Annotated in this window: 49 protein-coding genes, 3 pseudogenes and 2 riboswitches (2 of these 54 cut by a window edge); of the genes and pseudogenes, 22 read left to right on the forward strand and 30 right to left on the reverse strand. The window is 62.7% G+C overall.

All coding sequences use genetic code 11. The features are described 5' to 3' along the window. The 4 genes from ACZ6YA_RS12965 to ACZ6YA_RS12980 form a co-directional block, all read left to right on the forward strand. Positions 1-587 carry the end of an MdtB/MuxB family multidrug efflux RND transporter permease subunit gene (locus ACZ6YA_RS12965; protein ID WP_465897524.1) on the forward strand. Its footprint begins 2,512 nt before the window's first position, so the window shows 587 of its 3,099 coding nt (coding positions 2,513-3,099); its start codon lies off the left edge, out of view; it ends in the stop codon at positions 585-587. Beyond that, on the forward strand, positions 584-3,691 hold the full coding sequence (locus ACZ6YA_RS12970) for an efflux RND transporter permease subunit (RefSeq protein WP_465897525.1): 3,108 nt from the start codon (positions 584-586) through the stop codon (positions 3,689-3,691). The genes ACZ6YA_RS12965 and ACZ6YA_RS12970 overlap by 4 nt, the downstream gene beginning before the upstream one ends. After that, positions 3,688-5,175: an efflux transporter outer membrane subunit gene (locus ACZ6YA_RS12975; protein WP_465897526.1), complete on the forward strand. Its 1,488-nt coding sequence runs from the start codon at positions 3,688-3,690 to the stop codon at positions 5,173-5,175. Before ACZ6YA_RS12970 ends, ACZ6YA_RS12975 begins: the two co-directional genes overlap by 4 nt. Positions 5,176-5,355: 180 nt before the next feature. Next, positions 5,356-7,443, forward strand: a complete 2,088-nt coding sequence (locus ACZ6YA_RS12980) for a putative bifunctional diguanylate cyclase/phosphodiesterase (RefSeq protein ID WP_465897527.1) — start codon at positions 5,356-5,358, stop codon at positions 7,441-7,443. Here the strand turns inward: ACZ6YA_RS12980 and ACZ6YA_RS12985 are convergent. Then, complete coding sequence (locus tag ACZ6YA_RS12985) at positions 7,440-7,700, reverse strand: DUF1652 domain-containing protein (RefSeq protein ID WP_465897528.1); 261 nt, start codon at positions 7,698-7,700, stop codon at positions 7,440-7,442. The two genes, ACZ6YA_RS12980 and ACZ6YA_RS12985, sit on opposite strands and share 4 nt — an antisense overlap. Before the next feature lie 294 nt (positions 7,701-7,994). On the opposite strand from ACZ6YA_RS12985, the gene ACZ6YA_RS12990 reads away from it, so the two are divergent. Further along, a complete protein-coding gene (locus ACZ6YA_RS12990) occupies positions 7,995-9,224 on the forward strand; it encodes a pyridoxal phosphate-dependent aminotransferase (RefSeq protein WP_465897529.1) in 1,230 nt (409 codons plus the stop codon). Here ACZ6YA_RS12990 and ACZ6YA_RS12995 read toward each other — a convergent pair. Next, on the reverse strand, positions 9,150-9,797 hold the full coding sequence (locus tag ACZ6YA_RS12995) for a DUF1345 domain-containing protein (RefSeq protein ID WP_465897530.1): 648 nt from the start codon (positions 9,795-9,797) through the stop codon (positions 9,150-9,152). The genes ACZ6YA_RS12990 and ACZ6YA_RS12995 overlap by 75 nt on opposite strands. A 46-nt stretch (positions 9,798-9,843) precedes the next feature. Beyond that, complete coding sequence (locus tag ACZ6YA_RS13000; RefSeq protein ID WP_465897531.1) at positions 9,844-11,025, reverse strand: NnrS family protein; 1,182 nt, start codon at positions 11,023-11,025, stop codon at positions 9,844-9,846. Between the two features lie 217 nt (positions 11,026-11,242). On the opposite strand from ACZ6YA_RS13000, the gene ACZ6YA_RS13005 reads away from it, so the two are divergent. Further along, a complete protein-coding gene (locus ACZ6YA_RS13005; RefSeq protein WP_465897532.1) occupies positions 11,243-12,157 on the forward strand; it encodes a site-specific integrase in 915 nt (304 codons plus the stop codon). A 98-nt stretch (positions 12,158-12,255) separates the two neighbouring features. Here the strand turns inward: ACZ6YA_RS13005 and ACZ6YA_RS13010 are convergent, their stop codons facing one another. Beyond that, positions 12,256-13,446: a type II secretion system F family protein gene (locus ACZ6YA_RS13010; protein ID WP_465897533.1), complete on the reverse strand. Its 1,191-nt coding sequence runs from the start codon at positions 13,444-13,446 to the stop codon at positions 12,256-12,258. A gap of 11 nt (positions 13,447-13,457) precedes the next feature. Next, positions 13,458-13,883: a type II secretion system major pseudopilin GspG gene (gene gspG, locus ACZ6YA_RS13015; protein ID WP_465897534.1), complete on the reverse strand. Its 426-nt coding sequence runs from the start codon at positions 13,881-13,883 to the stop codon at positions 13,458-13,460. Between the two features lie 191 nt (positions 13,884-14,074). On the opposite strand from gspG, the gene ACZ6YA_RS13020 reads away from it, so the two are divergent. The 4 genes from ACZ6YA_RS13020 (at position 14,075) to ACZ6YA_RS13035 (ending at position 19,285) form a co-directional block, all read left to right on the forward strand. After that, on the forward strand, positions 14,075-14,668 hold the full coding sequence (locus ACZ6YA_RS13020) for a lytic transglycosylase domain-containing protein (protein ID WP_465897535.1): 594 nt from the start codon (positions 14,075-14,077) through the stop codon (positions 14,666-14,668). Positions 14,669-14,766: 98 nt separating this feature from the next. Further along, complete coding sequence (locus ACZ6YA_RS13025; protein WP_465897536.1) at positions 14,767-16,224, forward strand: sensor histidine kinase; 1,458 nt, start codon at positions 14,767-14,769, stop codon at positions 16,222-16,224. A 171-nt stretch (positions 16,225-16,395) separates the two neighbouring features. After that, positions 16,396-17,892, forward strand: coding sequence for an ATP-binding protein (locus ACZ6YA_RS13030; RefSeq protein ID WP_465897537.1), 1,497 nt, complete (start codon positions 16,396-16,398; stop codon positions 17,890-17,892). Beyond that, entirely contained in the window at positions 17,861-19,285 is a 1,425-nt protein-coding gene (locus tag ACZ6YA_RS13035; protein WP_465897538.1) for a sigma-54-dependent transcriptional regulator, read from the forward strand. The genes ACZ6YA_RS13030 and ACZ6YA_RS13035 overlap by 32 nt, the downstream gene beginning before the upstream one ends. Before the next feature lie 115 nt (positions 19,286-19,400). On the opposite strand, the gene ACZ6YA_RS13040 is transcribed toward ACZ6YA_RS13035, so the two are convergent. From ACZ6YA_RS13040 to ACZ6YA_RS13050, 3 genes are all read right to left on the reverse strand, one after another. Beyond that, positions 19,401-19,703 carry a hypothetical protein gene (locus tag ACZ6YA_RS13040; protein ID WP_465897539.1) on the reverse strand — a complete coding sequence of 101 codons (303 nt, stop codon included), beginning with the start codon at positions 19,701-19,703 and terminating at the stop codon, positions 19,401-19,403. Positions 19,704-19,787: 84 nt separating this feature from the next. Continuing rightward, positions 19,788-21,140, reverse strand: a complete 1,353-nt coding sequence (locus tag ACZ6YA_RS13045) for a GntP family permease (RefSeq protein ID WP_465897540.1) — start codon at positions 21,138-21,140, stop codon at positions 19,788-19,790. Between the two features lie 112 nt (positions 21,141-21,252). After that, on the reverse strand, positions 21,253-21,792 hold the full coding sequence (locus ACZ6YA_RS13050; RefSeq protein ID WP_465897541.1) for a gluconokinase: 540 nt from the start codon (positions 21,790-21,792) through the stop codon (positions 21,253-21,255). Positions 21,793-21,998: 206 nt separating this feature from the next. Here ACZ6YA_RS13050 and gntR point away from each other — a divergent pair, with 206 nt between their 5' ends. From gntR to ACZ6YA_RS13065, 3 genes and pseudogenes are all read left to right on the forward strand, one after another. Continuing rightward, entirely contained in the window at positions 21,999-23,018 is a 1,020-nt protein-coding gene (gntR, locus tag ACZ6YA_RS13055) for an HTH-type transcriptional regulator GntR (RefSeq protein WP_465897542.1), read from the forward strand. Positions 23,019-23,118: 100 nt separating this feature from the next. Continuing rightward, a pseudogene (locus tag ACZ6YA_RS13060) lies at positions 23,119-23,901 on the forward strand (PAS domain-containing protein); the annotation flags it as partial. 105 nt (positions 23,902-24,006) lie between these two features. Further along, positions 24,007-24,438: pseudogene (locus tag ACZ6YA_RS13065) on the forward strand (methyl-accepting chemotaxis protein); the annotation flags it as partial. Here the strand turns inward: ACZ6YA_RS13065 and ACZ6YA_RS13070 are convergent. From ACZ6YA_RS13070 to ACZ6YA_RS13100, 7 genes are all read right to left on the reverse strand, one after another. Further along, entirely contained in the window at positions 24,413-27,688 is a 3,276-nt protein-coding gene (locus ACZ6YA_RS13070) for a transporter substrate-binding domain-containing protein (protein WP_465897543.1), read from the reverse strand. The pseudogene ACZ6YA_RS13065 and the gene ACZ6YA_RS13070 sit on opposite strands and share 26 nt — an antisense overlap. Positions 27,689-27,699: 11 nt before the next feature. After that, on the reverse strand, positions 27,700-28,314 hold the full coding sequence (locus ACZ6YA_RS13075; RefSeq protein WP_465897544.1) for a response regulator: 615 nt from the start codon (positions 28,312-28,314) through the stop codon (positions 27,700-27,702). 220 nt (positions 28,315-28,534) lie between these two features. After that, on the reverse strand, positions 28,535-28,777 hold the full coding sequence (locus ACZ6YA_RS13080) for a DUF1272 domain-containing protein (protein ID WP_465897545.1): 243 nt from the start codon (positions 28,775-28,777) through the stop codon (positions 28,535-28,537). 66 nt (positions 28,778-28,843) lie between these two features. After that, positions 28,844-29,596, reverse strand: a complete 753-nt coding sequence (gene cobM, locus ACZ6YA_RS13085) for a precorrin-4 C(11)-methyltransferase (protein WP_465897546.1) — start codon at positions 29,594-29,596, stop codon at positions 28,844-28,846. Between the two features lie 22 nt (positions 29,597-29,618). After that, positions 29,619-30,029, reverse strand: coding sequence for a cobalamin biosynthesis protein (locus ACZ6YA_RS13090; protein WP_465897547.1), 411 nt, complete (start codon positions 30,027-30,029; stop codon positions 29,619-29,621). Then, complete coding sequence (locus ACZ6YA_RS13095) at positions 30,029-30,739, reverse strand: CbtA family protein (RefSeq protein ID WP_465897548.1); 711 nt, start codon at positions 30,737-30,739, stop codon at positions 30,029-30,031. The genes ACZ6YA_RS13090 and ACZ6YA_RS13095 overlap by 1 nt, the downstream gene beginning before the upstream one ends. Before the next feature lie 9 nt (positions 30,740-30,748). After that, positions 30,749-30,934 (reverse strand): CbtB domain-containing protein, encoded by a 186-nt coding sequence (locus ACZ6YA_RS13100; RefSeq protein ID WP_400803223.1) that lies wholly within the window; start codon positions 30,932-30,934, stop codon positions 30,749-30,751. A gap of 107 nt (positions 30,935-31,041) precedes the next feature. Next, positions 31,042-31,264: riboswitch (cobalamin riboswitch) on the reverse strand. A 156-nt stretch (positions 31,265-31,420) separates the two neighbouring features. After that, a riboswitch (cobalamin riboswitch) is annotated at positions 31,421-31,630 on the forward strand. A 99-nt stretch (positions 31,631-31,729) separates the two neighbouring features. Between ACZ6YA_RS13100 and cobW the strand changes: the two genes are divergently transcribed. From cobW to ACZ6YA_RS13120, 4 genes are read left to right on the forward strand one after another with little or no spacing between them, the layout of a single operon-like run. Next, the gene (gene cobW / locus ACZ6YA_RS13105; protein ID WP_465897549.1) at positions 31,730-32,797 is read left to right on the forward strand and encodes a cobalamin biosynthesis protein CobW; all 1,068 of its coding nucleotides are present in this window, start codon (positions 31,730-31,732) and stop codon (positions 32,795-32,797) included. Positions 32,798-32,800: 3 nt separating this feature from the next. After that, entirely contained in the window at positions 32,801-36,562 is a 3,762-nt protein-coding gene (gene cobN / locus ACZ6YA_RS13110; protein WP_465897550.1) for a cobaltochelatase subunit CobN, read from the forward strand. Between the two features lies 1 nt (position 36,563). Further along, positions 36,564-37,565, forward strand: coding sequence for an ATP-binding protein (locus ACZ6YA_RS13115; RefSeq protein WP_465897551.1), 1,002 nt, complete (start codon positions 36,564-36,566; stop codon positions 37,563-37,565). 35 nt (positions 37,566-37,600) lie between these two features. Continuing rightward, positions 37,601-38,233 (forward strand): vWA domain-containing protein, encoded by a 633-nt coding sequence (locus ACZ6YA_RS13120; RefSeq protein WP_465897552.1) that lies wholly within the window; start codon positions 37,601-37,603, stop codon positions 38,231-38,233. A gap of 114 nt (positions 38,234-38,347) precedes the next feature. On the opposite strand, the gene ACZ6YA_RS13125 is transcribed toward ACZ6YA_RS13120, so the two are convergent. Further along, positions 38,348-38,614 (reverse strand): hypothetical protein, encoded by a 267-nt coding sequence (locus tag ACZ6YA_RS13125; protein ID WP_400803234.1) that lies wholly within the window; start codon positions 38,612-38,614, stop codon positions 38,348-38,350. Positions 38,615-38,959: 345 nt separating this feature from the next. On the opposite strand from ACZ6YA_RS13125, the gene ACZ6YA_RS13130 reads away from it, so the two are divergent. Continuing rightward, complete coding sequence (locus ACZ6YA_RS13130) at positions 38,960-40,285, forward strand: sigma-54 dependent transcriptional regulator (protein ID WP_465897553.1); 1,326 nt, start codon at positions 38,960-38,962, stop codon at positions 40,283-40,285. Positions 40,286-40,319: 34 nt separating this feature from the next. On the opposite strand, the gene ACZ6YA_RS13135 is transcribed toward ACZ6YA_RS13130, so the two are convergent. The 11 genes and pseudogenes from ACZ6YA_RS13135 to ACZ6YA_RS13185 all read right to left on the reverse strand — a co-directional run. Then, positions 40,320-42,521, reverse strand: coding sequence for an LTA synthase family protein (locus ACZ6YA_RS13135; RefSeq protein ID WP_465897554.1), 2,202 nt, complete (start codon positions 42,519-42,521; stop codon positions 40,320-40,322). Between the two features lie 133 nt (positions 42,522-42,654). After that, a complete protein-coding gene (locus tag ACZ6YA_RS13140; protein WP_465897555.1) occupies positions 42,655-43,935 on the reverse strand; it encodes a coiled-coil domain-containing protein in 1,281 nt (426 codons plus the stop codon). A gap of 48 nt (positions 43,936-43,983) precedes the next feature. After that, complete coding sequence (locus ACZ6YA_RS13145) at positions 43,984-44,727, reverse strand: hypothetical protein (RefSeq protein ID WP_465897556.1); 744 nt, start codon at positions 44,725-44,727, stop codon at positions 43,984-43,986. Positions 44,728-44,763: 36 nt separating this feature from the next. Beyond that, positions 44,764-45,444 carry a C39 family peptidase gene (locus tag ACZ6YA_RS13150; protein WP_465897557.1) on the reverse strand — a complete coding sequence of 227 codons (681 nt, stop codon included), beginning with the start codon at positions 45,442-45,444 and terminating at the stop codon, positions 44,764-44,766. A 68-nt stretch (positions 45,445-45,512) separates the two neighbouring features. Then, positions 45,513-47,009, reverse strand: coding sequence for a heme utilization protein (locus ACZ6YA_RS13155; protein WP_465897559.1), 1,497 nt, complete (start codon positions 47,007-47,009; stop codon positions 45,513-45,515). 50 nt (positions 47,010-47,059) lie between these two features. Next, a complete protein-coding gene (locus ACZ6YA_RS13160) occupies positions 47,060-47,638 on the reverse strand; it encodes an adhesin (protein ID WP_465897560.1) in 579 nt (192 codons plus the stop codon). 1 nt (position 47,639) lies between these two features. Further along, the gene (locus ACZ6YA_RS13165) at positions 47,640-48,077 is read right to left on the reverse strand and encodes a hypothetical protein (RefSeq protein WP_465897561.1); all 438 of its coding nucleotides are present in this window, start codon (positions 48,075-48,077) and stop codon (positions 47,640-47,642) included. 297 nt (positions 48,078-48,374) lie between these two features. Then, complete coding sequence (locus tag ACZ6YA_RS13170) at positions 48,375-48,926, reverse strand: AAA family ATPase (RefSeq protein ID WP_465897562.1); 552 nt, start codon at positions 48,924-48,926, stop codon at positions 48,375-48,377. After that, positions 48,923-49,501, reverse strand: a complete 579-nt coding sequence (gene pnuC / locus ACZ6YA_RS13175; RefSeq protein WP_465897563.1) for a nicotinamide riboside transporter PnuC — start codon at positions 49,499-49,501, stop codon at positions 48,923-48,925. The genes ACZ6YA_RS13170 and pnuC overlap by 4 nt, the downstream gene beginning before the upstream one ends. A 78-nt stretch (positions 49,502-49,579) precedes the next feature. Continuing rightward, positions 49,580-50,320: a methyl-accepting chemotaxis protein gene (locus ACZ6YA_RS13180; RefSeq protein WP_465897666.1), complete on the reverse strand. Its 741-nt coding sequence runs from the start codon at positions 50,318-50,320 to the stop codon at positions 49,580-49,582. A gap of 132 nt (positions 50,321-50,452) precedes the next feature. Further along, positions 50,453-51,253 (reverse strand): annotated as a pseudogene (locus ACZ6YA_RS13185) (cache domain-containing protein); the annotation flags it as partial. 262 nt (positions 51,254-51,515) lie between these two features. Here ACZ6YA_RS13185 and ACZ6YA_RS13190 point away from each other — a divergent pair. Then, positions 51,516-52,346: an undecaprenyl-diphosphate phosphatase gene (locus ACZ6YA_RS13190; RefSeq protein ID WP_465897564.1), complete on the forward strand. Its 831-nt coding sequence runs from the start codon at positions 51,516-51,518 to the stop codon at positions 52,344-52,346. Between the two features lies 1 nt (position 52,347). Beyond that, positions 52,348-52,758 (forward strand): DUF1294 domain-containing protein, encoded by a 411-nt coding sequence (locus ACZ6YA_RS13195; protein ID WP_465897565.1) that lies wholly within the window; start codon positions 52,348-52,350, stop codon positions 52,756-52,758. A 4-nt stretch (positions 52,759-52,762) separates the two neighbouring features. Here ACZ6YA_RS13195 and ACZ6YA_RS13200 read toward each other — a convergent pair whose 3' ends face one another. Both ACZ6YA_RS13200 and ACZ6YA_RS13205 read right to left on the reverse strand, forming a co-directional pair. Next, entirely contained in the window at positions 52,763-53,122 is a 360-nt protein-coding gene (locus ACZ6YA_RS13200; RefSeq protein WP_465897566.1) for an MmcQ/YjbR family DNA-binding protein, read from the reverse strand. After that, positions 53,115-54,017: a LysR substrate-binding domain-containing protein gene (locus ACZ6YA_RS13205; RefSeq protein WP_465897567.1), complete on the reverse strand. Its 903-nt coding sequence runs from the start codon at positions 54,015-54,017 to the stop codon at positions 53,115-53,117. Before ACZ6YA_RS13205 ends, ACZ6YA_RS13200 begins: the two co-directional genes overlap by 8 nt. A gap of 133 nt (positions 54,018-54,150) precedes the next feature. Here ACZ6YA_RS13205 and ACZ6YA_RS13210 point away from each other — a divergent pair, with 133 nt between their 5' ends. Beyond that, a complete protein-coding gene (locus ACZ6YA_RS13210) occupies positions 54,151-54,762 on the forward strand; it encodes an FMN-dependent NADH-azoreductase (RefSeq protein WP_465897568.1) in 612 nt (203 codons plus the stop codon). 129 nt (positions 54,763-54,891) lie between these two features. Beyond that, positions 54,892-55,935, forward strand: a complete 1,044-nt coding sequence (locus ACZ6YA_RS13215) for an alpha/beta hydrolase family protein (RefSeq protein ID WP_465897569.1) — start codon at positions 54,892-54,894, stop codon at positions 55,933-55,935. On the opposite strand, the gene ACZ6YA_RS13220 is transcribed toward ACZ6YA_RS13215, so the two are convergent. Continuing rightward, positions 55,897-57,016, reverse strand: partial view of an MFS transporter gene (locus ACZ6YA_RS13220; protein WP_465897570.1) — the 3' portion only. The gene runs 74 nt beyond the window's last position; only the last 1,120 of its 1,194 coding nucleotides appear in the window; the start codon falls outside the window, past its right edge; its stop codon occupies positions 55,897-55,899. The genes ACZ6YA_RS13215 and ACZ6YA_RS13220 overlap by 39 nt on opposite strands.

A 57,016-nucleotide genomic window follows, 5' to 3' on the forward strand; every position in this document is an offset into this window, starting at 1 on the left:
TCGGCGTGCAGACCAAGTTTCAAGGCGCCGCCGAGGCCTTCCAGGCATCGTTGTCGAGCACGCTGCTACTGATCCTCGCTGCCGTGGTGACCATGTACATCGTGCTCGGCGTGCTCTATGAGAGCTACATCCACCCGGTGACCATCCTCTCGACACTGCCATCAGCTGCGGTCGGCGCCTTGCTGGCGTTGATCATCAGCGGCAACGACCTGGGCATGATCGCCATCATCGGCATCATCCTGTTGATCGGCATCGTCAAGAAGAACGCGATCATGATGATCGACTTCGCCCTGGAGGCCGAACGCCACCAGGGCATGAGCCCACGGGACGCGATCTACCAGGCAGCATTGTTGCGCTTCCGGCCGATCCTGATGACCACCCTGGCGGCGTTGTTCGGCGCCGTGCCGCTGATGCTGGCTACAGGTTCTGGCGCAGAGCTGCGCCAGCCGCTGGGCCTGGTCATGGTGGGCGGCCTGCTGGTGAGCCAGGTACTGACCCTGTTCACCACCCCGGTCATCTACCTGTACTTCGACCGCCTGGCACGCCGCTGGCGCCCAGCCGCTGACGTGAAGCAGGCCGAGGCATGAACCTGTCCGGTCCTTTCATTCGCCGACCCGTGGCGACCATGCTGCTGAGCCTGGCGATCATGCTGCTCGGTGGCGTCAGCTTCAACCTGCTGCCAGTGGCACCGTTGCCGCAAATGGACTTCCCGGTGATCGTGGTGCAGGCCAGCCTGTCAGGTGCCAGCCCCGAGGTGATGGCCTCCACGGTGGCCACGCCGCTGGAGCGAAAGCTCGGCAGCATTGCCGGCGTCACCACCCTGACCAGCAGCTCCAACCAGGGTTCGACCCGGGTCATCATCGGCTTCGAGCAAGGCCGCGACATCGACGGTGCCGCGCGCGAAGTGCAGGCGGCCATCAATGCCACGCGCAACCTGCTGCCCAGCGGCATGCGCAGCATGCCCACCTACAAGAAGATCAACCCGGCGCAGGCACCGATCATGGTGCTCTCGCTGACTTCGGACGTGCTGCAGAAAGGCCAGCTCTATGACCTGGCCGACACCATCCTGTCGCAGAGCCTGGCCCAGGTGAGCGGGGTAGGCGAGGTGCAGATCGGCGGCAGTTCGCTGCCGGCGGTGCGCATCGCCGTCGAGCCACAACTGCTCAACCAGTACAGCCTGGCGCTGGATGACGTGCGCACCGCGGTGGCCAACGCCAACCAACGCCGGCCCATGGGTTTTGTCGAAGACAGCGAGCGCAACTGGCAAGTACGCGCCAACGACCAGCTGGAGAAAGCCAAGGACTACGAGCCGATCGTGATCCGCCAGCAGAACGGCACGATCCTGCGCCTATCCGACGTGGCAACCGTCACCGACGGCGTCGAGAACCGTTACAACAGCGGCTTCTTCAACGACCAGAGCGCGGTGCTGCTGGTGGTCAACCGCCAGACCGGCGCTAACATCATCGAAACGGTCGACCAGATCCACGCGCAGTTGCCGGCCCTGCAGTCGCTGCTGCCGGCCAGCGTGCAACTGAACGTGGCCATGGACCGCTCACCCGTGATCAAGGCCACCCTCGCGGAGGCCGAGCACACCCTGTTGATGGCCGTGGTGCTGGTGATCCTGGTGGTCTACCTGTTCCTTGGCAGCTTCCGCGCTTCCCTGATCCCAAGCTTGGCGGTACCGGTGTCGCTGGTGGGCACGTTCGCAGTGATGTACCTGTGCGGCTTTTCCCTGAACAACCTGTCGCTGATGGCGCTGATCCTCGCCACCGGCCTGGTGGTGGACGATGCCATCGTCGTGCTGGAGAACATCTCGCGGCACATCGAAGATGGCCAATCGCCCATGCGCGCCGCGTTCCTCGGGGCCAAGGAAGTCGGGTTCACTTTGTTGTCAATGAACGTTTCGCTGGTGGCGGTGTTCGTCTCGATCCTGTTCATGGGCGGCATCGTGCGCAACCTGTTCCAGGAGTTCTCGATCACCCTGGCGGCGGCGATCATCGTCTCGCTGGTGGTGTCGCTGACCCTCACGCCAATGCTCTGCGCCCGTTGGCTGAAGCCGCACCGCGCCGAGCAGACGCGCTTGCAGCGCTGGAGCGACAAGCTGCACAAACGCATGGTCGAGGGCTACGACCGCAGCCTGGGCTGGGCGCTACGCCACAAGCGAGTGACCTTGATCAGCCTGCTGGTGACCATCGGCATCAACATCGCCTTGTACGTGGTGGTGCCGAAAACGCTGATCCCGCAGCAGGACACCGGCCAGTTGATGGGCTTCATCCGCGGTGATGACGGCCTGTCGTTCAGCGTGATGCAGCCGAAGATGGAGATCTATCGCCGCGCCTTGCTGGCCGACCCGGCCGTGCAGAGCGTCGCCGGTTTCATCGGTGGTAACAGCGGTACCAACAACGCCATGGTACTGGTACGCCTGAAACCGATCAGCGAGCGCAAGATCGATGCGCAGAAAGTCATCGAGCGCTTGCGCAAGGAAATGCCGAAAGTGCCCGGAGGGCGGCTGTACCTGATGGCCGACCAGGACCTGCAACTGGGCGGCGGTGGCCGCGACCAGACCTCCTCGCAGTACCTGTACACCCTGCAGAGCGGTGACTTGGCGGCCCTGCGCCAATGGTTCCCCAAGGTAGTCGCGGCGCTGCGCGCATTGCCCGAACTGACCGCCATCGACGCCCGCGACGGTTCCGGCACCCAGCAAGTGACCTTGGTGGTCGACCGCGATCAGGCCAAGCGCCTGGGCATCGACATGAGCATGGTCACCACGGTGCTGAACAACGCCTACAGCCAGCGGCAGATTTCGACCATCTACGACAGCCTCAACCAGTACCAGGTGGTGCTGGAGATCAACCCCAAATACGCCTGGGACCCGAGCACTCTGGAGCAGGTACAGGTGATCACCAGCGACGGCGCCCGCGTGCCCCTGTCGACCATCGCTCGATACGAGAACAGCCTGGCCAACGACCGAGTCAGCCATGAGGGCCAGTTCGCGGCCGAGGACATCGCCTTCGACGTCGCCGAAGGCTACAGCCCGGACCAGGCCATGGCGGCCGTGGAGCGGGCGGTGGCCAAACTCGGCCTGCCCGAAGAAGTGATCGCCAAGCTTGGCGGCACCGCCGACGCCTTCGCCAAGACCCAGGAAGGGCAGCCGTTCATGATCCTCGGCGCGCTGGTGCTGGTGTACCTGGTGCTGGGCATTCTGTATGAGAGCTACATCCACCCATTGACGATTCTCTCGACTTTGCCGTCGGCGGGAGTCGGTGCCTTGCTCGCGCTTTACGTCACTGGCGGCGAATTCAGCTTGATCTCGCTGCTGGGGCTGTTCCTGCTCATCGGCGTGGTGAAGAAGAATGCCATCCTGATGATCGACCTGGCGCTGCAATTGGAGCGCCACCAGGGCATGACCCCGGAGGAGTCCATCCGCCGAGCCTGCCTGCTGCGTTTGCGGCCGATCCTGATGACCACCCTGGCAGCCATTCTCGGCGCCTTGCCGCTATTGCTCAGCCGTGCTGAAGGTGCAGAAATGCGCCAGCCGCTGGGCCTGACCATCATTGGTGGCCTGGTCGTCAGCCAGGTGCTGACCCTTTATACGACGCCGGTGGTGTACCTGTACCTCGACCGCCTGCGCCACCGATTCAACCATTGGCGCGGCGTGCGTACCGATGCCGCTCTGGAAACTCCGCTATGAACTTCGCCCAGACTCCACTCCACCGAGCCATGAAGCTGCTGACCCGCGGGCGCGGCTCGCGCCTGATTGGCGCCGGATTGTGCGTGGCGCTGCTCAGCGCCTGTACTCTGAGCCCGGACTACCAGCGCCCCGAGATGAGCACGCCTGCCCAGTTCAAGCAGGCCGAAGGCTGGACCCAGGCCAACCCGTCCGACGCCATCGCCCGTGGCGCCTGGTGGGAGGTTTACGGCGATGCCGGGCTCAATGCGCTGGTGGATGAACTCAACCGCAGCAACCAGACCGTTGCCCAATCGGCCGCCCAGTACCGACAGGCCCAGGCGCTGGTGCGCAGCAGCCGTGCCTCGCTGTTCCCCAGCCTGGACCTGACTGCCGGCAAGAACCGCTCGGCCCAAGGTACCGGCAGCTCCAGTTCGAGCCTGTCCAACAACAGCAGTGGTATTCGTAACACCTACAACGCGCAGCTTGGCGTGAGCTGGGAAATCGACCTGTGGGGCAAGCTTCGCGAGACCATGAACGCCAACGAGGCCAGCGCCGAAGCGAGCTTCGCCGACCTCGCCGCGATCCGCCTGAGCCAGCAGTCGGAGCTGGTGCAGAACTACCTGCAGTTGCGGGTGATCGACGAGCAGAAGCGCCTGCTGGAGGCGACCGTCGCCACCTACGAGCGTTCGCTGCGCATGACCGAGAACCAGTACCGCGCCGGGGTCTCCGGCCCCGACGCGGTGGCCCAGGCGCGCACCCAGCTCAAGAGCACCCAGGCCGACCTGATCGACCTGATCTGGCAGCGTGCCCAGTTTGAAAACGCCATTGCCGTGTTGCTGGGCAGGGCTCCCGCGGACTTCGCCCTGGCCGACAGCAAGACCATCCCAGGCTTGCCGCAAATCCCGGTCAGCCTGCCGTCACAGTTGCTCGAACGCCGTCCGGACATCGCCTCGGCCGAGCGCAACGTGATGGCGGCCAACGCCAACATTGGTGTCGCCCGTGCGGCTTACTTCCCAGACTTGAGCCTGAGCATGAGCGGTGGCTATTCCAGCAGCACCTTCAACAACTGGATTCAGTTGCCCAACCGCTACTGGTCGGTGGGGCCGCAACTGGCGTTGACCCTGTTCGATGCCGGCAAGCGCAGTGCCGAAGTGGACCGTACCGTCGCGGTCTATGACCAGACCGTGGCGCAGTATCGCCAGACCGTGCTCGATGGTTTCAAGGAAGTCGAGAATTACCTGGTGCAGCTCAAGGTATATGCCGATGAAGCCGTGGTGCGCCAGGAGGCGCTGGACGCCGCACGTGAATCACTGCGATTGACCGAGAACCAGTACCGTGCCGGGCTGATCGGCTACCTGGACGTGGTCAACGTGCAGGCCACCGCGCTGAGCAACGAGCGCAGTGTGCTGAACCTATTGCAGGGGCGGCTGGTCGCTAGCGTCCAGCTGATCGCTGCACTGGGCGGTGGATGGGAGGCCGAGCGGGCGTTCGCTGAGCAGGAGTGAAACCGACAAGTGGCTATTTGATGTCAGATGATGTGGCGAAGGCTCTGATACAGGGCTTTCGGCGCATTTCATAAGGCTTTGGATCCATTCCCATTCGCAAAAAAGCCCGTGCGTTTCGGCAACGCTTGAGTACAATCGTCAGCTTTTTCGGGCCTCCCTGTCCCGTCGCTGGAACTCCCAATGCTGACCGGTAGCTACTCCTCTTCGCTGGTGTTGATTTCGCTGTGCGTGGCCATCCTTGCGTCCTACACCGCGCTGGATCTGACCGGCCGCATTGCCACGGCCAAGGGCCGTGCCGTCTACCTGTGGATGGGCGGGGGCGCGCTGGCGATGGGCATCGGCGTCTGGTCGATGCATTTTATCGGCATGCTCGCCTTCAGTTTGCCAATCGACCTGGGCTACGACATTGGCCTGACCGCCTTTTCGCTACTGATCGCTGTGTTGTCGTCGGGGTTCGCCCTGTGGCTGGTTAGCCAGCCGAGCCTGCCTGGGCCGCAATTGGCCTTTGGCGCCCTGATCATGGGTGCGGGCATCAGTTGCATGCATTACACCGGCATGGCGGCGCTGCGCATGCTGCCAGGCATCGATTACGACCCGACATTGTTCGGCGCTTCGCTGGCCATAGCGGTCGGCGCATCGGCAGCGGCCTTGTGGATTGCCTTCCGCCTGCGCAGGCACACCCCGTATGTACGCCAGATTCGAGGCCTGGCCGCAGTGCTGATGGGCGTTGCCATCGTCGGCATGCACTACACCGGCATGGCGGCGGCGAACTTCCCGGCAGGCAGTTTCTGCGGCGCATTGGCCGGCGGGCTGCAAGGGGAAGGGCTGGTATACCTGGTGCTGATCACTACGTTGGCGGTGCTTGCGGTGGCCTTGCTGACGTCGGTGCTGGACGCACGCCTTGAGGCGCGCACTGCGGAGTTGGCGCGTTCGTTGACCTTGGCCAATCAGGAGCTCACACAACTGGCGCTGCATGACACCCTGACTGGCCTGCCCAACCGCACACTGCTGTCTGACCGCATCGACCAGGCGATTGGCAAAGTGGCGGAGCAGGGCGGCTGTTTCGCGCTGATGTTCATCGACCTGGATGGCTTCAAGCCGGTCAACGACGCCTTTGGCCATCACGTCGGCGACCTGCTGCTCAAGGCGGTGGCTGCCCGCTTGCGCGGCCACCTGCACAGCCAGGACACCCTGGCGCGGATCGGTGGCGACGAGTTCGTGCTGCTGGTGGACCTGCAGGAGCCGGCAGACGCCATGGATGTGGCGGTCAAGCAGGTCAACCTGGTCTCGCGGGCGTTCCGCGTGGCCGAACATGACCTGCAACTGACGGCGAGCCTCGGCATCGTCCTGTATCCCGGTAACGGCCAGGACCAGCTCGAACTGCTGCGCAACGCCGACGCGGCCATGTACCACGCCAAAAGCGCCGGCAAGAACGGCTACAGCTTCTTCGACGTGTCGATGAACAGCAACGCCCGCCAGCAGTTGCAGCTGTTGCAGGACCTGCGCATGGCCCTGGAGCAGCGCCAGTTCTGCCTGCATTATCAACCCAAGTTCGATGCTCAAGCCTGCCAGCCGATCGGCGCCGAGGCTTTGCTGCGCTGGCAGCACCCGCAGCACGGTCTGTTGCTGCCGGACCGTTTCATCGGTTTGGCGGAGAAAACCGGGTTGATCATCCCGATTGGCGAATGGGTACTGGACGAAGCCTGCCGGCAGATGCGCCTGTGGCATGACCAGGGGCTTACCGACTGGCGCATGGCGGTCAACCTCTCGGCCATCCAATTCTGCCATGCTGGCCTGGTCGACAGCGTCGCCCGCGCCCTGAGCAACAACGGCTTGCCGGCCAATTGCCTGACCCTGGAAATCACCGAAACCACCGCGATGCATGATGCCGATGCCAGCCTTACGGTGTTGCAGCGCCTGTCCGATATGGGCGTTGACTTGTCGATCGACGATTTTGGTACCGGCTATTCGAGCCTGATGTACCTCAAGCGCCTGCCGGCCAACGAGCTGAAAATCGACCGCGGTTTCGTGCGCGACTTGGAGCAAGACAGCGACGATGCGGCCATCGTCTCGGCCATCGTCGCCTTGGGCCAGGCACTGGGCCTGCGGATCGTCGCGGAGGGTGTGGAGACCGATGGCCAGCAGGACTTCCTGACCCGTCTGGGATGTGACTCTTTGCAGGGCTATCTGCTGGGCCAGCCCGTGCCGGCTGAACAGTTCATGGGCAAACTGCAGGCGCTCCAGCAGAGCTCGGAAGCGGTAGCCTAAACGGCATCGCGCAGGGCAAAGACTGGTACCAAGGCATCCATCTCGGCCTCTACCGCCTCGATGATGCGTTCGACGTCCGCCGCTGCCATGATGGCGGTGCAGGGGATACCGGCAATCGCCAGAAGGGTTTCTCCGGTGGCGCGGTCGAACAGGCGGGCGATCATGCTGCGTGGCGCATCCATGCTGGCTTCGAAACCTAGCGGATGGAAATGCCAACGCATCACCTGGCAGGCGTTGGGGAACGTCATCTTGTTCATGCCAGCCTCCTTGTCCTTGCCTGGACGCGGTGAACGAGGGCCGAGAACATGGCCGCCGGGAAACTAACGATAGCACCGGCCAGGTTACCGTTCTGCGGAAAATACGACGAATGTAGTAATGCATGACCTCGGTCACAGTGGCGTCATGCGTACCGTCTGGCGGCAAGTGGCCAGGCAAACGTTTTCCCTGCTCGAGCTCGGCAGATGGGCCGGTGGGTTCTGCTATTTTTAATTCCAATCGGCGCACGACGTTTTCGGACGAGCGGTGCGAGCTGGGCAGACAGGGAGACAGTCATGCGCTATTCCACGCTCACGCAACGCATCGCCGGTGAAGCCGCCGCTGCCTGGGATATCCACTATCAAGCCCAGGCCTTGCGTCGCGAGGGGCGGGAAATCTTCTTGCTTTCGGTAGGCGACCCTGACTTCGAAACGCCACCACCCATCGTCGAAGCGGCGCTCAGCAGCCTGCGTCGTGGCGATACCCATTACAGCGATGTGCGCGGCAGCCTGGCGCTGCGCCAGGCCATTGCCCGGCGCAGCGGTCCGCAGGTCAGCACCGAGCAGGTGATGGTGCTCGCCGGTGCACAGTGCGCGCTGTATGCCGTTTGCCAGTGCCTGTTTGAGGCTGGCGACGAAGTGATCGTCGCCGAGCCCATGTATGTCACCTACCACGCTGTGCTGGGTGCTTGTGGTGCACAGCTGGTACAGGTGCCGGTCAGCCCGGAGCAAGGCTTTCGCCTCAACCCGCTGGCCGTGGCCAAGGCTATCACGCCGCGTACCCGTGGGCTGTTGCTGAACACGCCGCATAACCCGACCGGTGCGGCAATTTCTCCCCAGGACATGGCGCAGCTCGCCCAGCTTTGCCGTGACCATGATCTGTGGCTGATTTGCGACCAGGTCTACAGTGGCCTGCTCTATGAGGGCGAAGTGGCAGACCCGGCAAGCCTGCCGGGTATGAGCGAGCGCTGCGTGATCATCGACAGTGTGTCCAAATCGCATGCTATGAGCGGTTGGCGAGTGGGTTGGGTGGTAGCCCCGCCGATGCTGATCGGACACCTGGCCAACCTGGCCATGGCCATGCTGTTCGGCCTGCCAGAGTTCGTCATGCAAGGGGCCTGTGTGGCACTGGAGCAGGATCTGGCCGCTGTGCGGCAGATGCGCGAGGCCTATCGGCAGCGGCGAGATCGGGTGTGCGCGGCCTTGGCTGATTGCTCCGGGGTGCGCGCACATCGTCCGGCGGGCGGTATGTTCGTGATGCTCGATATCCGCGCCACCGGGCTCAGTGCCCAAGCGTTCGCCCAGCGGCTGTTGATGGAGGAGGGGGTTGCGCTACTGCCGGGGGATGCTTTCGGGACCAGCGCCGCTGGGCATGTGCGCATGGGATTGGTGCTTGCCGCCGAACAGTTGGAGGAGGCATGCCGGCGGATCGGCGTCTGTGCCCAGCGCGTGCTAGCCGAGCAGGCCGGCGGCGATGTTGATGGTGAAACCGAGGATCGCCGTGTTGAACACGAAGCCTACCAGTGAGTGTGCCAGCACCACCCGGCGCATGCCGCGCCCGCCCACGCCGATGTCGGAGGTTTGCACGGCGACGCTGATGGTGAACGAGAAATAGTGGAAGTCCCAGTAGTCTGGATGGCGTTCACCGTCGGCGAAGCGCAAGGCGGGTTCTTCACCTTCGTTGGTGTAGAACAGCCGCGCATAGTGCAGGCTGAAGATACAACCGATCAGCAACCAGGACCCAGCGATGGTCAAGCCCGTGTAGAGGTAGTGCAGCGCTAGATCGGTACCTTGCAGGCCTCGGCTGGATACCAGTTGCAGGGTAACCGCAGCAAGGCTGGCGATGGCGGCGATGCACACCGTGAACAGCACCAGGCCCGCATTTTCATCCTCGACACGTGCGACTTTGCGTACTTTTTCGGGAACCGCCCGCCAGGTCAACCACAGGACCAGCAGGAGGTACAACCAGACCCCCAGGTTCCAGCCGGCGAGAACGCGCTGGACGGTGTCGCTGGTAGGGATCAACCACGCCCCGAGGATGCCGGCCAGCGCGGCGATGCTCAGGCGGGGGTGAGTGCGGGTCAGGCGGTGGAAAACCATGAGGGCTCGCTAGTAGAACGTCCTGGTTACCACTCTAGACCACGCATCACCCTGGCATCCCGTCCACACGCGGGCGCAGCAGCATTGGCAGGTAATGCCACAGGAACGACAGCAGCGCCGCACTCCAGCACAGCACTGAAACGTCGATGCCTATCGGCGTGAACTGGCTCAGCACCACGCGCGCCAGTGCGGCCAATTGCATCAGCGCGAAGGCCCAGGCGATGGTCGCCGGCACCGTTAACGAACGGCCCGTATGGCCAAGGCTGACCCGCGCCATCATCGCCACGATCAGCCCGGTCATGGCGCCGATGGTCAGTGCATGGGTAATCAGGCTGGAGTTGAGTGCGACGCCGGCATGCCACAGCGCCATGCCCAGGCACGCCAGCGCCATCCAGGCATAGGCCAGGTGCAGGGACCAAAGCAGTGGCAGCCGCCATAGGCCACGGTCGTGCCACAGCAGCAGGCGTGCGCCATGCAGAAGGAACAATGCGCCGAACAGGACGGCCAGGGCGGGCTGAGGGGTATCGGCGAATCCCGCAGCGAAGGCCAGCGGTACGGCTACGCTGAGCATCAGGCAGGCACGGTCCAGCCAGGGTCGTGCGGGTGTGGGTGCCAGGTTGCCCAGGCCTCGGCGGGTAAAGAAGGGGATCACCCGGCCACCGAGGATGGTCATCATCGCCGCTACCAGCCACAAGCCGGCGAAAATGCCTCGGCGCTGCCAGACTTCATCCTGGCGCAGCCAACCGATCAGCGTCAGCCACTGGCAGCCGGCAATCAGCAAAAGCAAGCCGACAATCGGGTAATTGTTGCGCAGGCGTCGTTGTACGATCGGGCGGGCGAGCGCAATGGCTACCAGGGGCAGAAAACTACCCTGCAACGCAATCAGCAAACCTGCCGGCAAAGGCAGGAACCAGCCCGTCCGGCCCAGCAGCCAGAGCAGGAACAATCCCTGCAGCGGCCGCCCGCTGAGACCGGGGACGCCAGTCCAGTTCTGCACGGCCGTGAGCAGGAAGCCTGCGACAATGGCCACAACAAAACCGTAAAGCATTTCGTGCCGGTGCCAGGCGAGCATGCCCCCGGGCGGTGTCGCCTGGAGCGCCCCGGCCAGCACCCCGGCCCACACCAGCAGGGCGACCAGCGCGAAAATGCTACCGCCCAGGAAGAACGGGCGAAAACCCAGGGCCCAGACGGGTTGGCGTGGACGTGAGTCGATCGGTTGCACCAGCATAGGCAGACCTTCGTTCGATCAGGTGGCTTTAATTGAGTTACCATCACGATCCGTGCCATCTATAAAGATCTTAGATTTCAAGGTAATGGCATTGCACTGGGTCCTAATGACCCTTTTGTAACGTTGTCATCGTGACTCGATGACGGGTCGTTTTGACCTGCTTTACGCTTTGTGTGCGCGTCAATTGCCCCCGAAGCTTTGCTACAGGATTCATGTTTTGTCCGACCTCTCGCAAAATCCGCTGCTGCAGTATCTCGCCCGGCTGGCACCTTCCAGCCAGCAAACCATGCGCTACATCCTCCAGGACGCTGCAGACCGATTAGGTTTCGTCGATTGCAATCTGGCCGATGTGCCGTGGCACCGGCTCGAACCTGGGCATGTGATCGGCCTGGTGGCGGCACTGCGCACCGATGGCTATGCGCCCAACAGTTCGTCGTTGTACGTCAACGCTATTCGCGGGGTGATGAACGAAGCCTGGCGCCAGGGCCTGATCGACCACGAGCAGTTGCTGCGCATCCGCGAGGTGAAGCCGGCGACCGGCAGCCGCCTGCCGCCTGGACGCAACCTGCGGCGCAGCCTGATTCGTGAATTGATGGACGTGTGCGCCGCCGACCCACGCCCGCAAGGCGTGCGTGATGCGGCGATCATTGCGTTGCTGTACGGCACGGGTATGCGCAAGTCAGAGTCGGTGGACATCGATCTCGATCAGGTGGATTTCGAGGCACGTAGCCTGCAGGTGCTGGGCAAGGGCAACCGGCAACTGATCAAGTACGCCCCGGTGTGGGCCTTCGAGAAGCTCCAGGCCTGGCTTGAGCTGCGCCGCCAGACCCTGCCCGACGGGGCGTCGGACGACCCGTTCCTGTTCAACCGCATCCGCCGTGGCAACCACATTACCCGCGCGCGCATCACCAAGCATGCGATCTACTACATCGCCCGCCAGCGAGGTGCGCAGGTGGGGGTGAAGATCATGCCCCATGATTTCCGCCGAGCGTTCATTACCCGGGTGATCGAAGAGCACGACCTGTCGATTGCGCAGAAGCTGGCGCATCATGCCAACATCCAGACCACGGCCAGCTATGACCGGCGAGATGACAACGAGCGGCGACGCGCAGTGGACCGGTTCGATTATTGAGGCGGCTGTACGGGCCTCTTCGCGGGGCAAGCCCGCTCCCACAAGGACCATGGAGTACCTGTGGGAGCGGGCTTGCCCCGCGAAGAGGCCCGAGAAAACTAATGAATACTTGAAGCCAGCTCGAATATCGGCATGTACATCAGGATTACGATCAGCCCGATCAGCAAGCCGATAAACGTCATCAGGAGCGGCTCGAACAGCTTGACGAACCATTCGACCCAGCGGCCGATCTCCTGGTCATGAAAGTCCGCGCAGCGTTCGAGCATTTCCCCAAGATTCCCCGATTGTTCGCCTGCCCGCAGCAGGCGCAGCGAGACTGGCGTGACCAGTTGCCCGGCTTCCAACGCCTCCGACAGCGGTAGGCCTTCCCCCACCCGTCGGCTGGCTTGCTCCAGCCCTTGCGCCGCAGCGCTGCCCAGCAGTCCCCGGGCCATGCCCATGGCCGTCAGGATGGGAATGCCGCCCTGCAGCAAAATGCCCAAGGAGCGATAGAAGCGCGCAAGCTCATACATCATCAAGCGTTGATGCAGCGCCGGCATGCGCCGTACCTGGCGTGAGATCCAGCGCCGCAGCAGCGGGTTGCGGCGCAGCAGCACCAGCGCGCCGATGCTGCCCATTGTCGCCAGCGCCAAAGGCAGTTGGTGGGCATGCAGAAACAGGCCGATCTGCATCAGCACGCGCGAGAGCCACGGCAGTTCGCTGCCCATGCCCTCGAACACCAGGCTGAAACGCGGCACCACGTAGCCGAGTAGAAACAACACCACGCCACCGCCCACCAGCAGCAACAGCAATGGGTAGACCGACGCCCCCACCAGCTTCTGCCTGACCAGATCCAACCGCTGGCGATAACCGATGTAGCGATGCAGGGCGTCACCCAGTGCGCCGGTGCGCTCGCTGGACTGCACCAGTGCCACGTACAGCGGTGGGAACACACGCGGTTGCTGGGCCAGCGCCTGGGACAGCGAGCGGCCTTCGTAGAGCTGGCGAACCAGCGCCGCCAGGACCTTGCGCGCAGCCCCAGCCGGGGCTTTTTCCGCCAGGCTTTCCAGCGCATCGATCAGTGGCAGGCCGGCATGCAGCAGGGTGGTCAGCTCCTGGCTGAACAGCACCAGGTCGAATGCTGCCTGGCGGCGCCAGGCCAAACCGCGCAGGGCGCCGCCCTGGCCGCGCACGCTGACCACCCGCAAACCTTGGTCCTCGGCCTGGCGGCGCGCCTGCTCGGCATCCTCGGCATCGATTTGCAACTGCACCACGCCCTGTCTGCCCAGGGCCTTGAGGCTATAGCGCATGGCCGTGCTCCTCATTGCCAGCTGGTGATTTCGGCGTTCTCACCGTCGCCACCGGGTTGGCCATCCTTGCCCATCGACAGCAAGTCGTACTCGCCGCCATTTTCGCCCGGCTGCCGGTAGATATAAGCGCGGCCCCAGGGGTCCTGGGGCACGGCTTTCTGCAGGTAGGGGCCGGTCCAGCGCGCCTCGCCACTGGGTGCGGCCACCAACGCCTGCAAGCCCTGTTCACTGTTGGGGTAATGGCCGACTTCCAGGCGATACAGGTCCAGGGCCTTGCCCAGGCCCTCGATCTGCGCACGGGCGACCTTGGCCTCCGAGCGCCCGAGCTGGCTGAAGTACTTGGGTGCGACGATGCCGGCCAACAAGCCGAGCACCACCAGCACCACCAGCAGTTCGAGCAGGGTGAAGCCGAATTGATGTTTGGGTTTGCGCTGCATGGTGAAGCCCTCCTGCATGGGGACGTGCTTGCCCAGGGTATCGCTGCACCATGCAACAGCCGTGCACGTCTGCCTCGGGGCCTTGCGCCATGCGCCATGGCAAGCGGCACAGTGCTTGCGTCGTAACCGCAAAGCCCGGGTTTTCCGGGGCATTTCCCCCACATCGGGGGCACGGCGGGGAGGCGACCGACATGCGTGGGATTATCCTGGGACTGATCTGGCTGGCAGGGGCAACCGCCCAGGCCGATGTCTACATCTCAATCGATGCCAAAGGTGGCTACGTACTGACCAACGTCCATCGGCCGGGGCGCCACTATGAACGGGTGATCAGTGAACCCGTTACTCAGGCCGGGCCGACCCATGCGCAACTGATCACCGGCCGACCGTACGCCGACCTGGTGGCCACTGCAGCGCGCAAGCACAACGTGCCCCCGGCGCTGCTGCATGCGCTGATCAAGGCCGAGTCCGGCTATAACCCCAAGGCCCGTTCGGCAGCCGGCGCGGTAGGGCTGATGCAACTGATGCCGGGCACGGCGAAGGAAATGGGGGTAGAGGATGCCCTCGACCCTGAGGACAACGTGCTGGGTGGCGCGCGCTACATCAAGCGCATGCTGACCCTGTTCGACAACGACATCACCCTGGCCGTGGCGGCCTACAACGCCGGCCCCGATGCTGTCCTGCGCCGTGGGGCGGTGCCGCCGTTCGCCGAAACCCGGCGCTATGTGCCCAACGTGCTGCGTGAATACCGCAAGTTGCAAGGGCTGGCGGCAGATTCGCCGTTGTGATGATGGCGCACCTTGCATCGGCATGATGGAAATCAGCGCAATGCAATCCCCAACTCTGGGCTATAACCTTTCACAGGTGCTCAGCAGTGGAAGCCGCCATGGACATCGTCCCCCGTTCCGACACACTGGAGACGCTTGCCAGTCCAGACGCCGGCACCGCGCGCAAGCCCTTCGACCTGCTGCGCTGGTATGCCTGGGTCAGCCTGGCCTTCATTCTGTCGGTGGCGGTCGGGCTGGGCCTGATCTCCAGCCGCTTCATCATTGACGAAAGCGTCGAGCGCGACGCCTTGCTCACCGCCCAGTTCATCACCTCCATCGCCGATGCCGAAGTGCGCCATGTGGCCATCCCCAATGTGCGCACCATGGGCGAGCTGCTCGACCCGCGCACCGACCACGCCGCCTTGCCCGGCGTGACCCCGCAAGCGCGACGCAAGGCACGTGGGGAATTTCTCGACCATATCGCCCACCTGCCGGACATGCTCCTGGCCAACATCTACGCCCCGGACCGCACGGTGATCTGGTCGAGCAACCCGGCACTGATGGGCAAGCTGATCGAAGGTGATGACGACCTGGACCGGGCTTTCGAATACAAGATGCGGGTCTCTGCCAGCTATCACAATTTCGAACAGGCACGCGCCGAACAAAAATTCGTGACCCCGCCCGAGCAGTTGTTCATCGAGAACTACATTCCGTTGTTCGATGCCGATGGCGAACGGGTCACGGCAATGGTGGAGATCTACAAGGAACCTCACGACCTGATCGTACGCATCGAACATGGCCTGATCCGTATCTGGCTGGCCATCATCATCGGCGCCGGCCTTGTCTACCTCGGCCTCTACGGCATCATGCGCCGCGCCGCACGGTTGATGTCGGTGCAGCAGAAGCGGCTGATCAGCAACGAAACCTATGTGGCATTGGGAGAGGTGTCTTCGGCCGTGGCACATAGCCTGCGCAATCCGCTGGCAAGTATCCGCTCCAGCGCCGAACTGGCCCAAGTGTTCGACGAGGGGCACGCGCAGCGCAACATCGATGAAATCATCAGCCAGGTCGACCGCATGTCGCACTGGATTCGCCAGCTGCTTCAGTCGTTGCGGCCGCTGAATGACGAAGCGGTGGCCGTGGACCTGCCTCAGGCCTTGCAAGACAGCTTGCAGAGCTTTGCCGTGCCGCTGGCGCGCAGTGGCGTGACCCTAGACCTGCAACCCTTGCCAGCAGTGCAGGTACTCGGCCAGCCGGTGCTGCTCGGGCAGATTTTCAACAGCCTGATCGACAATGCCCTGGAGTCGATGGAACAGGGGGGCAGGCTGCGCGTCGAGGTGGTTAAGCACGATCGGCGCAGCGTCACCCTGCGCCTGTCCGATTCCGGTAAAGGCATGAATGAACGCCAGCAGCGCATGGCCTTCAGGCCTTTCTTCACCACCAAACAGGGCGGATTGGGCGTGGGTCTGGTGCTGGTGAAACGCATCATGGAGCGCTTCGGCGGGTCAGTGAGATTGAGCAGCAGAGAAGGGCATGGCACCCGGGTCTCACTCAATTTCAGGTTGGCTGATGCCTGATAACCCCTGTCATGTTAAGTGGGTAATGAATACCCAAATGTGGGGGGGTAATCTCGAATCAAATACAGGAAAATTATTTAACTTATTGAAATATAGGAATTTAAATTTTATGTGTTGTTGTGGCTAATTTTTTGCAACGGTCAAACGCATTCATAGGGCGGGAACGAAGCGATGCAGACGCTGGATACGGATGTGCTCGACAGGACTTCTGCGCAACCCGGCAGCGGCTTAGCCGCTCCCCTTCGCGAGTTCAATCTACTGCGCTGGTTTTCCGTGATCAGCCTGTTGATCATTGCCTCTGTAGCGGTTGGCCTGGGCTATGTTTCGACGCGCTTCGTGGTGCGTGACAGTGTCGAACGCGACGCCATGCTCACCGCCCAATTCATCCAGGCCATGGCCCAGGCCGAGGTGCGCCATTCGCAGCTGCCGCCCGGCACCACCATGGGCGAGCTGCTCGACCCGCGCCTGGATCAGCAACATCTGCAGGTCAGCCCGGCGCTGGCCGAGTCGACCCGGACCGAGTTCCTCGATCATGTCGAGCACCTGCCCGACACGCTGCTGGCCAACGTCTACGCTCGCGACCGCACCATCGTCTGGTCCACCAACGCCGAATTGATCGGCAAACGAATTGCCGCCGATGGCGACCTGGACCGTGCATTCCGTTCGCGCAAGGCAGTGTCGGCCAGCTACCACAAGGCCGAAGAGGACCGCGAGGAGCAGAGGTTCGAGCGCGAGCCGCACTACCTGTTCATCGAGAACTACATCCCGTTGTTCGACAGCCAGGGCGAACAGGTCATGGCGATGGTCGAGATCTACAAAGAGCCGCAGGACCTGATTCGGCGTATCCAGCGCGGATATGTGCTGATCTGGGCTTCGACCCTGGTGGGCGGGGCGCTGATCTATTTCGGCCTGTTCTGGATCGTGCGGCGTGCGGCGTCGATGCTAAGCCATCAACAGGAGCGGCTGGTGGCCAGCGAAACCTATGTCGCCCTGGGCGAGATGTCATCGGCGGTGGCGCATAGCATGCGCAACCCGTTGGCCAACATTCGCTCCAGCGCGGAACTGGCGCAGGAAATCGCCAGCCCCCAGGCACAGCAGAACATTGTCGACATCATCAACCAGGTTGACCGCATGTCGCGCTGGGTGCGCGAGCTGCTGGTGTCGCTGCGCCCGACCAGCGACAGCGCCGAGGCCGTGGACCTGGTGGCTGCCATCGACGACACCCGCCAGGCCTTTACCCGGCAGATCGAGCGCAACGCGGTGCGGTTTTCCTTCGAAGGGCCGCCGGTGCAGTGGGTGGCCAGCCAGCCGCTGCAGTTGTCGCAGATCCTCAACAGCCTGTTTTCCAATGCCATCGAAGCCATGCCAACGGGCGGTGAGTTGCGCGCCCAAGTCAGTGTCCAGGATGGCCAGCGCGTCGAATTGCTGCTTACTGACACCGGCAAAGGCATGACCAAGCAGCAGGAACGAATGGTCTTCAAGCCGTTTTTCACCACCAAACAGGGCGGCCTGGGTGTGGGCCTGGCGCTGGCCAAGCGGATCATGGAACGTTTCGGCGGCTCGGTCAGCCTGAGCAGCCGTGAAGAGGAAGGAACCCGCGTCAGCCTCACTTTCAATATCGCAGCGGGAGGGGAACATGGAGCACAGCATCCTGGTAGTCGAGGATGATGAAATCCTTGCCAATAATATTTCTACCTATCTGAACCTCAAGGGCTTCGAGGTGACTGTCTGCAATACGGCCGAGCTGGCGCTGGAGCAAATCAAGCGCGTCCAACCCGATGCGGTGCTCACCGACAATTCGCTGCCGGGCATGAACGGCCACGACTTGTTGCGCACGCTGGTGGTGCAGGCACCGGAGCTCAAGGTCATCATGATGACGGGCTACGGCAACGTCGAAGATGCCGTGCAGGCGATGAAGGAGGGCGCGTTCCATTACTTGACCAAGCCGGTGGTGCTGGCCGAGCTGAAGCTGACGCTGGAGAAGGCCCTGGCCACCGAGCGTATGGAGCGCACGCTGACGTTCTATCAAGAGCGCGAGGCGCAGAAATCCGGGCTGCAGGCGCTGATCGGCGAGTCGCCGGCGATGCTGACGCTCAAGCACACCTTGCGTCAGGTGCTCGATGCCGAGCGGCGCATGGCCAGTGATGACCTGCCTCCGGTGTTGGTCGAAGGTGAAACCGGCACCGGCAAGGAGCTGGTCGCCCGCGCGCTGCACTTCGACGGCTTGCGCAGCAAGGGGCCGTTCATAGAATTCAACTGTGCGTCGATCCCGGCCAACCTGCTGGAAGCTGAGTTGTTCGGCCATGAGAAAGGTGCCTTCACCGATGCCAAGGAGCGCCGCGTAGGGCTTGTCGAGGCGGCCGATGGCGGCACGCTGTTCCTCGATGAAATCGGCGAAATGGACCTGGTATTGCAGGCCAAGTTGCTCAAGCTGCTGGAAGACCGCAGCATTCGCCGGATCGGTGCGGTCAAGGAGCGTAAGGTCGACCTGAGGGTGATCAGCGCCACCAACTGCAACCTGGAACAGATGGTGCAGCAGGGCAAGTTTCGCCGTGACCTGTTCTTCCGTCTGCGCATCATCGCCTTGAAGGTGCCACGCCTATACGCGCGTGGGCAGGACATCCTGTTGCTGGCCAGGCATTTCCTTGCTCATCATGGGCGCCGATATGGCAAACCGAATCTGCGCTTCAGTGCCGAGGCCGAGGGCTTGATGCTGAGTTACAGCTGGCCGGGCAACGTGCGCGAGTTGCGCAACATGCTGGAGCAGACGGTGTTGCTGGCGCCCAACGAGGTGGTGCAGGCGCATCAGCTGAACTTGTGCATGACCTTGGTCGACGAGCCGATGGCGCAGCCGACGGCCACCTTGTACGAAATGCCGCGGCACGAACCGGAGCCGGGCACCAGCCTGCCGGACATGGAGCGGGACCTGGTGTGCAAAACGCTGGATCGCACGGATTGGAACGTCACCAAGTCGGCACGGATGCTCGGGCTTTCGCGGGATATGCTGCGCTACCGAATCGAAAAACTGGGCCTGACCAGGCCCGACAAGCGACAGTGGTGATGATGTCTGCACCGGTTTCTTCACGGGCAATCCCGCTCCCGCAGGGTCAGCGCTGAAATCAACACCAGCGCCATACCTGTGGGAGCGGGCTTGCCCGCGAATAGGCCGAAACTGACTAACGCTGCCCGCCGTCCGACCCGGTCCCCCCCTGCGCACCATTACCTTCCGACCCACTGCCATCCATCCCCGGCAAATCGCGGTTGTCATTCTGCTTGGCGGGCGGACTTTCCGGGTCATTACCCTGAATGCGCGGGTCAGTAGCCCGCGGCATGGGCTTTTCGATCGGGTTGAGGGTGCTGTCCACACCCGGCTTCGGCGCCGGGTTGTGTGGGTCGTCGGGGTAGGTCGTTCCCGTGCCGACCGCAAGGGCCATCGGCGCGGCGAGCAGGGCGGCGAGCAACACACTGGTGCGGATCATGGGCAAACTCCTTTGCGAGGGTAGGGCTTGTACAACTGTTCGGCCCTACCCCAGGCGCCAAGGTGCCATCACCCCGATCAGCGGTCACACCACCGTCGACAGCGCCATGATGAAGATGATGCCGACCACCGAAAGGATGGTCTCCATCATGGTCCAGGTCTTCAAGGTTTCGGCCACTGTCATGTTGAAGTACTGCTTGACCAGCCAGAAACCGGCATCGTTGACGTGGGACAGGATCAGCGAGCCAGCACCGGTGGCCAGCACCAGCAGTTCCCGGTTGACCCCGGGCACCAGGTCGATCACCGGGGCAACGATACCGGCACCAGTGATGGTCGCGACGGTCGCGGAACCTGTGGCGATGCGGATCACCGCCGCTACCAGCCAGGCCAGCATGATCGGGGAAATTTCTGCCTGCACGGCCATCTGCCCGATCACATTGCCGACCCCGGTATCGACCAGCATCTGCTTGAAGCCGCCGCCTGCGCCGACGATCAGCACGATGGCTGCGGTCGGCGCCAGGCTCTGGTCGAGCATCTTCATGATCTGCTGGCGGCTGAAGCCACGCGCCGAGCCGAAGGTGTAGAAGGCCAGCAACAGGGCGGCGAGCAGGGCGGTGATCGGGTGACCGATCAGGTCCATCCACTGGCGGACGATATGCTCGGCCGGCAGCACCACGTCAGCGAAGGTCTTGAGCAGCATCAGCACCACTGGCAGCAACACGGTGACCAAGGTAATGGTGAAGCTCGGCAGATTGCTTTGGTCGGACTCCTTGGCAATCTGGTCCATCAGTTCTTGCGACGGGTTGCCGGGGATGTAGCGGGAGATGAAATTACCGAACAAGGGGCCGGCAATGATCGCCGTGGGCAGCGCCACCAGCAGGCCGTAGAAGATCGTTTTGCCAATGTCAGCCTTGAAGATGCCGATCGCCAGCAGCGGGCCCGGGTGCGGAGGCACCAGGCCGTGCACCACGGAAAGGCCTGCCAGCAGCGGGATGCCGATCTTGATCAGCGATACGCCCGAGCGCCGGGCGACGATGAACACCAGCGGAATCAGCAGCACGAAGCCGATTTCGAAGAACAGCGGGATGCCGACCAGGAAAGCGGCGAACATCATGGCCCAGTGCACGTTCTTCTTGCCGAAGGCGCGAATCAACGTTTGCGCGATCTGGTCGGCCCCCCCGGAGTCGGCCATTAGCTTGCCAAGCATGGTGCCCAGGGCAAGGACGATGCCGACGAATCCAAGCACACCACCGAAACCGTCCTGGAACGATTTCATGACCTTGGCCACCGGCATGCCGGAGGTCAGGCCGAGAAAGCCCGCGGCAATGGTCAGGGCGACGAAGGGGTGGACCTTGAAATGGGTGATCAGCAGGATCAGCCCGATGATGGTTACCAGGGCATCGAGCAGCAGGTAGGTATCTGTAGCCAGTCCGAACATGGTTTTAAGGCCTCGGTCTTATCGTTGTTTTTGGCGTTGCTTTAATTGAATCTTCGCCGCTTTCAGGTGTCGAGACAGCGCTGTCTTAGGTGAGCTGGAAAAACCGCCGGATTCAGGCGGTTCGCGCCAGGCTCCGCTCACCGCAGGGCTTTAGCCAGTCGTCGACCAATCCGGCGAGCATGACGAGGGGTAGCGTGGCATCCAGGGCCAGGGTCATTGGTTCCCCGCGCGGTGACTCAAGGGCAGCGAACTGGCTGTCAATCAGGCTCGCCGGCATGAAGTGGCCGGGGCGGGCCAGTACGCGCTTTTCCGCTTCAGCGGGGGTAAGCTCGAGGAACACGAATACCAGTCCTGGCATCGCATCGCGCAGCGTGTCGCGGTAACTGCGCTTGAGTGCCGAGCAAGTGAGGATCGGGCGCTCGCCGGCCTTGACCGTAGCCTGCAGCTCCTCGCCCAGGCGCACCAGCCAGCCGGCCCGGTCGTCGTCGTTCAAGGGCGTGCCAGCGCTCATCTTCTGGATATTTTCGGCAGGGTGGAACGCGTCGCCCTCGATCAGGCGGCCGCCGCTTTTTTCAGCGATGGCAGCACCCATGCTACTTTTGCCGCAACCGGCTACGCCCATCACCACAATGGCGGACAGGGGAGAATTCATCAGTACCTCCTGCGGGATGAGGTAGCGCTGTCTCGGCACAGACGAAACGCCACCTCTCCGTGTTATTGATCTTGTCGTTACGCAGTATGGACGCTTGGCAGGGGGCGTGTAGTGGCCACCACCAAAGATTACATTGCCTGCGTCCTGAGACAGCGCTACCTTAGTGGCCGTTCCCCTCCCTTGCAAGTAGTAAAATTACAACACACATGTCTCGATCTGGCTCCCGCACTACCGGTCGTCCCACCCTGGCAGAAGTGGCCAGGCTGTCCGGGGTCTCCCCGATTACCGCCTCACGCGCGTTGCGCGGAGTGAGTACCGTTGCCCCAGATTTGGTGGAAAAGGTGCTGGCCGCTGCAGCCAGTCTGGGTTATGTGGCCAACCCGGCGGCCCGGGCACTGGCGTCTGCGCGTAGCCAGTCGGTGGTAGTGCTGATTCCCTCGCTGTCCAACCAGTTGTTCATCGACACCCTTGAAGCCATTCACGAGGTAATGCGCCCTCGCGGGCTTGAAGTGCTGATTGGCAACTATCACTACGATGTCGACGAAGAAGAAAACCTGATCCGCAATTACCTGGCGTACCAGCCGTGCGGCATGCTGCTAACGGGTTTCGACCGCAGCGATGCCGCGCGGCAGATGCTGGCGGCCAGCGGGGTGCCTTGCGTGCACATGATGGAACTGGGCGGTCAGCCTGGTGCTTTGTCTGTCGGGTTTTCCCAGCAGCAGGCCGGGCGTGCTGCGGCGCGGCACTTGCTTGAGCGCGGCCGGCGACGTCTGGCGTTCATCGCCGCGCAGCTCGACCCTCGGGTGATGCAGCGAGCCGAAGGATTTCGCCAAGCGCTGGCCGAAGCCGGCATGGCCGACACGGAGCTGGAGATCCTCTCGCCCCAGCCCTCGTCCATTGCCCTGGGCAGTGAGCTGTTCAGCCAGTTGCTGGCCCAGACGCCCGATGTGGATGGCATCTTCTTCTGCAACGACGACCTCGCCCAGGGCGCAGTGTTACAGGCGCTGCGCCAAGGCATCGAGGTTCCGAGGGCAGTGGCCATGGTCGGCTTCAATGACTTGCCAGCGTCTGCGCACATGGTCCCGCGGCTAACTTCGATTCGTACGCCCAGGGCAGCCGTTGGTCGGGGTGCTGCGCAGGCATTGCTGGCATTGCTCGACGGCAAGCGAGTGGCGACCGCACAGCAGGACCTGGGTTTTGAGTTGATGGTGCGCGAAAGCTCCTGACTTTTCTTTGTCACTAATAACTAAGTGATAGCAGTGTGCTTGCACGCCTGCGGCGCCGATCTATGCTCAGGAAACCCCGCGCATAAAGGACCCCGGCGCCATGTTCGATTTTCATCGCAAGTCTGATCTGATCGAAATTCAGCGCACTCGCCAAGCCCTTGCTGAAACCCAGGCAAAGCTTGCGGCAATCAGCCGTAGCATGGCCATGATCGAGTTCGCGCCCGACGGCACCATTCTCGATGCCAATGCGCAGTTTTGCCAGGCGATGGGCTACAGCATCGAGGAGCTGCGCGGCAAGCACCATCGGCTGTTCTGCGACCCGGCTTACGCCAAGACTGCCGAGTACCAGCAACTGTGGCGCGAATTGGGGGAGGGCAAGGCCATCAGCGGCACGTTCGAGCGTGTCGATAAGGGAGGCCGTGAGGTGTGGCTAGAGGCCAGCTACATGCCGGTGCTCAACGAACGTCAGCAAGTCACCAGCGTGATCAAAGTGGCGGCCGATATCAGCCAGCGGGTCAAGGATGAGCACGAGAGCCAAAGCCTGCTCAAGGCCATTGGCCGCTCCATGGCCGTGGTCGAATTCACCCCCCAGGGCCGGGTGATCCAAGCCAACCAGAATTTCCTCGCCACCATGGGTTATCGCCTGGAAGAGGTGGTGGGTCGGCATCACGGGCTGTTTTGCCTGGCGCATGAGCGTGAATCGGTCGGCTACCGGGAGTTCTGGGCTTCGTTGAACCGTGGTGAGTACCACTCGCACCGCTTCGAGCGCGTTAACAAGCAAGGCCAGACGGTCTATCTGGAAGCCTCCTACAACCCGATCTTTGACAGTAAGGGCCGGCTGTATAAGGTGGTCAAGTTCGCCAGCGACATCACCGCGCAAGTCAGCACCCAGCAGAGCGCCGCCGACGCTGCCCATGCCAGTTCAGTGCAGACCGATGCTTGCGCGCGCAAGGGCACCGAGGTGGTGCAGCAGACGGTAGAAGTGATCGAGCAGATTTCCCAGGAACTCAACGACGCGGCGCGCAGCATCGACGCGGTGAGCAAGCAGTCGGATGTGATTGGGCAGATCGTCCTGACCATTCGCGGGATCGCCGACCAGACCAACTTGCTGGCCTTGAATGCCGCCATCGAGGCCGCCCGCGCCGGTGAGCATGGGCGCGGCTTCGCCGTAGTCGCCGATGAAGTGCGCAACTTGGCAGCCAGAACCAGCAAGGCCACCCTGGAGATCGTCGATGTGGTGCGACAGAACCACGACCTGTCACTCACTGCGGTGGCCAGCATGCAGTCCAGCCTGACCCGCACGGGGCGAGGCGTTGCCCTGGCCAATGAGGCCGGCACAGTGATCATGGAGATACAACAGGGCTCACGCCACGTTGTCGACGCGATTAGCCAGATCAACTCGACGCTGCAATTGCACTGAGGGCCTCGTCCAGTTCGTGCTGCAAATGCTGCAGGCTGGTTTTCAGTTGCAGCCGCAGCGCGTCGGTGGGTAAGCCCTCGGCCTGGGCCTGTTCGATGGCCTCGCAATCCTGCACCACGCCCCGCACCTTGAGCATCTTGGCGCCGCCCTTGATGCGGTGGGTGACCGTGCGCACCGCGTCGCAGTCCGGGGCGTTGCCAAGTGCGTGTAGCGCGGCAAGATCTTCGCTGGCGCTGTGCGACAGTTGTTCGAGTAGGCGCCGTACTAACTGATCATCGTCCAGGGTCAGATGGCGCAGTTCGCTCAGGTTGAAGCCGCTTGCCGTAGGCTTTGACGCCTTCGGCTCTGGGTGAGCCTGCGGCACGTGAAGGCGGAGTGCTCGCAGGCCAATCGGCTTGAACAGGCAGTCATCCATACCGCTGGCCAGGCAACGTGCTCGTTCTTCGGCCTGGGCGTTGGCAGTGACGCCCAAGATCTTGCAGGCAGGAATTGAAAGTACCTGCTCTTGCTGGCGAATCCTGCGGGTGAGCTCGTGGCCATCCATTACCGGCATGCTGCAGTCGGTGATGACCATGTCAAAACGTGTGACTTGCCATTGAGCCAGCGCCGTTTGACCATTTTCGGCCAGGGTTACCTGATGGCCCAGGCTGTTTAGTTGTTTTTCCAAGAGCAGCAGGTTGGCCGGGTAATCGTCGACTACCAGAATCTTCAGAGGCCCCGTTGCGATTTCCTGATTAGGCAGGTTGGGTTCGATGGGCGTGGGTGGTTCGCTGATAGGCAGGTCCATTTGGACCAAAACCCGGGTGCCCACGCCTTCGACGCTTTGCAAGCTCAAGGTGCCGCCCATGAGTTCGGCCAAGGTCCGGCTGATCACCAGGCCCAGGCCGGCGCCCTGGCTCGACCTGGGGCCTTTAGCCTGTGCGAAGGCATTGAACAGACGAGCCTGGTCCTCCAGGCCAATGCCGATGCCGGTGTCCCGCACGCTGAGTTCCACATGAATGAGACGGTCAGCGCTCTGCGACTTGAGCAGAAGGGTGGCTTGTACCTCGCCGTGGTCGGTGAATTTGATGGCGTTGCTCAGCAAGTTGGAGAGGATCTGTTTGAGCCGCGTGGGGTCCACCAGCATCCATACCGGGCCTTTTGGCAGCTCGTCCTGCAGTTTCAGTCCTTTGGTTCGGGCATTGCCCTCGAACACCCTGAGGGTGGTGCGGACCAACTCGACCAGGTCGGTGGCCACCGGTTGCAGGGTCATGTGACCAGACTCCACGCGTGAGATATCCAGAATATCGCCGATCAGCGCTAGCAGGCCGACGGCCGAATTGTGCGCAGTCTGCAGCGCCAAGGCATCGCAACGTCCGGCTCGGCTATCTTCGAGCGCCATTTCGAGCAAGCCAATGACTGCATTCATGGGGGTACGGATCTCGTGGCTCATGGTCGCCAGAAACGTACTCTTGGTCTGGCTGGCTTGCTCGGCATCGTCCTTGGCCTGGCGCAATTGTTCAAGCAAGCCGCGGCTGAGCGCCAACTGCGCCTGCAGTGCGCGCTGGGCTTCGGTGCGTTGGTGGATCAGCTTGCGCAGGTAGCTGTTCCAAAACACCACGCCGGCCAGTAGCAATGCAGACAGCACCAGCACTTGCAGCGCCAGCGTGCGGTAATTGCGCCATGGGCTGTCACTGACCACGGTGCTGTTGCGCCAGCGATTGATCAGCTGGTCGAGCTCTTCCGGCGGAATGCTCAGCAGGGCCTTGTCAAGAATGGCCTGCAGTTGCGGCTGGTCGGGAGCGACAGCGAACGCGGCGATCGCCGGGTCGTCCCCTAGCACGCTGGCAATGCGCAATTTGTCCTTGAAGACATGGTTGATGTAGTACGCCGCGTTGATGTGGCTGCTGTAGGCGACATCCGCGTCGCCGTTGGCCACGGCTTCCATTAACCCCAGCGGGTTGTTCACTTCGACCACTGTGGCTTGCGGGTATTGGCGTTGCACGTCGGCTCGCAACGGCGACCCACGCAGCAGGGCTATGCGCTGTCCATCCAGGCCTCTGGCCTGCAAAGGCCAGGCGGCCTGGCTGCGCGTGACCAGTACTCTGGGACTGACCAGATAGGGACGGGTATAGCGCAGCTGTTCGGCGCGCTCGGTGCCGTAGCCCAAGGCCCCGATCATTTGCGCTTCGCTGTGTGCCACCTGCTCGACCATGGTCTGGACCGCGTTGCGTTCGGTAAGGTTGAACTGCAGGCCGGTACGTAGGGTGATTTGCTTGAGCAGGTCGATGGTTATACCGCTGGCACGCTGCTGGTTATCGTTGAACGTCAAGGGCGCGAGCGCAGTGTCGACCAGTACGCTAACGGTTGGATGGCTGTCTATCCAGGCCTGTTCTTCAACAGTCAGTGCAGAGAGGTGGCGCTCGAGCAGCAGGCTGGTGTTGCCACTGGTCCAGCGGCGCAGGATGCTCAACCGTTCGCTTTCGTTGATTCTCGCCAGGGCGGTATCGATCAAGCGTCGCAAGCGTGGGTTGTCACCGGCCAGGGCAAAGGAAAAGCTCGCGGCCGGCACCTGGCAGAAATGGTCGATCTTGACCATGCCCTGGTAGCTTTTGCCGATCAGGAAGTCGGTGCTGATCGCGTCGCCCAGATAAGCGTCGGCCTCGCCCAGTTCGACGGCTGCAAGGCCCGCCAGGGTGGAACGGTAGAAACTCAACTGCGCGCTGGGGTAGAGACTGCGAACGGTCTCGCCGGGCAGGTAGTGATCGACCATGGCCAGTCGCAGGCCCGCCAGGTCCCTGTTGTGTTTCAGCGTACGGCCTTCGCGGGTGACGATGACTGGCATGTCGTCGGCATAGGGCAGGCTAAGGCTGAGCTGGGCATCCGCGGCCTCGAAAGCGTTGGAGCTGCCCAGCAAGTCGATAGTGCCCTCACGCAGGGCGGCGATCGCTTCATGGCGGCTGGCAAAGCGCCTGACCTCGATCGGCACGCCCAACTGCTCGGCGATCAGCCCGGCGTAGTCGGCGCTCAAGCCTTCATAATCATTCGGGCTGATGTTGATTTCGAACGGTGGATAGTCGGGCCGTGAGCTACCCAGTAGCAGAACCTTGCGCTGCTGCAGCCACTGGCGGTCCTGAGCGTCCAGCTGTAACGGTGACGTAGCGCTGATGGCCCTCGCCAGTAACTGGCGCGGCTCGGCATCAGCCAGCGTTGCGGCTGGGCAGCAGGCCAGGCTGATAGCCAGTAGCAGGCCAACCAACGTGCGCTTCATGATGATTGCGCTCAGTTGACGTTGTTGCGCTTGGCCAGATCCACCATCTCGACCAGTGACTCCGTCTTGAGCTTGTCCATGATCCGGCCCCGGTAAGTACTGATGGTCTTGGCGCTCAGGTTCATCTGACTGCCGATGTGCTTGTTGTTTTCGCCGTTGGACAGCCGTCTCAGCACTTCCATCTCACGGTTGGACAGGCTGCCCAGGCGTGTCGGCTCACTGTCCAGCGTATTGCTGTTGACTGCCATCTGCGGGAAGGTGGAATAGCCCTTGACCAGGGCCTTGAGCGCAAAGACGACGGCGTCGAGGTCTTCGCTCTTGGTCACGAATGCGCCAATACCGGCATCCAGGCAGCGGCGTACATACAAGTCGGTGGCCTGGCCGGTCAGTACCATGATCTTGGGCGAATGCTCGAGCTGCTGCAGGCGTTTGATCACCTCCATCCCGTCGAGACCAGGAAGGCCGATGTCCAGGACCACGACGTCGGGTTGCAGCTTGCGTGCTACCTGCGCCACTTCGCTGCCGTTGTCGACTTCACCTATGACTTGAAAGCGCTCGCGCTCAAGCAGCATGCGTACGGCAAATCGAACGGTTGAGTGGTCATCGACGATCAGCACGGTTGTCATGAGGATAACTCCTGTCGGAATGTGGGCCGTTTCCCTGGGCTAATCAGGAATACGTCTGCAAGATCTTTCTGCAGCGCAGCACGATACGTCCATTCCGACGCCTTGGTAATGGCGAGTATAGATCCGTTGACTAATGAGGTTGGCGTTGTCGAAAAATCCTACAAAAATGCCTGAAAACAGGCATCTTCGGGTTGAATTCGACGTCACTTGCAATGATTGGTTACTTACAGCCAGCGTGGGGTTTCAGGACGCGCTGGGTCGAAGCAGGATTGTTACTCAAGGACTGGCCGACGCGGGGGGGGCGAGCAAGCAACTGGCCGGAGCAGTTGGGGCAGCGACCATGGAAGTGAGTGTCGGCACAACGGCGGCAGAAGGTGCATTCGAACGAGCAGATCAGCGCATCAGGGCTATCGCCCGGCAGATCGACATTGCAGCATTCGCAATTAGGGCGTAGCGCCAGCATGGGCATGACTCCAGTCCGTGGTTAGGAACCTGGAGTCTGCTCCGGCCATTGGCTGCTTGGCAACGGTTAGTCGCCTGGCCGATAGAGGTGCGAATGTCCGGCGCGATACAAGGCAGAGGCGGTGAACGGCGCGTCACCCAGCACGTGCCCGACGAGGATCAGTGCCGTGCGACGAAAGCCTTTGGCGCCAACCTGTTCGACGATATCGCCGAGGGTGCCGCGCACCCAGTCCTGGTCCGGCCAGGTCGCGCGGTGCACCACGGCCACAGGGCAGCCGCTGCCGTAATGGGGCAATAGTTCGTCGACGATCCGTGCCAGGTGCTTGACACCTAGGTGGATGGCCAAGGTGCTGCCATGCCGGGCAAGGTCGCCCAGTTGCTCCCCGGCTGGCATCGGCGAGCTGTCGCCGTAACGCGTGAGGATGACGGTCTGCGCTACTTCCGGCAGGGTCAGCTCGCAGCCCAGCAAGGCGGCGCTGGCGGCGGTGGCCGTGACCCCGGGGATGATCTGGTAATCGATACCCTGTTCGCGCAGGTGGTGGATCTGCTCGCCGATAGCCCCATACAGACTGGGGTCGCCACTGTGTACGCGGGCCACGTCCTGGCCTTTTGCATGCGCTGAGCGCATGGCGTCGATGATTTGTTCCAGGTGCAGTTCGGCACTGTTGATGAGCGTTTCGGCCTGATGGCCTTCGAGTACGGCGGCGGGTACCAGGGAGCCGGCGTATATGATCACTGGGCATTGACGAATCAGCCGTTGCCCCTTGACCGTTATCAGTTCGGGGTCACCGGGGCCGGCACCAATGAAGTAGACCGTCATGAGAAATCCTTGGATGTTGCGATTAATCGCCGCAGGCGAGGGCGAGGGTGGCAGTGCCGAGCGTCTGCCGTGTCACCCGAAGCGTGACACGGCCGTGATCAAGATGCGCCAAGGCCAGCGCTGTGCTCTCCGCAACGCCCCAGCAGCCACTGTGGGCGAAGGCTTTCGCGGAGCGGTGGCTGAGCAGGGGCTCGAACGCCTGCAGCTGGTTGGCCTCGAATATAACCAACGGCAGGTTGAGGCGTTTGGCAAGTTGTTGCAGGCCACGCTCGTCGGCTTTCAAGGCGATGCTGGCGATGCCCTGCAACGCAGACAGCGCCAGACCATGGCGGTCCAGCGCTTGGCGCAGCAGGGCGTCGAGCGCATCCGCCGGGCAGCCTCGGCGGCAACCGAAGCCGGCGTACAGCGCCACCTGCGGCTGTTCGCTGGCCATCAGGCCTGGCTTGAGCGGCGATACAACCAGGCACTGAGCAGTCCCAGGGCCAGCCAGAAGGCGGCATTGGTCAGCCACGAAGCGATCTTGAACTGAGTTTCCAGGGCTTCAGGGGCCAGGCTTGCGTGGACATCGGGCTGTGGTGCGCCAATGACATGGGGCATCACCAGCAATGCCACGCCGAGCGCCTTGAGCAGCCAGTGCCGGGCAAACACCAGCAGCGCCAGGCCGATGGCGGTGCTGGCAGCGGTACCGATCCACCAGCTCTGACGCAGGCCGAGGTCGGCGGCGGCAGTGCCGGGCAGCTCAGGCGGCAGTCCCAGAGTGGGCGCCAGGCAGAACACGGCGAAGCCGGCCAGGCCCCAGAGCGCGCCAGTGCTGACTCGGTTGGGCTCGCGCAGGCTGTACAGGGCCGCGAGAATCAGCGCAAAGCCGACGGCGACGACCAGGTTGCCACCGGTGGTGGAGAGGATGCGCTGCCAGCCGTCTTCCGGCGACCAGGCCTCTTCGCTGTGTTCATGCCCGGCTGCATGTTCATGGGCAACGGCTGCTTCACCGTCATGGCTGTGCTGCTCGACGGCAGGCGCCGCCGACTCGTAGGTTTCCGCCTGCAGAATCAGCGGAGCCACCCAGAAACTTTGCAGCAGGGTGAGCAGCAAGGCTGCAAGCAGGCCGCTGAACCCGGCGGTGCGGGCAATGCGCTTGATCATGGGGCGGTCTCAGTGGCAGGGGAAGGCGGCGCTGTGGCGGGTGTCGTGCGCGGCATTGTGCACGGCTTCGAGGTGCGAAAAACCGGCGAAGTAGACCAGGCACAGGCCCAGCAGGCTGGCGGCGGCGGCGATGACCACGCGCTGGCTGAGGGTGACGGGAGTGGCGATAGCGTGCTTGGTGCTGGTGATGGGCATGACGCGTTCCTCTGCTTTGCTTTTGTATGGGCAACGGGGCACAGGCGAGCGCGACAACCCCGGGCTTGAATGGCCCAGGGGAATGCGACAGCGCCCGCCCACCGCGGGGTGTTCATGAACGCCAGGCCGGTCTCCGGGCTTGCGAGGAGGAGCAGGGCTCCTGGTAAAGCGTCACCTTCCCATGCCGTACTGCGTGGCACAGTGGTCCAGACGTTTCACTCGCTTACCGTTGCGGGGGCAGCACCGGGTTTGTCGCGCCCTGGTGAGGGCTTGCGACGCACCGGTTTCCCGTTTCACCCCCGTGGGGGCACCTGAACGCGAGGTGTAAGGAGAGCACGGGGGAGGGTTTGCGTCAATTGGTGAGGTGGTGTGTAGTGTTCGCTTGAGTTTTATGTTGCTCTTGAGATCGAGCGCCGCCCGCGCGGCGCTCGATCTCAGGGGCAGCACAAATCTCAAGCCATGAGTTGACCAGCCACCACCCCCCGCGTAGCCTTGCCGCTTCGAGGTTCTTCGGCCACGCCGAAGCTAAGACGGGAACGCGGTACAAGCCGCGGCTGCCCCCGCAACTGTAAGCACCGAAACGGATCGACACAGCCACTGCGCCCTGGCGCGGGAAGGCGTCATCCCGCCAGCCCCTGTTCAATGAGGGGGCGCAACGGTGCAAGCCAGGAGACCTGCCTCGTGACGTTTTCGACTTTCAACCGGGCGGGGTGATCCGGTGGCGAACGAGCCCGGCCACCTGGCCCGCGGCTTTCGTCCCGCATGCCCGCGCCATCCTGCCAAGGGCAACGCGACATGAAAACACTGGCCAAGCTCCCCGTCACCATCGTCACCGGCTTCCTCGGCTCGGGCAAGACCACCTTGCTCCGGCATATGTTGGACAACGCCCAGGGCCGCCGCATCGCGGTCATCGTCAACGAATTCGGTGAGCTCGGCATCGACGGCGAAATCCTCAAACAGTGCAGCATCGGCTGCACCGAGGAAGAGGCCAGCGGCCGGGTCTATGAGTTGGCCAACGGCTGCCTGTGCTGCACCGTTCAGGAAGAGTTCTTCCCGGTAATGCGCGAGCTGGTGGCGCGCCGCGGCGACCTCGATCACATCCTCATCGAAACCAGCGGCCTGGCCCTGCCCAAGCCGCTGGTGCAAGCCTTCCAGTGGCCGGAAATCCGTAACGCTTGCACGGTTGATGCGGTCATTACCGTCGTTGACAGCCCGGCCGTAGCCGCCGGCACCTTCGCCGCCTATCCGGACCAGGTCGACGCCCAGCGCAAACTCGACCCCAACCTGGACCATGAATCGCCCCTGCATGAGCTGTTTGCCGATCAGCTGGCCAGCGCCGACCTGGTGGTGCTGAACAAAGCCGACCTGATCGACGCCGAGGGCCTGGCCAAAGTGCGCGCTGAGGTTGCCGAAGAACTGCCGCCTGCGGTCAAGGTGATCGAAGCCAGCAGCGGGCGCTTGCCGCTCGAAGTGCTGCTGGGCGTGGGCGCGGAGTCGGAGGCGCACATCGATGGCCGCCGTACTCACCATGATTCGCACCACGACGGCGACGATCATGACGACCACGACCATGACGCCTTCGATTCCATCTCCATTGACCTGCCTGAGGCCGACGAAGCCCTGTTGCTCGATGCGCTGACGCAGTTGGTGGTGGAGTTCGGGATCCTGCGCGCCAAGGGCTTCGCGGCCATCCCCGGCAAACCGATGCGCCTGCTGGTACAGGGCGTGGGCACCCGCTTCGACAAGCACTTCGACCGCGCCTGGCGTAGCGACGAGCCGCGCATCACGCGCCTGGTGCTGATCGGCCAGGACCTGGATGCCGTGCAATTGGAAGCGCGCCTGCGCCAAGCCCTGGGCGCCTGACCCATGCACCTGCTGCGGACCCAGCCCGGCGGTTTCGTGCCGGACGACAGCATCGCCGACCTCGGCCAGACGCCCGCCGAACTGGTGATCCTCTGCAGCGGCGATTCGCACCTTGCATTGCTCGCTGAAACTGCCGAGCAACTGCCGGATGACTACCCCAGCCTGCGCCTGGCCAACCCCATGCAAGTGCAGAACCATGCCTCGGTCGACCTGTACATCGACGAGGTACTGCGCCATGCCAAGGTGATCCTGGTGTCGTTGCACGGCGGCGTCGGTTACTGGCGCTATGGGGTCGAGCAATTGGTCGAACTGGCCTCGCGCGGGGTGCAGTTGATCCTGGTGCCGGGTGACGACCGGCCCGACCCCGAGCTGACCGGCCTTGGCACGGTCACTGGCGAGCCGGCCGAGCGCCTGTGGCATTACTTGCGCCAAGGCGGCAAGGCCAACGCGGTCAACCTGTTCAAGTGCCTGGCCAATCAGTGGCTGGGCCGTGATTACAGTTGGGATGCGCCGCAGCCATTGCCACGCACCTCGATCTACCACCCGCACATACCCGCTGCCGCCCTGGAGGACTGGTACGCCCAATGGCACCCGGAACATCCGGTGGCGCCGTTGCTGTTCTATCGCTCGCACCTGCAGGCGGCCAACACCGCGTTCATCGATATTTTCTGCGAACGGCTCCTGGCCGCCGGGCTCAACCCGCTGCCGATCGCCGTCGCCAGCCTCAAGGAAAGCACCTGCCTTGAGCAGGTTGAAACTTGGCTGGACGAAGTGGGCGCCGAGGTGCTGATCAACACCACAGGCTTTGCCCTGTCCAGCCCGGAACGCCCCAACCTGCGACCGTTCCGGCGCGACATACCGGTGCTGCAGGCGATCTGCGCGCAGGACAACCAACCCGGCTGGGAGGCTAGCGAGCAGGGCCTGGGCGCCCGCGACCTGGCGATGCACATTGCCTTGCCTGAACTGGACGGGCGCATCATCACCCGCCCGGTGAGTTTCAAGGACATGGCCTGGCGCAGCGAGCGCAGCCAGTCCGATGTGGTCTGCTACCGCGCCCACCCCGAGCGTATGGACTTCGTCGCCGAACTGGCGCGGCGCTGGGTCGAATTGGCACGCCTGCCCAATGGGCAGAAACGCGTGGCGTTGGTGCTGGCCAACTACCCGACCCGTGATGGACGCATCGGCAACGGCGTCGGGCTGGATACGCCTGCAGCGGCCCTGAACATCCTCAAAGCCCTGCAAGCTGAAGGCTACCCGCTGGCCGAACTGCCAAGCAGCGGCACGCAACTGATCCACCAGTTGCTTGGCGGTGTCACCAACGATCTTGAACACCTCGACCAGCGCCCTTGCGCGCAAAGCCTGAGCCTGGCGGATTATCAGGCTGCCTTCGACCGCCTGCCCGAAGCTAACCGCCAGGCCGTGCTGGAACGTTGGGGCCCGCCCGAGCAGGACCCGATGTACCGCAGCGGCCGTCTAATGGTCGCTGGCCTGCGTTTTGGCCTGACCTTCGTCGGTATCCAGCCGGCGCGTGGCTATCAGGTCGACCCCAGTGCCGTCTACCACGACCCGGACCTGGTGCCGCCGCACGGCTACCTGGCGTTCCATTTCTGGCTGCGCCATGCCTTCGCTGCCGATGCGGTCATCCATGTCGGCAAGCACGGCAACCTGGAGTGGCTGCCCGGCAAGGGCGTCGGCCTGTCTGCCCAATGCTGGCCTGATGCGCTGCTGGGCCCGCTGCCGAATATCTATCCCTTCATCGTCAACGACCCGGGCGAGGGTGCCCAGGCCAAGCGCCGCACCCAAGCGGTGATCATCGACCACCTGATGCCGCCGCTGACCCGTGCCGAAACCTACGGGCCACTGCGCCATCTAGAGCAACTGGCCGACGAATTCTACGAAGCGCAGATGCTCGACCCACGGCGCGCCCGAGAACTGCAGGGCGACATTCTTGACTTGGTGAAGGCCAACCACATCGACCGAGAACTGCAGCTGGAAGGCCAGTTGGATGATGCCGACGTGTGGCTGCCGCGCCTGGATACCTACCTGTGCGACCTCAAGGAATCGCAGATTCGAGACGGTTTGCATGTATTTGGCGAGTCCCCGCAGGCACGTCTGCGGATCGACACGTTGCTGGCACTGCTGCGAGTAGAGCGCGGCGATGGCCGGGGCGGCAATGCCAGCGTGCTGCGCACGCTCGCCAAGGCCCTGGTGCTGGGCTTCGACCCGTTGGACTGCGATCTCGGGCAAAATTGGGCTGGCCCGCGCCCAGCGCTGCTGCAAGCCATCAGCGAATCAGCATGGCGCACCTGCGGTGACACCCGCGAGCGCCTTGAGCTATTGGCGCTGCAGGTTATCGAGCAAGCGCTGAACGGTAGCCTTCAATTGCCCGTCGAGACTCACTGGCAGCCAGTACACGAGGTAATGCAAGCCTTATTGGACCAAGTTGCGCCCAATCTTGACGCTTGCGGGGCGGCTGAAATCAATGGACTGCTTGCAGCCCTGGCCGGGCGCTTCGTGCCGGCCGGCCCCAGCGGTGCACCTAGCCGTGGACGCCTGGATGTGCTGCCCACCGGCCGCAACTTCTATACCGTCGATGTACGCAACCTGCCCACCACCACGGCCTGGCGCCTGGGTTTCGCTTCGGCCAACCTGATCCTTGAGCGCCATCTCCAGGACCACGGAGATCACTTGCGCCAACTCGGTCTCTCGGTATGGGGCACCGCGACAATGCGCACAGGTGGCGATGACATCGCCCAGGCCATGGCGCTGATGGGCGTGCGGCCGGTGTGGGCCACCGGCAGCCAGCGCGTCGATGACTTCGAGATCCTGCCGTTGAGCGTGCTCGATCGCCCTCGGGTGGATGTAACCTTAAGAGTATCGGGCTTTTTCCGCGATGCCTTCGGCAACCTGATTCGCCTGTTCGATGCGGCCGTTCAGGCGGTAGCGGCGCTGGACGAACCGGATGATGCCAACCCCCTGGCCGCGCGGGTGCGCAGCGAACGTGAAGCCTTGCAGGCGCAAGGCGTGGAGGCTGAGCAGGCTGCACGCCAGGCCGGTTGGCGTGTATTCGGCGCCAAGCCGGGCGCATACGGTGCCGGGGTGCAGAATGCCATTGATGGCCGCCTGTGGCACAGCCGTGACGACCTGGCCGAGGTGTACCTCAATCATGGCGGCTATGCCTATGGCGCCAGCGACGAAGGCACACCCGCGCGGGCTCAGTTCGCTCGGCGCCTGGGTCAAATGCAGGCGGTTCTGCAGAATCAAGACAACCATGAGCACGACTTGCTCGACTCCAATGACTATTACCAGTTCCAGGGGGGCATGCTGGCCGCTTCCGAGACCTTGTCGGGCAGCGCAGTGGCCAGTTACCACGGCGACCACAGTCAGGCAGACCGGCCGCGCATCCGCACCCTCAAGGAGGAACTGAACCGCGTCATCCGCGCGCGCGCCCTGAACCCCAAGTGGATCGACGGTGCCAAGCGACATGGCTATAAAGGAGCGTTCGAACTGGCGGCGACCGTCGACAACCTGTTCGCCTTCGACGCGACCACGCACCTGATCGACGACCATCATTACCAGTCGCTGGCCGATGCCTACGTGCTCGACCCGGCGACCCGCACTTTCATGCGCGAGCACAATCCCGAGGCCCTGCGTGACCTCACCGAGCGCCTGCTGGAGGCCCAGCAGCGCGGCCTCTGGGAAGCCCCCGGTGAATACCGCGAAGCCCTGGAAGAGCAATTGCTCGACGGCGAGGAACAGGCTTGAAATGAGTGAACCCGTACAATTTCCGCTGGCGGCCGTGGTCGGCGCCGAAGACCTCAAGCTGGCCTTGTGCCTGACCGCCATCGACCCGAAGATCGGCGGCGTCCTGATCGAGGGGCCGCGTGGCATGGCCAAAAGTACCCTGGCCCGCGGCCTAGCTGACCTGCTCGGCGAAGGGCCGTTCGTGACGTTGCCACTTGGCGCCAGCGAAGAACGTCTGGTCGGCACGCTCGACCTCGATGCCGCGCTGGGGCAAGGCAAGGCGCAGTTTTCACCGGGCGTGCTGGCCCAGGCCGATGGTGGCGTGCTGTATGTCGATGAGGTCAACCTGCTGCCCGACACATTGGTCGATCTGTTGCTGGACGTCGCTGCCAGCGGCACCAACCGCATCGAGCGGGACGGTATTTCCCATCGGCACAGTGCGCGCTTCGTTTTGATCGGCACCATGAACCCTGAAGAAGGCGAATTACGCCCACAACTGCTCGACCGCTTCGGCCTGAACGTGGTGCTCGAAGGATTGCCGGCACCCGCCGCGCGTCAGCAGATCATTCGTCGTCGTCTGGCCTTCGACACCGACCCGCAGGCCTTCTGCGAGCAATGGGCCCAGGCCCAGGCGCAGTTGCGTGAGCGCTGCCAGGCGGCACGCCAGACCCTGGCGGCAATCGCCTTGGACGACCAGGCCCTGGCCTGGATTACCGAGCGCTGCTTTGCAGCCGGGGTCGATGGCCTGCGTGCCGACCTGGTCTGGTTGCGTGCCGCCCGTGCCCACTGCGCCTGGCGCGGCGGCGAGGCCATCGAAGAGGGCGATGTCGATGCGGTGGCGGAGTTCGCCCTACGCCATCGCCGCCGGGAGTCGCCAGCAATCGAACCGCCCTCGCCGCCACCTCAGGCAGGCGGAATGGATGCGCCGGACCAGGGCGGGCAGGGCGATTGGGGCGCGCTGCCTGCACAGCCAGTAGCCAGCGGCGCCCGGCGCGAGGTGCCGAACTGGGCAAAAAAGCCCTGAGCATCCGCCCACCCGGCAGCAAGGTGGCGGATGCCATGCCCCGAGTCGGCAATGTGCCTGGCGCCAGCCGTGGACGCGCGCGCGCGGCGCAAACGGGGCGGGTGGCGTGGCTTGCGACCCTGCTCAACGGGCGCCCGCGCCTGCGCCAGGACCTTTGCTGGCAGCAGCGCCGGGCTCAGGCTGGCGAATTGTGGCTGATCATTGTCGATGCGTCAGCGTCCACCAGGCGCCACCAGGCGCTGGCACAGAGCAAAGGGTTATTGGCCGAGTTGTTCGATCAGGCCTATCGACAGCGCGCTCGACTGGCGCTGCTGACCGCCAGTGGGGGCGCGCCTCAGTGGCAGCGTCATGGCTTGAAAGCCTCAGCCTCGCTGCAGCCTTGGCTACACGCCTTGGGTGCCGGAGGCGGCACTCCGTTGATTGCTGCCCTGGAGCAAGCCCGGCGTTGGTTGCAGACGCGACAAAAGGCCCACCCTCAGGAATTGCAGCGTTGCCTGGTGTTTACCGATGGCCGATTGCAGCGTTGGCGTGCCGTGCAGCCCATGCCCTGCGCGACGGTATTGGTAGACATGGAATTGGCGCCAGTTCGGCTGGGCCGGTCGCGGCAATTGGCCGCAGAGTTACTAGCCGATTACCAGCATCTTGAGCAATTCAGGATAAAGGACTAAGCCACTTCACGAGGGCTGCCGCGACACTATGTCGCAATTGAAAAGTTGCCTAAAGGGCATTGGAGAAGTTGCAAAGGTGCGTGCTCGGCACGCACTTGCAGGCAACCATTGATATTACTTGGGCATCGACCAAGGTTGCAGGTCATAGCCTTTCTGACACAGTTCGGCACGCACTTCCTCGATCAAACTGGCCCATTGCGCCGGGTCGGAATAGATATGCGAGGACACCTGCTTGCTGCCGATACGGGTGCTGGTCCGGTCGATCACCGCCAGGCTCAGCTCACCGGTACCGTTGGGCGCATCCCAGGCGACGCACTGGAAGGGTTCGAAGGCATGATCGGCGATCAGCAAGGCTTCGTTGACACGGAGCGGGGCATTCATGGTTCGGTCTCTCTATGGTCCCAAACATCGACATTCAAGTCCGCATTACTGCAACGTCGCTTCAGGGTATCGCGATCTGCAGCGCGGGGTTATTCGTACTGATGCTCCAAGTTGGGGGCGGAGTCACACAGTTTTTGTAAATATTTTGCGGCGGCATGATTTTTTTTATTGCACTGCGCCGCCTGTGACGCTGATTAATTTGAAAAATTCCCGACCCGGCCTGATGCGAAAGAATTGGGCAGACAGACGGTAGTGGGCGCCGCCATGTTCGTTGCTACTGTTAAACAGGCGCCGCAACTTACTGTTTTCACGTAAAAAACCACAATTTGGCGCCAAGGAACGGTCATGCACGAAAGCGCCTCTCTTCGCCGCTTGCTCATCGTCGATCCCTGCGACGATTGCCACCGTCTGCTGCCTGGCCTCGAAAGTGCCGGGTGGAATGTTCACAGCTGTAGCCTGGACCTGGCCTTGGAGCATCGCTGCGATATTGGCTTGCTGCGCTTGCAGGAGTCGCACCTGCGCCATCCAGATGCAGTCAAGGACATGATCAAACGCAGCAATACCGAATGGATCGCGGTGCTTAATGGCGAGCAATTGCGGATGCAGAATGTCGGTGACTTCGTCTGCGAGTGGTTCTTCGATTTTCATACACTGCCGTTCGACGTTTCCCGTGTGATGGTCACGCTCGGACGGGCATTTGGCATGGCGCGCCTGCGGGGTAAAGGGGCAGTGCCGATCGATGGCCTGGAAGACGAATTGCTGGGTGACAGTCGGCCGATTCTTGAATTGCGCAAGCTGCTGGGAAAATTGGCGCCCACTGAATCGCCGGTGTTGATCCGCGGTGAAAGCGGCACTGGCAAGGAGTTGGTCGCACGTACACTGCATCGGCAGTCGCAGCGCAAAGAAATGCCGTTCATCGCCATCAATTGCGGGGCGATCCCTGAGCATTTGATACAGTCCGAGTTGTTCGGGCATGAGAAGGGGGCGTTTACCGGTGCGCATCAGCGCAAGATTGGACGTATCGAAGCGGCCCATGGCGGTACGCTGTTCTTGGACGAAATTGGCGATTTGCCACTGGAGTTGCAAGCAAACTTGCTGCGTTTTCTCCAGGAAAAGCATATAGAACGGGTCGGCGGCAGCCAGCCTATCCCGGTCGATGTGCGGGTCCTTGCTGCGACCCACGTGGACCTTGAGCGCGCCATAGAGCAGGGGCGCTTTCGAGAGGATTTGTATTACCGGCTCAACGTGTTGCAGGTGGTGACGGCGCCGCTGCGTGACCGGCATGGCGACCTGTCGATGCTGGCCAACCATTTCTCGCATTTCTACAGCCTGGAGACAGGCCGCCGGCCACGCACGTTCAGTGACCATGCCTTGGCCGCGATGGGCCGTCACAGTTGGCCGGGCAATGTGCGTGAACTGGCCAACCGGGTGCGCCGTGGGTTGGTATTGGCCGAAGGCAGGCAGATCGAGGCTCAGGATTTAGGGCTGCACGTGCTGGAGCAGGAGGAGCAGCCCTTGGGAACACTGGAAGACTACAAGCACCGTGCCGAGCGCCAGGCGTTATGTGACGTGCTCGATCGCCACAGTAACAACATGAGCATTGCCGCGAAAGTGCTTGGGGTGTCGCGGCCTACCTTCTACCGGCTGCTGCACAAGCACCAGATTCGCTGAAACCGCCCCGAGCAGAGGCGGCACCGGCCATTGGTCAGCTCGACTGGGCAATGTGCCCGTCCGACAATGGCTCAACGGTTTCCTCCTCATCCGGCAACGCCGTTATGACGCTGAAATCACTGACCTCCACCTCGCCGCCGCCATATCCCAGCAAGTGGAAGGAAAACGCCTTGCGTACCGTCGGGTTATCGAAGCCGAACTCCATTTCCAGCGGCTCTTCGGTGGTCACTCGGATCTCCTCGGGCAACCCCAGCGGCACGTCCTGTTCCCGTTCCTTGGCCTTGAGCTGGATATAGGCGGCGTGTTGCGGATCGAGTGCGCGTACCTTGACCCGTACCCGCGTGCGTGTGCCTTCGGGCATCTCCATGTACTGCGCGCCAATCAGGTTATCGGCCCAGTCATCACGTATCTGTGCCTGCAGCTGGATGGCAGAGGGACCGCCGAACTGGTATCGCAGGTTCAGCGGGGTTTGCAGAAGTGATTGGTCAAGCACACCGGCGAGGGCCGTGAGCTGTGGGCCGAGGCTGCGGTCACCGGGGCCGAGGTACTTGGCCTGGTCGGCAATGAACCCTTCGCTGGCATACCGGCGGCAGCGCTGTTGGAAGTCGCATTCGGTGAACACCCCCTGGCCGTCGTGATAGCGCAGCATACCGTTGGTGTAGGAGATCATCTCCCGGCCCGTGTCGTAATCGCGGAACATCGAGCGCCCGGCCAGCGCCACCGGTATCGGCAAGGCAAAGTAATCGAGCAGGGAGTTGGCCAGGTCCACGTGGCCATAGGTGCCCTGCTTGATGTGTGGCAGTTGCGCCTGCTCGGGCGCCAGGGTCAGGTTGAAGCCCCAGGATGACGCCAGCCGCACGCCGTCGATACCGTGGGACTCATCCGAAGTCACCACCACCAGCGTATCCTTGAGCACGCCCTGGCGCTCCAGGGTGTCGAGGAACGCGCCAATCGCATCATCCAGGTACGCCACCGCTGCCTGTTTGGCCGTGTCGTAGCGTTCCAGGTATTCGGTGGGCGCAGAATACGGCTGGTGGGTGCCAACGGTCAGGAGCGTGAGCATCCAGGGACGCGCTTGCTGCCTGAGCTGGCCGACGTACTCCAGTGCGCCGTCGAAGAATGCCCGGTCATCCTTGCCCCAAGGAAATTCCAGGTAATTTTCATTGCTGAACCACTCCAGACCATGCACCGAATCGAAGCCGATATGCGGCATGATTCGGTCTTTCGCCATGAAGCGCAGACCTGCGCCTTGCAGGTAATGCGTGCTAAAGCCTGCTTCGCGCAGCTGCGCTGGCAAGCAGGCCTGGTTGCGTTGCTGCTGGGTGAGCAGCTCCATGCCTTTTGGCGTGCCATTGGCCAATTTGTCGTAGTCGCCGCAGAGCATGGCGTACAGGCCACGGATGGTCTGGTGGGTATGCAGCACGTAGTCGGGGGTGTTCATGCCGCGTTCGGCCCAGCGGCTGAGGTTGGGCATCAGGTCTTCATCAAAGCGGCTGTGCAACGCCTGACGGTTGGGGCGTACATAAGCGCCGGGAATGCCTTCGACGGCAATCACCAGCAGATTGCGTGCGCTGCCAGGTGCGCCCAGCAGTTTCTGGCCATGCAGGTCGGCCTGGGTCAGCCCGGCGCTGGGTAGCGCCTTGATCGGTTGCGTTTGACCGGCCCAGTCCGAGGCACGCTGCTGCAGGTCGGTGACGCCAGCGGACAGGAGTTGGTGGGGGAGGTTGTACTGCCGCCATTGGTCGGCATCGGACGGCGCCAGGTATTGGCTGCCCCAGTGCACGCCGAACAGTGCAAGCGTACAGGCCACGGCCTTGAACCCCAGTGGAGTGCCACGCTGGGCCTGACTGCCCCTGGACGCCATCGCCCAGGCCAGTAATCCTGCGCCCATCATCCAGGGCAGCCAGGCATGGGCCAGGCCGCCGCCGGTGGAGTTTTCCATGAACTGTGGATCGAACAGGTAACCCAGGTCGGCACTGTTCGGCAGGCGGCCGACAGCGCTGACCAGTTCGGCGGACGCTACCCACAATGCGGCCCATGCCAGTAGCACAGGCAAGGCCAGCCACCAGGGTCGACGGTGCAGCATCACAACCAGCAGCCCGCCAATGGCGAGGTCGGAGACGTAGCCCAACGGGTTGGACCAACCCAGCAGGGCGCGCGCAGCCAGGGGAATCACCAGCACCAGGGTCACCAGGGCGACGAGTCGGGCAGGCGGATGGCCAAGCAGGTTTTTCACGAAAACTTTCCTTAATTGCCGTTAAACCGTCACATATCTATGCGCGATGATAACAGGCTGGGTCCAGGAAAGCGGTCGGCTACAAGGACTGTTACCAAAAGCCGAGCCCGCTGTGGGCCCGGCTTTCAGGAGGTTAGAAGTAGTAGGGGAACTTCAGGCTGAAGGAAAAGTCCGGTGCATCATCGGTCAAGCCGATGGACAGATTGGGCACGATGGTCAGGTTGTTGGAGGCCGCGAAGGTCATGCCGATGTTGAAGTTGGCAGCGTTGTAGTCGCTGTTGGTGATCGACTGCCAGTCACCGCCATCGGGTTTGATCTTGCTCTTGCGTGAGAACTGGTCGGTAACCGAGAACGACATACTCATTTTTTCGTTCAGGGCGAACGCGATGCCGCCGCCGATCTGCCAGGAGTCGCCCAGTTTCACGTCACCCGGCACCTTGGTGTTGACTTGCGGGCTGATGTCGCTGAACGAGTCCTCCATGTTGTAGGTGTAGGACAGACTGCCGAACAGCACGGCTGGGTCGAAGGTCTTGACCAGTGAGATACCTGGCGTGATCGCCCACACACCGTTGCCGGTCGGGAGGTCTTCAGGGATGGCCAGGTTATCGTTGCCGGCCACCTGGACCAATTTGATCCCATAGGGGTCTTTGCCGGTCGGCGCCTTCACCCGCAGGGTAGCCACTGCATCCGGCCAGTTCTCCGATTCGTCGATGAACTTGTAGGCCACCCCAAAGTTGACGTCACCGATGGTCGGGTCGCGGGTCACCGTGCCGTCCGAGCTCACCCCGGCCGCACCACCGGCGCCCCCGGAAGAGTAGGTCGACTCGCGATAAACGATCGGTACGTTGATATCGAACTGCCAGCGTTGGTCGACGTTGTAGCGCGCCGTGAGGTCCAGCGTCCAGTTGTCGGCCTTGATGCGGTCGATGTTGATGTTGCCTAGGAAAATCGAGTCGAGCGCCAGGAAGCCGTTGAGGGTCAGGGCGCGGGTGTCATAGTGGGTATAGGTCAGGCCGGTTTCGACACTGAACTTGCCGCCGCCGAAGAAGCCGCTGGCTTCGTCGTACAGGTTGGAAACGCTTTGTGCCGGTTCAGAATCGTCCTGCAGCGATTGGCCGTAGGAACTGCCTGTGGTACCAGGTGCGCCGGCGGCGACCGTCTGGCCACCCTTGACACCCTCGGCGGGCGACTTGGTCAGACGCTTGGGCGCGGGTGCCGGTGGGGCTTCCTCCACCTGTCGCAGCCGTTGTTCCAGCACCATCAATGCGTTTTGCTGTGCTTCGTAGCGCTCCTTAAGCGCAATCAGCTCCTGTTTGAGTGCTTCGACCTGAGGGTCGGTTGCCGCCTGTAGCAGAGTGGCCGGGGCCAGGGTTGTCAAACAAACGATAGCTCTGAACGTCAACAAACGGTGCATGGATTAGCCGTCCCTTCTGACTACTTGTGCGATGAGACTGAGCGTAGATCAGTATCCCGGATTGCGAAGGCCTTTGAGTTGATCGAGGTTGGCATTCATCGAGCCAGCCGTGGCCGGGGCATCGCGCAGCACGACATTGAGCTGGGTCAGGTTGCGCACCTGGTTGCTGGCGCCGAGCAAGGTGGTGTTCTGCATCAGGCCGCCTTGACCCAGACGTTGCAAGGTGCTGCCCTGGTTGTTGTTGGCGACGATGCCCAGTTGAACACCGGTACCGCTGGCGGTAACGCTGAGCGAACCTGCACCATTGGCGCCGACCAGCGTCGTGCCTGCCGCCAGGGCCTGGCCCTGCGGTTGTGTGGCGGGCGCTTCATTGCCCTTGGTGACATTGATGCCGACGTCGTTGTAAGCGGTGTTGTAATCCCCGGCGGCCCGCACCACCTGTGTGACGCCTTCGGTAGTATTGAGCCCGCTGCCACCAATTACCGTACCGGTGCCCTGGCTTTGCTGCCGTGCGCCGATGCCTTTTTCGTTGATCATCGACACATAGAACTGCGGTTTGATGGTGTTTTGCTGAACCTGCATCGCCGAGGTCGCACCGATCACTTCACCATTGGCATTTTGCCAAGTGCTGGTCATGACGATGCCGAAGCTGACGATCCGCCCGGGGAGCACGTAGCGCCCGCGCAAGGCGTCCAGCTCCTGATCCTTCAGTTCTATAGGTTTGAACGTCTGTGCCTGGGTCGGCAGGCTGGCGGCCAGGCAAAGGGTGGCCAGCCAGATTGAAGTCTTCATGGGGTGCTCCCGGAGCGTCTTGCCCACTGTCGTCATTTAGAAGAAGTCGCTTTGAATGAAACCGAAGTCCATCAACTCGGCGTCCTGCACCGGGGTGAAGTTGCTGATGCGATTCTTGGCGCTCAGCGGCAACGGCGGGTCGAGCAGGGCGTTGGCCTTGTCGTACCCTTGGCCGATTACGGCAAAGATGATGCCGTTCCAGCCTTTGACGAAATCATCGAGCTTGAAGCGTTTGTGGCCGAGCACCGGATCACCGATGTACACCCAGCCTTTGTCGACTTTCTGCATGACCACGAAGTGTTTGTAGCCGCGGATGTCCATTAGCACGACCACGGGTATGCGGATGCTGTGCAATGTATCTGGTGCAACCTTGTAGCCGCGTGCGCGCATGCCCAGGCTTTCGACGTAGCGCTTCATGTCGAGCATCGAGAAGCCTTGAGTACGCACCAGGTCCTGGTTGGCATGTTCGAGCATGCCTTCGATCACCTGATGTTCGTCTACATCCAGCCAATAGGCTTGGCGCAGAATGGTTGCCAGCGAGGCCGCGCCGCAACTGAAGTCGGTCTTCTGCTGGACCAGGTCGGCGAACTTGCGCTCGCGGATGCTCTGGATGGGCTTGTAGATCACCGCACCACCCGGCAGGACGGACAACGGCATCTGGGCTGCTTCGCTGACACTGGCCATGCACAGCAAAAACGCCAAGGCGATAATGCGCATGTTCGACGCCCCCCTGCTTTTTCTTGTTAGAAAGAGGCCCCCCGAAGGGGGCCTCCAGGCCGCAGGTGTTACATCGAGGTGTTGGAGATGGCCAGCGAGTTGCTTTGCTGGTTGCCCACACCTGCTGCCACGTTGACGCCCAGGTTGCCGCTGCCGCCGTTCACCGAACCACTCAGGGTGGCGGTGTTGGTCACAGGGTTGGCCCAGCCGGTTGGGGTCAGCACTTGGAACGACACAGTGTTGCTCAGCGCATACTCGCTAGACTCGCTGAAGCTCTTCGAGATCGAGTCCGAAGATTCGGATGCTTTCTCGCCGGATTTCGCGTAGTCCGAAGCGCTGGCTTTTTCCCATGCAGAGTCGTGTGCCTTCTCGTAGGAAGTATCGCGCGCCTTGTCATAGGACGAATCGCGGGTACGGTCATACGAAGAGTCATACGCCTTGTCGAAGGACGAGTCGAAGGACTTGTCGAACGACGAGTTGCTGGCCGACTCGTGCGAACGGTCGATCGATGCATCGAGGTTTGCACTGAGCGATGCGTCGAAGTCGGAGCTGCGCGAACGAGTGAAGTTGCCGAAGGTTTGCGACGACGATGCACTGCCATTGGCATCTGCATCGAGCGAAGCGCTCAGCGTAGTGTTGGACGAAGAGCTGTGGTCACGGCTAGCCGAACCACTGGCATCCCAGCTGTTGGAACCACTGGCGGTCATGCTGTTGGTGCCACTGGCGCTGCTGCTGTTGGAACCGCTGGCGGTCATGCTGCTCGAACCGCTGGAGCTGCTGCTCTTCGACCCGCTGGCGTTGCTGCTTTGCGAACCGGCTACGCTGAAGCTCGAACTGGAGCTCTTGTCGACGCTGGCATCGTACGCACCGCTACGCGAGGACGAGCCACTTTTCGAGGTGGTGAAGGTCAGCGTGTCGATGGTGTAGGTGCGGTCAGCACGGTTGTTCACTTCCAGGCCAGGTCCATTCTGGTCGGCCGAAGCAGTAGCGCTAGAGTTACCGATGGCCGCGGCATTGTTGGCAATGGCCATGGTATTTTTCTGCTGGTTCAAGTCGCCACCAGCCACGTTGATACCAATGTTGCCGCTGGCGCCATCAGCCGAACCACTCATGACTGCGGAGCTTTGAGTCGACCAGTTGTTGACGACGTTGTTGTTGCTGCGCTGGATAACATCGGCACTGGCGGTGGCGGTGCCGAAGACGAAGCTGTTGTCGATATCGGCGTTGTCGGACGAGGTGTTGGCGATTGCCGCGGCGTTGTCCTGCTGGTTGCCGTTACCGGCTGCCACGTTGACCCCGACGTTGCCGCTGGCACCGGTCCCGGAGCTGCTCATTTCGGCTTCGTTGATGGTGCCTTCGTTGCGGATGGAGTTGCCAGTGCTCCGTTGGGAGTCAGAGGCAGTGGCTTCGGCAGAGGTGTAAACCGCCCGATCCATCTGCCGGTGGTTGTTGTGGTTATTGTGGCCGTGGCCGCCTCGTCTATCGTTCTGATCCGCTTGTGCAGCAACAGCCATGACCGCAGCAATTGCGAAAACCAGAGGCTTGATTGCCATCGAAGGTTTCATGGTGTTTCTCCGTCTTCTTTAGGTTAAGTGTTGTTCTTACCTTTATCGGGTCAATTGGCGACCCGTACGCTCAGGGTGTTTGCCGTCTGGTTGCCCACCCCGGCGCTCTGATTCAACTGGATGACCCCGCGGCTGCCGGTGAATGCCTGGTCACCGGTGGTGACCTGGCGATAGCCGGGAGAGGTATCAGTTGGATCCGAGCTGTTGATCAGCGCCACGTTCTGTTGCAGCAGGACGCTGTCATCAATGCTTTGCGGTTGTGTACTGAGGCTGATGCGCAGGGCGTTTGCCTGCTGGGTACTGGCGCCTGCGCTCTGGTTGACGCCCAGTGCGCCGCTGCCATGACTGAAGGCATCGCCCTGGATACTGGCGCTGGCCCCCATGTTGGGATCGACGATGGACAGCTGGCGTTGGCGGATCTGCGTGCTGGCGGCCGCCTCGTGGCCGGTGGCGATGGCTCGGGCGTTGGCTTGCTGCTGCTGGTCGCCCGCCGCCTGGTTGACGCTGAAGTTGCCTTGATATCGCGCGCCAGAATTGTCGATGCTGGCGTTATTGATCACTGGAACGGGGGATTGGGCGAGGGCCGATGCACTGCACAACGTGGCGAGGATAAACAGCGTCTGCCTCATCTCATTTGCCTCCGGTCAGGATCTGCAGAGGCGCGAGGCCGCGCTGGACGCTGGAGTTGACCATGTTGGAAATGCCATTGCCGGACCCCGTGCCCCGGCCTGCCGCCATGTTCGGCAACTGGTTCTGGTTGCTGATATTGCCGCCGAGGTTGTCGGTCTGCTGGGTGATCAGCGAGGAAATGCCCGTACCGCTGGTGATGTTGGCGAAGTCACCATCACTCAGCTCGTTGGTTTGCTTGATCACGTAAGCGGACGGGTTGGCATTGGCGGTGGTGGGGTAGGGGTCAGGTGCCAGGGGCGCACGGATGGCCATGCGCGGTTGCACATCGCGGGTGATTACGATGATGCCATCGGCGGCGTGGGCTGACAGGCTCAAGCCGGTGCTCAATGCGCAACCGACCAGCAGGAGGCGAGCGATGCTTTTGTCCCGTTTCCTCATGATGGCTATTCCTTCTTCGAGCGCTGGCCAGGTGCAGCGTTGCGAGGAGGAGAGCAGGAGGCGTGCCGCTTTTGGATAATGCTTTGCATTCAACGGCTTGCAGAATCTGGATGAATGCAGACTGAAGTTGTTGTATCAGTGCTGAGACAGATTTTGCGCGAATCGCCGTTTTGCCCGGTATAGACGCTGCCCGAGGTGCTTTTTTCAGCGCTGTATCACTGGCGTGACACTCGCCCCGGAATCGGTGGGGGAGCGCGCAAATACGGGGGTCAAGGCGTAGGGAGGTGTGTCATGGGCTTAACACTCAGTGGCGCAGTCTGGTGTTTTTCCCTGCAGTAGACGTTGTACGGCCTGCAAGGCGGCCGCGCTGCGTTGAGGCCAATCGCCGTCAATGATTTGCAGATTTTGCTGGTTGTGTTGCAGCCATTGCAGGCTGTCATCGAAAAACCTTTGACGATCTGCCAGAGCCGGCTGGCAGCGCTGAGGGTCGGCTACCCAGTTTACCCCGTGAGGGCTGAGCAACAGGTGCAGGTCGTATTGACGAGATAGCAAGGCCTGCTCAAGCCAAGCTGGGCAATCCTGGAACAGTGCGCGGCTCCAGAGCATGTTGCTGAGCAAGTGGGTGTCGAGGATCAGCAAGTGCGGAGCCTGCTCGCGGGCCTGGTCCTCCCAGGCCAGCTGGCCGCGGGCGATGGGGGTGATATCGGCGTAGCAGGTATCGCGGCACGCCTGGTCAATGAAGTGGCGCACATACTCGCTCACCACCACGCCGCCGAAATGCGCCTGGATTTCGCCACTGAGCCAGCTTTTGCCGCTGGACTCGGGGCCGCACAGTACCACAACCTTCATGCCTGCACCTTGCCGGCCCGCAAGGCCGGGTCACGTCGCCATTCCAGCCAGCCACGCACGGCGATCAGGGTAAGCACGGCGAAGAAGCCCGCCGTGAAGAACAGCTGCTGATGCAGGTACTGGCCGACATAAGCCACATCCACCACCACCCATAGCGGCCAGCATTGAACGCGTTTCTGTGCCATCCACAGCTGCGCGACCAGGCTGAAACCGGTTAGCGTGGCGTCCAGCCAGGGCAGGGCGGCATCGGTCCAGTGGGCCATGGCCGCGCCAAGCGCGACGCTGAGCGCCAGCCCCGCAGCCAAGCCGCTGAACACAGCCTGGGGCGACAGGCGCGACACCACGCGAGCATCTTCGCTGCGGTCCGGGCGCTTCCACTGCCACCAGCCGTAGAGCTGCAACACGGCGTAGGCGACTTGTAGCAACATCCCCGAATACAGCTTCACCTCGTAGAACAGCCAGCCATATATAAGCACCATCACCAGGCCGATCGGCCAGCACCAGGCGTTCTGCTTGACGGTCAGCCATACTGCGGTGACGCCGAGCACGGCAGCGATGAGTTCGAGGCCGGACATCGGCGATCCTTGGGCAGGGGAAGGGCCGCGATTGTAGCGCGTGAGCAACGTGGGTAACAGTTCCGTGCAGGCCCCTGCTCAGACGCGGAATTGCCTCAGCAGATGCTCCAGCTCCTGGCTCAACTGTCCCAGTGCCATCCCGGCATCGCTGGATTGGCGCGCCGCCTCGGCGGTCTGCTGCGACAAACCGGCAGTATCCAGCACATTGCGGTTGATCTCTTCGACCACATGCGACTGCTGCAGGGTGGCGCTGGCAATAGAGGCATTGAGTGCGGTGAGGTTGTGCAGCACCTGGCTAATGGCATCAAGGCTAACACCGGCTTCGCGGGCCTGTTCGACGGTCTGGCGCGAAGCTTCACTGCTGGTGTCGATGGCTTTTACTGCCGCGTCCGACTGCCCTTGCAGGTGCTCGATCATGGTGTTGATTTCGGCTGTGGACTGCGCACTGCGCTGGGCCAGCAAGCGTACTTCGTCGGCGACCACCGCGAAGCCGCGGCCCTGTTCGCCGGCGCGCGCGGCTTCGATGGCGGCATTGAGCGCAAGGAGGTTGGTCTGCTCGGCGATGGAACGGATCACCTCCAGTACGCCGCCGATCCGGGTGCTGTGCCCGGCCAGGTCGCGGATCACCTGGACGGCTTGCTCGATGGTCGCAGAGAGCCGATCGATCTGTTGCAGGCTGCCCTGAATGGCCTGCTGGCCATGCTCCACCTGCTGCTGCGCCGTACGCATTTCGCCAGCGGCCTGTTCGGCGGTCTTGGCCACGTCCTGCACCGCATAGGTCACTTCGTTGATCGCCGTCGCCACCTGGTCCATCTGCATCGACTGTTGGGCGCTGTGCTGTTGCGCGGCGCCGGCGTTGTCACCGACCCGGCCAGCAGACTGCGCCAATGAATGCGCCGCGCCTTGCAGTTGGCCGACCACACCCTGCAATTTACCGTTGAAGCGGTTGAAGTGTTCGCCCAGGTAAGTGATTTCGTCGCGGCCATGGGTGTCCAGGCGCCGGGTCAGGTCGCTTTCACCACTGGCGATGTTGCCCATGGCCTGCACTGCTTCCTGCAACGGTTGGGCGATACTGCGGGCGATGAGCATGACCACCAGCGCCATTAGCAGGGCGATCCCCAGGCCGACCAGTGAGGCATCGCGCAACTGGCGAGCGAACTCGACCTGGACGTCGTCGATATAGACGCCAGAGCCGATGATCCAGCCCCACGGCTTGAACAGTTGGATGTACGAAGTCTTGGCCACAGGGTCGCTGGCGCCGGGTTTGGGCCAGCGATAGTTGACCGGGCCTGCGCCCTGGTTGCGGGCGAGCGTGACCATTTCGGTGAACACGGCAAAACCGTCTGGGTCGCGAATGGCCGAGAGGTCCTGGCCGTCGAGCTTGGAGTTGGCCGGGTGCATGATCATCTTCGGCCCGAGGTCGTTGATCCAGAAGTAGTCGTTCTGGTCATAGCGCAGCGCCCGCACGACCTGCAGGGCCTGTTGCTGCGCGCTTTCGCGGCTGAGTGTACCGGCGGCTTCAAGGCCGTGATAGTAGGCCAGCACCCCGGCCGCGGTCTGCACCACATGGCGGGTCTTTTCGGCTTTGGCCTGGTACAGGTCGCCATGGATCTGGCGCAGCATCAGCAGGCCGAGCATCACCAGCATCGCCACGGCTACCAGCAGAATCAGCCACAAACGGCGACTGATGGACATCGACCTCAAGGTCTTCATGAACGGCACTCCCGCATTGTTCTTTTTATTGATGTGCATCGAAGCATGCTTTGGCGCTGGCGACCTACCCGACTAATGGCTAAGTGCTAGTTGCCGTCTAGTCTGCAACATGCCGGGCAAGCGATTGCCATGCCGCTTTGCTAGGATTTCGGCCGCGCAAGATGAAACCTTTAGGCTGGCTGAACTTTTCTGCTGGCATTGGTCCCTGCAGTCGCTGTAAAAATGCCGCGCCGCGTGCGGCAATCACAAGCAAATCAAGAACAAGGAGCCTGCAACCAGCAGCGCTCCAACCGGGGGAATGATGGATTTTTGGACTGCCTTCCAGGCAATCATCTTAGGCGTGGTCGAAGGGCTCACGGAGTTCTTGCCGATCTCCAGTACCGGCCACCAGATCATCGTGGCCGACCTGATCGGCTTCGGTGGCGAACGGGCCATGGCTTTCAACATCATCATCCAGCTGGCGGCAATTCTGGCGGTAGTGTGGGAATTCCGACGCAAGATCCTCGATGTGGTGTTCGGCCTGAGCAGCCAACCCGCGGCGCGGCGCTTTACCGCCAACCTGCTGCTGGCGTTCATGCCTGCCGTGGTGCTGGGCGTGCTGTTCGCCGACCTGATCCATGAATACCTGTTCAACCCGATCACGGTGGCGGCGGCCCTGGTGGTCGGTGGTGTGATCATGCTGTGGGCTGAACGCCGCACGCACCGCGTGGAAGTCGACCATGTCGACGACATGCGCTGGTCGCATGCACTGAAGATTGGCTTCATTCAGTGCCTGGCGATGATCCCGGGCACCTCGCGCTCCGGCTCGACCATTATCGGCGGCCTGCTGTTCGGCTTGTCGCGCAAGGCCGCCACCGAGTTCTCGTTCTTCCTGGCGATGCCGACCATGGTTGGCGCGGCGGTGTACTCGGGCTACAAGTACCGCCACCTGTTCGAGCCGAGCGACTTGCCAGTGTTCGCCATCGGCTTCGTGACGTCGTTCATCTTCGCCATGATCGCCGTGCGCGCGCTGCTCAAGTTCATCGCCAACCACAGCTATGCCGTGTTCGCCTGGTACCGCATCGTCTTTGGCCTGCTGATCCTGGCGACCTGGCAATTTGGCTGGGTCGACTGGTCGACGGCGCACGGCTGACATGGCCCGGGTGCAAACGGCAAGGGAGGAGGGCGTACGCAATGTACGCCTGAAGCTGATGGCGCTGGGTTTGTTGTGTCTGCTGCCGCTGGCAGGCGCCGCGCAGATGGCCTGGAGCGGGCAATCCTGGCTGCCACTGGGGGTCTATCCGGCGATGAGCCTGATCACCCTGTTGCTGTACTGGCAAGACAAGCACCAGGCACGCAGTGGCGCCTGGCGCACACCCGAGAAGGTGTTGCATGCCGGTGAGCTGCTCGGTGGCTGGCCTGGGGCACTGTTGGCCCAGCAGCTGTTTCGGCACAAGACACGCAAGGTCTCGTACCAGTTGGTGTTCTGGGTCATCGTGCTGTTGCATCAAGTGTTTTGGCTTGATCAGCTGGTTCTGGGCGGGCGCTTTCTGCCGCTGAGCTGACGACTCACATCAGCAACCCGATCTGCAGCCGCTTCACCAGCCGGCGCACCACCAGTTGGTGTGAGCGCTGCAGCAGATCGCACAGCTCTTCCCGGCCCATCGGGTAGGGGGGCACCATGCTGATCCACCGGGCTCGCGCCAGGTAAGGCGCCGGGCGCACACCGGGGCGGTCGCAGTAGCCCAGAAACAGCTCATCGGCCACTTTGAACGATAACCCCGCGCCCGCCAGGTCAAGCACTGCGAACATCTTGTTGCCGGCCACCGAGAACACCCGGATGCCGCCCCATTTGTAGTCTTCACGTGCACCGGGCAGGCTCAGGCAGAATGCCGCGACCTGTGCCTCGGTCATCTTCTGCTTAGACATAGCGTTCTCCACACGCCTCGAACGACGCTGCCAGATGATCGATCCACACCCGGACGGCCGGCAACAAACCCCGTCGATGAGGGTAAACCGCCTGCAGGTAGCCGCCTGGCAGCGACCAGTCCGGCAGCAGCCGCACCAGTTCGCCCCGTTCCAACTCTTCCTCGCAGAACATGCTCGGCAGTGCCGTAAACCCCAGCCCTGCCTTTACGGCCGCATTGCGCACGACGAAGTCATCGATGGCCAGGCGCGGCTCCAAGGCGATTTCCTGCTGCCGGCCATCCGGCCCGAGCAGGCGAAAATGCACCAGCCGGTCGGCTTCAGCGGCGCCCAGTACGGGTAACGAGGCCAGCTCAGAAGGCTGGCGAATATGGTCGGCAAAGCCCGGAGCGGCGACCAGTTGCATCTGCGCCTGGCGCAGCCGGCGGGTGACCAGCGCCGGGTCTTCATCGCCCAGGTCACGTACACGCAAGGCAACGTCGATGCCTTCGGAAATCAGGTCGACACGGCGGTTGAGCAACACCATGTCCAGTTGCACCTGCGGGTACTGTTCCAGAAAACGGCTGATGACATCCGGCAGGAACGCATGGGCCAACGCCACGGGGCACGATACCCGCAAGCGACCGCGTGGCTCGCTGCTCATGCTCGCTACGGCGTCGTCGGCGGCCTCGGCTTCCAGCAACATGGCCTGGCAGTGGTGCAGGTAGCGCTCGCCCACTGCGGTCAGCTTGAGTTGCCGGGTGGTGCGTTGCAGCAGCCGAGTGCCCAGGCGTTCCTCCAGCTCGGCGATGCGTCGCGAGAGGCGTGATTTAGGGATACCCAACTGGCGCCCGGCAGCGGCGAAACCGCCAGCTTCGACCACCTGGGCAAAGTAGAAGAGGTCGTTGAGGTCTTGCATGGCGCTGTCTCACTGTTCTATCTGTGGGACAAACTAACGCATTTTTGCCGACTTATCAGCTATTCGCCGCCCCGGTAGGATTCTACCCATCGTGATCGCTTAACGCTGCGGTCTTCATTCACAGGAGAGTCCCATGAAACTGTTGCATATCGATTCGAGCATCCTGGGCGACAATTCCGCCTCCCGCCAGCTGAGCCGCGAAGTGGTCGAAGCCTGGCAAGCCGCCGAGCCAGGCATCGAAGTGGTTTACCGCGATTTGGCCGCTGATGCCATTGCTCACTTCTCGGCTGCCACCCTGGTCGCCGCCGGCACCCCGGAAGATGTGCGCGATGCAGCCCAGGCCTTCGAAGCCAAGCTGAGCGCCGAAACCCTGGAAGAGTTCCTTGCCGCAGATGCAGTAGTGATTGGCGCGCCGATGTACAACTTCACCGTGCCGACCCAGCTCAAGGCCTGGATCGACCGCGTTGCCGTGGCCGGCAAGACCTTCCGCTACACCGAAGCCGGCCCGGAAGGCCTGTGCGGTGACAAGAAGGTGGTGCTGGTATCGACGGCCGGCGGCCTGCACGCTGGCCAGCCAAGCGGTGCCGGCCACGAAGATTTCCTCAAGGTGTTCCTCGGCTTCATCGGCATCACCGACCTGGAAATCGTCCGTGCCCACGGCCTGGCCTACGGCCCGGAACATCGCAGCAACGCCATTGATGCCGCCCAGGCGCAGATTGCCAACGAGCTGTTCGCCGCGGCCTGATAGCCTGGCGTAAAAAAACCGGCCATCGCCTGCGCGTTGGCCGGTTTTTTCATCCACTTTTCATCTGCCATCACCCGTGCGGGTTCTATCCTGATGTTATACCCTCGCTCCGCGTGGAATAGCCGGCCGATGAACATCCCCCGTTGCTTGCTGGCACTGCTGCTCGGTGGCCTGGTGGCCCATGCCGAGGCTGCACCCTGGGTCGCCGGCCTGCACCATATGACCTTGAACGACCCCGTCGACGCCCGGCCGATGCAGGCTCTGGCGTTCTATCCCGCCCAAGGGACTGCCCACAGCACACGTATTGATGGCTATCCTGTCGACGTTGCCGATGAAGCTCCCGTGGCGCTTGGGCAGTTTCCGTTGCTGGTGCTATCGCACGGCAACACCGGCAGTCCGCTGGCGCTGCACTACCTGGCGACCGCCCTGGCCCGCCAGGGGTTTGTGGTCGTGGCGGTTGTGCACCCAGGTGATAACGCACGTGATCACAGCCGACTGGGCACCCTGAGCAACCTGTATGGGCGACCGTTACAGGTCAGCGCCGCCATCACGGCCGCTCGCGACGACACCTTACTCGGGCCCTATCTGAATGACGGCAAGGTCGGCGTGATCGGCTACTCGGCCGGTGGTGAAACGGCGTTGATCCTCTCTGGCGCCCAGCCCGACCTTGACCGCCTGCGCCAATATTGCCTGGAACGCCCCACCGACACCGACGCCTGCAAGACCCACGGCGTGCTGATCGCCGACCGCAGCGAGCTGGCGCCCAAGGCCGATTCAAGGGTGGGCGCAGTGATGCTGATGGCCCCGCTGAGCCTGATGTTCGGCCGCCACGCGCTGGCCAGCGTCAAGGTGCCGGCGCTGATCTACAGTGGCGACAACGACCAGTTGCTGGCCGTGGACCGCAATGCCGAGGCGCTGGCACGCAAACTGCCAGTAACGCCGGATTACCGTCTGTTGGCAGGCGCCGGTCATTTCGTGTTCATGGCCCGCTGCGACGACGAACAATGGGCGCGTATGGCTGCGCTGTGCAAGGACGCAGCAGGTGTCGATCGCCGGTATATCCATCACTCGCTGCAGCGCGAAACTGCAGCCTTCTTCAGCCAGGTGCTAGACGCGCCAGAGCACGCCGAACGCTCAGCCGCGACGGCTGCGCCGCGCCAGCAGCAACGTTAGGCCAACCCCGGCCAAGGCCAGGAGCGCCGCGACGCAGAAGATCGAGGCATACCCCAGATGCGCCGCCACGGCCCCCATCAGTGGGCCGGCGACTGCCAAGGCCATGTCGAAGAACACCGCGTAGGCACCCAGCCCGGCGCCGCGGCTGCTGCTGGGTACCTGCTTGATCGCCTCGACGCCCAGTGCCGGATACACCAGCGACAGGCCGAAACCGGTGAGGCCGGCACCGACCAACGCCCACACGGGCGAAGGGGCCAACCACAGCAGGCTCAAACCGAGCACTTCTGTGGCCATGCAGGCAACCGCCACGTTGTAGCCACCAAAACGGTTGACCGCATTCACGAACAACAGCCGCGAAATGATGAAACACAGCCCAAAGGCGCTCAGGCACCAGGCTGCGCCCATCCATCCGCGCTCCAGGTAATACAGGGTGACGAAGGTGGTCAGGGTGCCGTAGCCGATCGACGCCAGGGTCAGGCCCAGCCCGCACGGCGCAACGCGGCCGAACGCCGACCAGAACGGCAGCCGCTCACCGCGCACCACCACCACATCCGGGCGTTTGCGCAGCACCAGCATGGCCAGCAGGGCCAGCACCAGCAAAGCGGGGCCGAGCACGCCGAAATCCAGGGCATCGACCGCCAGCACGCCAACGGGTGCACCGATGGCGATCGCGCCGTACGAAGCGATGCCGTTCCAGGAAATCACCCTGGCGGTATGTTCAGGCCCCACCTGGCTGATGCCCCAACTCAGGGTGGCAACGCCGATCAGGCCTTGGGCAAGCCCCAGTAGCAAGCGCCCACCCAGCAACAACGCCAGGCTCAGCAACGGCGCGCTCACGGTCCAGGCCGAAGCGAATGTCAGCACCCCGCAGGCTGCGATACCCAGCAAGCCGTAGCGAATCGCCTGCTTACCACCCAAGGTATCGGCCACACGCCCGGCGAATGGTCGGCTGAGCAGGGTGGCCAGATACTGCAGGCCGATGGTCACCCCCGCGATCACCGCGCCGAAACCCAACTGATCATGGACATAGCTGGGCAGTACCGCGATCGGCAGGCCGATGCACAGAAAGGCAATGAAGGTA

The organism is Pseudomonas sp. NPDC090752 (assembly GCF_055584805.1).

Bases quoted from the DNA above. Each gene is read 5' to 3' on its own strand.
- ACZ6YA_RS12990 (WP_465897529.1), top strand. From the start codon at position 7,995: ATGCGCTATTCCACGCTCACGCAACGCATCGCCGGTGAAGCCGCCGCT.
- ACZ6YA_RS13205 (WP_465897567.1), bottom strand. From the start codon at position 54,017: ATGCAAGACCTCAACGACCTCTTCTACTTTGCCCAGGTGGTCGAAGCT.
- ACZ6YA_RS13125 (WP_400803234.1), bottom strand. From the start codon at position 38,614: ATGAATGCCCCGCTCCGTGTCAACGAAGCCTTGCTGATCGCCGATCAT.
- ACZ6YA_RS12995 (WP_465897530.1), bottom strand. From the start codon at position 9,797: ATGGTTTTCCACCGCCTGACCCGCACTCACCCCCGCCTGAGCATCGCC.
- ACZ6YA_RS13025 (WP_465897536.1), top strand. From the start codon at position 14,767: ATGGACATCGTCCCCCGTTCCGACACACTGGAGACGCTTGCCAGTCCA.
- cobW (WP_465897549.1), top strand. From the start codon at position 31,730: ATGAAAACACTGGCCAAGCTCCCCGTCACCATCGTCACCGGCTTCCTC.
- ACZ6YA_RS13010 (WP_465897533.1), bottom strand. From the start codon at position 13,446: ATGCGCTATAGCCTCAAGGCCCTGGGCAGACAGGGCGTGGTGCAGTTG.
- ACZ6YA_RS13130 (WP_465897553.1), top strand. From the start codon at position 38,960: ATGCACGAAAGCGCCTCTCTTCGCCGCTTGCTCATCGTCGATCCCTGC.
- gspG (WP_465897534.1), bottom strand. From the start codon at position 13,883: ATGCAGCGCAAACCCAAACATCAATTCGGCTTCACCCTGCTCGAACTG.
- ACZ6YA_RS13180 (WP_465897666.1), bottom strand. From the start codon at position 50,320: ATGCAGATGGACCAGGTGGCGACGGCGATCAACGAAGTGACCTATGCG.
- ACZ6YA_RS13215 (WP_465897569.1), top strand. From the start codon at position 54,892: ATGAACATCCCCCGTTGCTTGCTGGCACTGCTGCTCGGTGGCCTGGTG.
- ACZ6YA_RS13115 (WP_465897551.1), top strand. From the start codon at position 36,564: ATGAGTGAACCCGTACAATTTCCGCTGGCGGCCGTGGTCGGCGCCGAA.
- ACZ6YA_RS13100 (WP_400803223.1), bottom strand. From the start codon at position 30,934: ATGCCCATCACCAGCACCAAGCACGCTATCGCCACTCCCGTCACCCTC.
- pnuC (WP_465897563.1), bottom strand. From the start codon at position 49,501: ATGTCCGGCCTCGAACTCATCGCTGCCGTGCTCGGCGTCACCGCAGTA.
- ACZ6YA_RS13035 (WP_465897538.1), top strand. From the start codon at position 17,861: ATGGAGCACAGCATCCTGGTAGTCGAGGATGATGAAATCCTTGCCAAT.
- ACZ6YA_RS13030 (WP_465897537.1), top strand. From the start codon at position 16,396: ATGCAGACGCTGGATACGGATGTGCTCGACAGGACTTCTGCGCAACCC.
- ACZ6YA_RS13140 (WP_465897555.1), bottom strand. From the start codon at position 43,935: ATGCACCGTTTGTTGACGTTCAGAGCTATCGTTTGTTTGACAACCCTG.
- ACZ6YA_RS13145 (WP_465897556.1), bottom strand. From the start codon at position 44,727: ATGAAGACTTCAATCTGGCTGGCCACCCTTTGCCTGGCCGCCAGCCTG.
- ACZ6YA_RS13070 (WP_465897543.1), bottom strand. From the start codon at position 27,688: ATGAAGCGCACGTTGGTTGGCCTGCTACTGGCTATCAGCCTGGCCTGC.
- ACZ6YA_RS13080 (WP_465897545.1), bottom strand. From the start codon at position 28,777: ATGCTGGCGCTACGCCCTAATTGCGAATGCTGCAATGTCGATCTGCCG.
- ACZ6YA_RS13090 (WP_465897547.1), bottom strand. From the start codon at position 30,029: ATGGCCAGCGAACAGCCGCAGGTGGCGCTGTACGCCGGCTTCGGTTGC.
- ACZ6YA_RS13155 (WP_465897559.1), bottom strand. From the start codon at position 47,009: ATGAAACCTTCGATGGCAATCAAGCCTCTGGTTTTCGCAATTGCTGCG.
- ACZ6YA_RS13000 (WP_465897531.1), bottom strand. From the start codon at position 11,025: ATGCTGGTGCAACCGATCGACTCACGTCCACGCCAACCCGTCTGGGCC.
- ACZ6YA_RS13195 (WP_465897565.1), top strand. From the start codon at position 52,348: ATGGCCCGGGTGCAAACGGCAAGGGAGGAGGGCGTACGCAATGTACGC.
- ACZ6YA_RS13040 (WP_465897539.1), bottom strand. From the start codon at position 19,703: ATGATCCGCACCAGTGTGTTGCTCGCCGCCCTGCTCGCCGCGCCGATG.
- ACZ6YA_RS13150 (WP_465897557.1), bottom strand. From the start codon at position 45,444: ATGCGCATTATCGCCTTGGCGTTTTTGCTGTGCATGGCCAGTGTCAGC.
- ACZ6YA_RS13075 (WP_465897544.1), bottom strand. From the start codon at position 28,314: ATGACAACCGTGCTGATCGTCGATGACCACTCAACCGTTCGATTTGCC.
- ACZ6YA_RS13045 (WP_465897540.1), bottom strand. From the start codon at position 21,140: ATGTTCGGACTGGCTACAGATACCTACCTGCTGCTCGATGCCCTGGTA.
- ACZ6YA_RS12975 (WP_465897526.1), top strand. From the start codon at position 3,688: ATGAACTTCGCCCAGACTCCACTCCACCGAGCCATGAAGCTGCTGACC.
- ACZ6YA_RS12985 (WP_465897528.1), bottom strand. From the start codon at position 7,700: ATGAACAAGATGACGTTCCCCAACGCCTGCCAGGTGATGCGTTGGCAT.
- cobN (WP_465897550.1), top strand. From the start codon at position 32,801: ATGCACCTGCTGCGGACCCAGCCCGGCGGTTTCGTGCCGGACGACAGC.
- ACZ6YA_RS13050 (WP_465897541.1), bottom strand. From the start codon at position 21,792: ATGAATTCTCCCCTGTCCGCCATTGTGGTGATGGGCGTAGCCGGTTGC.
- ACZ6YA_RS13190 (WP_465897564.1), top strand. From the start codon at position 51,516: ATGGATTTTTGGACTGCCTTCCAGGCAATCATCTTAGGCGTGGTCGAA.
- ACZ6YA_RS13165 (WP_465897561.1), bottom strand. From the start codon at position 48,077: ATGAGGAAACGGGACAAAAGCATCGCTCGCCTCCTGCTGGTCGGTTGC.
- ACZ6YA_RS13095 (WP_465897548.1), bottom strand. From the start codon at position 30,739: ATGATCAAGCGCATTGCCCGCACCGCCGGGTTCAGCGGCCTGCTTGCA.
- cobM (WP_465897546.1), bottom strand. From the start codon at position 29,596: ATGACGGTCTACTTCATTGGTGCCGGCCCCGGTGACCCCGAACTGATA.
- ACZ6YA_RS13200 (WP_465897566.1), bottom strand. From the start codon at position 53,122: ATGTCTAAGCAGAAGATGACCGAGGCACAGGTCGCGGCATTCTGCCTG.
- ACZ6YA_RS13170 (WP_465897562.1), bottom strand. From the start codon at position 48,926: ATGAAGGTTGTGGTACTGTGCGGCCCCGAGTCCAGCGGCAAAAGCTGG.
- ACZ6YA_RS13120 (WP_465897552.1), top strand. From the start codon at position 37,601: ATGCCCCGAGTCGGCAATGTGCCTGGCGCCAGCCGTGGACGCGCGCGC.
- gntR (WP_465897542.1), top strand. From the start codon at position 21,999: ATGTCTCGATCTGGCTCCCGCACTACCGGTCGTCCCACCCTGGCAGAA.
- ACZ6YA_RS12980 (WP_465897527.1), top strand. From the start codon at position 5,356: ATGCTGACCGGTAGCTACTCCTCTTCGCTGGTGTTGATTTCGCTGTGC.
- ACZ6YA_RS13160 (WP_465897560.1), bottom strand. From the start codon at position 47,638: ATGAGGCAGACGCTGTTTATCCTCGCCACGTTGTGCAGTGCATCGGCC.
- ACZ6YA_RS13210 (WP_465897568.1), top strand. From the start codon at position 54,151: ATGAAACTGTTGCATATCGATTCGAGCATCCTGGGCGACAATTCCGCC.
- ACZ6YA_RS12970 (WP_465897525.1), top strand. From the start codon at position 584: ATGAACCTGTCCGGTCCTTTCATTCGCCGACCCGTGGCGACCATGCTG.
- ACZ6YA_RS13020 (WP_465897535.1), top strand. From the start codon at position 14,075: ATGCGTGGGATTATCCTGGGACTGATCTGGCTGGCAGGGGCAACCGCC.